General features: G+C 70.7%; 41 protein-coding genes (2 of these 41 running past the window's edge). 25 read left to right on the top strand and 16 right to left on the bottom strand.

Annotation, left to right across the window (positions count from 1 at the left end):
* From rng to tldD, 3 genes are all read left to right on the top strand, one after another.
* A protein-coding gene (gene rng / locus EIM47_RS14065; RefSeq protein WP_125077266.1) for a ribonuclease G crosses the window boundary here: on the top strand, window positions 1–558 show its end. 930 nt of this gene lie to the left of the window's left edge; the window shows 558 of its 1,488 coding nt (coding positions 931–1,488); its start codon lies off the left edge, out of view; the stop codon is at window positions 556–558.
* A gap of 105 nt (window positions 559–663) precedes the next feature.
* On the top strand, window positions 664–4,647 hold the full coding sequence (locus EIM47_RS14060; protein ID WP_125077265.1) for a YhdP family protein: 3,984 nt from the start codon (window positions 664–666) through the stop codon (window positions 4,645–4,647).
* A 146-nt stretch (window positions 4,648–4,793) separates the two neighbouring features.
* Window positions 4,794–6,239: a metalloprotease TldD gene (gene tldD / locus EIM47_RS14055; RefSeq protein WP_019397501.1), complete on the top strand. Its 1,446-nt coding sequence runs from the start codon at window positions 4,794–4,796 to the stop codon at window positions 6,237–6,239.
* Between the two features lie 51 nt (window positions 6,240–6,290).
* Here the strand turns inward: tldD and yjgA are convergent, their stop codons facing one another.
* Window positions 6,291–6,911 (bottom strand): ribosome biogenesis factor YjgA, encoded by a 621-nt coding sequence (gene yjgA / locus EIM47_RS14050; RefSeq protein WP_019397500.1) that lies wholly within the window; start codon window positions 6,909–6,911, stop codon window positions 6,291–6,293.
* Window positions 6,912–7,027: 116 nt separating this feature from the next.
* Here yjgA and pmbA point away from each other — a divergent pair, with 116 nt between their 5' ends.
* Window positions 7,028–8,383: a metalloprotease PmbA gene (gene pmbA, locus EIM47_RS14045; protein WP_028915566.1), complete on the top strand. Its 1,356-nt coding sequence runs from the start codon at window positions 7,028–7,030 to the stop codon at window positions 8,381–8,383.
* 114 nt (window positions 8,384–8,497) lie between these two features.
* Complete coding sequence (locus EIM47_RS14040) at window positions 8,498–8,860, top strand: DUF4870 domain-containing protein (RefSeq protein ID WP_019397498.1); 363 nt, start codon at window positions 8,498–8,500, stop codon at window positions 8,858–8,860.
* An 80-nt stretch (window positions 8,861–8,940) separates the two neighbouring features.
* On the opposite strand, the gene EIM47_RS14035 is transcribed toward EIM47_RS14040, so the two are convergent.
* The 5 genes from EIM47_RS14035 to EIM47_RS14015 all read right to left on the bottom strand — a co-directional run bounded on the left by EIM47_RS14035 (window position 8,941) and on the right by EIM47_RS14015 (window position 12,909).
* A complete protein-coding gene (locus EIM47_RS14035) occupies window positions 8,941–9,816 on the bottom strand; it encodes a farnesyl diphosphate synthase (RefSeq protein ID WP_028915567.1) in 876 nt (291 codons plus the stop codon).
* Window positions 9,806–10,063, bottom strand: a complete 258-nt coding sequence (locus EIM47_RS14030) for an exodeoxyribonuclease VII small subunit (protein ID WP_019397496.1) — start codon at window positions 10,061–10,063, stop codon at window positions 9,806–9,808. The genes EIM47_RS14035 and EIM47_RS14030 overlap by 11 nt, the downstream gene beginning before the upstream one ends.
* Window positions 10,064–10,094: 31 nt before the next feature.
* The gene (gene tilS, locus EIM47_RS14025; RefSeq protein ID WP_125077264.1) at window positions 10,095–11,420 is read right to left on the bottom strand and encodes a tRNA lysidine(34) synthetase TilS; all 1,326 of its coding nucleotides are present in this window, start codon (window positions 11,418–11,420) and stop codon (window positions 10,095–10,097) included.
* A gap of 45 nt (window positions 11,421–11,465) precedes the next feature.
* Window positions 11,466–12,425, bottom strand: coding sequence for an acetyl-CoA carboxylase carboxyltransferase subunit alpha (locus tag EIM47_RS14020; RefSeq protein ID WP_028915569.1), 960 nt, complete (start codon window positions 12,423–12,425; stop codon window positions 11,466–11,468).
* Window positions 12,426–12,510: 85 nt separating this feature from the next.
* Window positions 12,511–12,909, bottom strand: a complete 399-nt coding sequence (locus tag EIM47_RS14015) for a RidA family protein (RefSeq protein ID WP_019397773.1) — start codon at window positions 12,907–12,909, stop codon at window positions 12,511–12,513.
* A gap of 136 nt (window positions 12,910–13,045) precedes the next feature.
* Here EIM47_RS14015 and EIM47_RS14010 point away from each other — a divergent pair, with 136 nt between their 5' ends.
* Window positions 13,046–13,954 (top strand): LysR family transcriptional regulator, encoded by a 909-nt coding sequence (locus EIM47_RS14010; protein ID WP_013535876.1) that lies wholly within the window; start codon window positions 13,046–13,048, stop codon window positions 13,952–13,954.
* Window positions 13,955–13,957: 3 nt separating this feature from the next.
* On the opposite strand, the gene dnaE is transcribed toward EIM47_RS14010, so the two are convergent.
* Window positions 13,958–17,533 carry a DNA polymerase III subunit alpha gene (gene dnaE, locus EIM47_RS14005; RefSeq protein WP_125077263.1) on the bottom strand — a complete coding sequence of 1,192 codons (3,576 nt, stop codon included), beginning with the start codon at window positions 17,531–17,533 and terminating at the stop codon, window positions 13,958–13,960.
* Window positions 17,534–17,688: 155 nt separating this feature from the next.
* On the opposite strand from dnaE, the gene EIM47_RS14000 reads away from it, so the two are divergent.
* The 6 genes from EIM47_RS14000 (at window position 17,689) to EIM47_RS13975 (ending at window position 25,861) form a co-directional block, all read left to right on the top strand.
* Window positions 17,689–18,939: a DUF418 domain-containing protein gene (locus tag EIM47_RS14000; RefSeq protein ID WP_205948730.1), complete on the top strand. Its 1,251-nt coding sequence runs from the start codon at window positions 17,689–17,691 to the stop codon at window positions 18,937–18,939.
* 110 nt (window positions 18,940–19,049) lie between these two features.
* Complete coding sequence (locus EIM47_RS13995) at window positions 19,050–21,335, top strand: patatin-like phospholipase family protein (RefSeq protein ID WP_125077261.1); 2,286 nt, start codon at window positions 19,050–19,052, stop codon at window positions 21,333–21,335.
* 60 nt (window positions 21,336–21,395) lie between these two features.
* Window positions 21,396–22,649, top strand: coding sequence for an FAD-dependent oxidoreductase (locus tag EIM47_RS13990; protein WP_125077260.1), 1,254 nt, complete (start codon window positions 21,396–21,398; stop codon window positions 22,647–22,649).
* 10 nt (window positions 22,650–22,659) lie between these two features.
* Window positions 22,660–24,045, top strand: a complete 1,386-nt coding sequence (gorA, locus tag EIM47_RS13985) for a glutathione-disulfide reductase (RefSeq protein WP_125077259.1) — start codon at window positions 22,660–22,662, stop codon at window positions 24,043–24,045.
* A 29-nt stretch (window positions 24,046–24,074) separates the two neighbouring features.
* Window positions 24,075–24,854: an N-formylglutamate deformylase gene (gene hutG / locus EIM47_RS13980; RefSeq protein ID WP_028915575.1), complete on the top strand. Its 780-nt coding sequence runs from the start codon at window positions 24,075–24,077 to the stop codon at window positions 24,852–24,854.
* Complete coding sequence (locus tag EIM47_RS13975) at window positions 24,851–25,861, top strand: DMT family transporter (RefSeq protein ID WP_125077258.1); 1,011 nt, start codon at window positions 24,851–24,853, stop codon at window positions 25,859–25,861. The genes hutG and EIM47_RS13975 overlap by 4 nt, the downstream gene beginning before the upstream one ends.
* Window positions 25,862–25,962: 101 nt before the next feature.
* Here the strand turns inward: EIM47_RS13975 and fusA are convergent, their stop codons facing one another.
* Window positions 25,963–28,029, bottom strand: a complete 2,067-nt coding sequence (gene fusA / locus EIM47_RS13970) for an elongation factor G (RefSeq protein ID WP_125077257.1) — start codon at window positions 28,027–28,029, stop codon at window positions 25,963–25,965.
* Window positions 28,030–28,264: 235 nt separating this feature from the next.
* Between fusA and EIM47_RS13965 the strand changes: the two genes are divergently transcribed.
* The 4 genes from EIM47_RS13965 (at window position 28,265) to EIM47_RS13950 (ending at window position 33,868) form a co-directional block, all read left to right on the top strand.
* On the top strand, window positions 28,265–28,699 hold the full coding sequence (locus EIM47_RS13965) for an OsmC family protein (RefSeq protein WP_019397600.1): 435 nt from the start codon (window positions 28,265–28,267) through the stop codon (window positions 28,697–28,699).
* A gap of 251 nt (window positions 28,700–28,950) precedes the next feature.
* Window positions 28,951–30,684, top strand: a complete 1,734-nt coding sequence (locus EIM47_RS13960; RefSeq protein ID WP_019397599.1) for an amidohydrolase — start codon at window positions 28,951–28,953, stop codon at window positions 30,682–30,684.
* A 252-nt stretch (window positions 30,685–30,936) separates the two neighbouring features.
* On the top strand, window positions 30,937–32,229 hold the full coding sequence (locus EIM47_RS13955; protein ID WP_125077256.1) for an adenylosuccinate synthase: 1,293 nt from the start codon (window positions 30,937–30,939) through the stop codon (window positions 32,227–32,229).
* 346 nt (window positions 32,230–32,575) lie between these two features.
* A complete protein-coding gene (locus EIM47_RS13950) occupies window positions 32,576–33,868 on the top strand; it encodes a hypothetical protein (RefSeq protein ID WP_125077255.1) in 1,293 nt (430 codons plus the stop codon).
* A gap of 146 nt (window positions 33,869–34,014) precedes the next feature.
* Here EIM47_RS13950 and EIM47_RS13945 read toward each other — a convergent pair whose 3' ends face one another.
* Window positions 34,015–35,070, bottom strand: coding sequence for a phosphotriesterase (locus EIM47_RS13945; protein ID WP_125077254.1), 1,056 nt, complete (start codon window positions 35,068–35,070; stop codon window positions 34,015–34,017).
* Window positions 35,071–35,282: 212 nt separating this feature from the next.
* Complete coding sequence (locus EIM47_RS13940; RefSeq protein WP_125077253.1) at window positions 35,283–36,047, bottom strand: hypothetical protein; 765 nt, start codon at window positions 36,045–36,047, stop codon at window positions 35,283–35,285.
* A 91-nt stretch (window positions 36,048–36,138) separates the two neighbouring features.
* Between EIM47_RS13940 and EIM47_RS13935 the strand changes: the two genes are divergently transcribed.
* From EIM47_RS13935 to EIM47_RS13920, 4 genes are all read left to right on the top strand, one after another.
* Window positions 36,139–37,260, top strand: a complete 1,122-nt coding sequence (locus EIM47_RS13935; RefSeq protein ID WP_125077252.1) for a PAS domain-containing protein — start codon at window positions 36,139–36,141, stop codon at window positions 37,258–37,260.
* A gap of 806 nt (window positions 37,261–38,066) precedes the next feature.
* Window positions 38,067–41,009 (top strand): hypothetical protein, encoded by a 2,943-nt coding sequence (locus tag EIM47_RS13930; protein ID WP_125077251.1) that lies wholly within the window; start codon window positions 38,067–38,069, stop codon window positions 41,007–41,009.
* An 11-nt stretch (window positions 41,010–41,020) separates the two neighbouring features.
* Window positions 41,021–47,107, top strand: a complete 6,087-nt coding sequence (locus EIM47_RS13925) for a DEAD/DEAH box helicase (RefSeq protein WP_125077250.1) — start codon at window positions 41,021–41,023, stop codon at window positions 47,105–47,107.
* 9 nt (window positions 47,108–47,116) lie between these two features.
* Complete coding sequence (locus EIM47_RS13920; RefSeq protein ID WP_125077249.1) at window positions 47,117–48,757, top strand: ATP-binding domain-containing protein; 1,641 nt, start codon at window positions 47,117–47,119, stop codon at window positions 48,755–48,757.
* A gap of 112 nt (window positions 48,758–48,869) precedes the next feature.
* Here the strand turns inward: EIM47_RS13920 and EIM47_RS13915 are convergent, their stop codons facing one another.
* Complete coding sequence (locus EIM47_RS13915) at window positions 48,870–50,144, bottom strand: DNA cytosine methyltransferase (RefSeq protein WP_125077248.1); 1,275 nt, start codon at window positions 50,142–50,144, stop codon at window positions 48,870–48,872.
* Window positions 50,145–50,194: 50 nt separating this feature from the next.
* Entirely contained in the window at window positions 50,195–50,617 is a 423-nt protein-coding gene (locus EIM47_RS13910) for a very short patch repair endonuclease (protein ID WP_125077247.1), read from the bottom strand.
* A 1,069-nt stretch (window positions 50,618–51,686) separates the two neighbouring features.
* Here EIM47_RS13910 and EIM47_RS13900 point away from each other — a divergent pair.
* Both EIM47_RS13900 and EIM47_RS15710 read left to right on the top strand, forming a co-directional pair.
* A complete protein-coding gene (locus EIM47_RS13900; protein WP_125077246.1) occupies window positions 51,687–52,244 on the top strand; it encodes a DUF2058 domain-containing protein in 558 nt (185 codons plus the stop codon).
* A gap of 207 nt (window positions 52,245–52,451) precedes the next feature.
* Window positions 52,452–52,976 carry a hypothetical protein gene (locus EIM47_RS15710; protein ID WP_164514620.1) on the top strand — a complete coding sequence of 175 codons (525 nt, stop codon included), beginning with the start codon at window positions 52,452–52,454 and terminating at the stop codon, window positions 52,974–52,976.
* A gap of 2 nt (window positions 52,977–52,978) precedes the next feature.
* Here EIM47_RS15710 and EIM47_RS13890 read toward each other — a convergent pair whose 3' ends face one another.
* The 3 genes from EIM47_RS13890 to EIM47_RS13880 all read right to left on the bottom strand — a co-directional run bounded on the left by EIM47_RS13890 (window position 52,979) and on the right by EIM47_RS13880 (window position 55,805).
* Window positions 52,979–54,199: a helix-turn-helix domain-containing protein gene (locus tag EIM47_RS13890; RefSeq protein ID WP_125077245.1), complete on the bottom strand. Its 1,221-nt coding sequence runs from the start codon at window positions 54,197–54,199 to the stop codon at window positions 52,979–52,981.
* 182 nt (window positions 54,200–54,381) lie between these two features.
* A complete protein-coding gene (locus EIM47_RS13885; protein WP_125077244.1) occupies window positions 54,382–55,335 on the bottom strand; it encodes a cation transporter in 954 nt (317 codons plus the stop codon).
* Entirely contained in the window at window positions 55,332–55,805 is a 474-nt protein-coding gene (locus tag EIM47_RS13880; RefSeq protein ID WP_240626247.1) for a transporter substrate-binding domain-containing protein, read from the bottom strand. Before EIM47_RS13880 ends, EIM47_RS13885 begins: the two co-directional genes overlap by 4 nt.
* A 346-nt stretch (window positions 55,806–56,151) precedes the next feature.
* Between EIM47_RS13880 and EIM47_RS13875 the strand changes: the two genes are divergently transcribed.
* The 3 genes from EIM47_RS13875 (at window position 56,152) to EIM47_RS13865 (ending at window position 57,508) form a co-directional block, all read left to right on the top strand.
* Window positions 56,152–56,460: a hypothetical protein gene (locus EIM47_RS13875; RefSeq protein ID WP_125077243.1), complete on the top strand. Its 309-nt coding sequence runs from the start codon at window positions 56,152–56,154 to the stop codon at window positions 56,458–56,460.
* 125 nt (window positions 56,461–56,585) lie between these two features.
* The gene (locus EIM47_RS13870) at window positions 56,586–56,915 is read left to right on the top strand and encodes a thioredoxin family protein (RefSeq protein WP_125077242.1); all 330 of its coding nucleotides are present in this window, start codon (window positions 56,586–56,588) and stop codon (window positions 56,913–56,915) included.
* A gap of 8 nt (window positions 56,916–56,923) precedes the next feature.
* Window positions 56,924–57,508, top strand: a complete 585-nt coding sequence (locus tag EIM47_RS13865; RefSeq protein WP_125077241.1) for a sulfur transferase domain-containing protein — start codon at window positions 56,924–56,926, stop codon at window positions 57,506–57,508.
* 6 nt (window positions 57,509–57,514) lie between these two features.
* Here the strand turns inward: EIM47_RS13865 and EIM47_RS13860 are convergent, their stop codons facing one another.
* Window positions 57,515–57,671, bottom strand: partial view of a spermine synthase gene (locus EIM47_RS13860; protein ID WP_028914894.1) — the 3' portion only. The gene runs 605 nt beyond the window's last position; 157 of the gene's 762 nt are visible here — the last part of the coding sequence; its start codon lies off the right edge, out of view; it ends in the stop codon at window positions 57,515–57,517.

Genomic DNA, 57,671 nt, shown 5'->3' with positions numbered 1-57,671 from the left:
GTCAACACCGGCTCGTTCCTCGGCCAGCGCAACCTCGAGGAGACGGTGTACCGCACCAACCTGGAGGCCGCGCAGGCGGTGGCCCGCCAGCTGCGCCTGCGCAACCTGGGCGGGATCATCATCATCGACTTCATCGACATGACCGACCCGGAGCACCGCCGCCAGGTGCTGCGCACGCTGGAGAAGTCGCTGGCGCGCGACCACGCCAAGACCACGGTGTACGACTTCTCGCCGCTGGGCCTGGTCGAGATGACCCGCAAGCGCACGGTCGAGAGCCTGGAGCGGCAGCTGTCGGAGACCTGTCCGCAGTGCGGCGGGCGCGGCACGGTGAAGACCGCCGAGACGGTGACCTACGAGATCTTCCGCGAGATCACCCGCGCCGTGCGCCAGTTCGAGGCAGCGCGCCTGCTGGTGATCGCCTCGCCCAAGGTGGTGGCGCGGATCACCGAGGAGGAATCGGCGGCGGTGGCCGAGCTGGAGGAATTCCTCGGCAAGAGCATCCGCTTCCAGGCGGACGAGCAGTACCTGCAGGAGCAGTTCGATGTGGTCCTGCTCTGAGGCGCGGACCCCAGGGACGATAACGGCCAGGACGGGCAGCGACGGGACGGGGGCGGCGCTGGCCGTTGCCGCGGCGCGCGTGCGCGCCCGCCGGACCCGCGGACGGTGACCACCGTGCTGTCGCGCCACCGCCTGCGCCGGGTGCGCCGCTGGGCCGGATACCTGGCGGCCGTGCTGCTGATCGCGGTGGCGCTGGCGGTCGGCACCACCAGCCAGCTGCTGCCGCTGGCCGAGCGCCATCCGGACAAGGTGGCGGCCTGGCTCAGCGAGAAGGCCGGCCGCCCGGTGCAGTTCGACCAGGTGCGCACGCGCTGGACCCGGCGCGGCCCGCTGCTGCAGCTGGATGGCCTGCGCATCGGCGGCGGCGCCGACGGCGGCGGCGTGCAGGTCGGCCAGGCCGAGGTGCTGGTCTCGCTGTACGCCGGCCTGCTCCCGGGCCGTTCCTTCACCGAGCTGCGCCTGCGCGGCCCGGCCCTGGCCCTGCGGCGCGAAGACGATGGCCGCTGGGCGATCCGCGGCCTGCCGCTGGCCGACGGCGCGCCCCAGGCCGATCCGCTGCAGTACCTGGAAGGGCTGGGCGAGCTGCAGGTGATTGGCGGCCGCCTCGACGTCGAGGCGCCGCAGCTGGGCCTGCAGCTGCGCATCCCGCGCATCGACCTGCGCCTGCGCGTCGACGGCGCGCGGGTCCGCGCCGGTGCCCGCGGCTGGATCGATCCGCAGGCCGAACCGCTGGCCCTGGCCCTGGAGTTCGAGCGCAGCCGCGGCGATGGCCGCGCCTGGGCGCAGCTGGACGCGGCCGACCTGGCCGCCTGGGCGCCGTTGCTGGGCCAGGCCGGGATCACCCCGCAGGCCGGCAGCGGCAAGGTCCAGGCCTGGGCCGAACTGCGCGGCCGCCGCGTGGTGCTGGCGACCAGCCAGTTCGAGCTGCGCGGCGTGGAGCTGGCCGGAGCCCCGCTGGAAGGCCTCGGCCGTCCGCTGCAGCAGCTGGCCGGGCTGTCCGGACAGCTGACCTGGCGGCTGGTGGCCGGCGGCTGGCGCCTGGACGCGCCGCACCTGCACCTGGAGATGCCCGGCGGCGCGCAGCGGCTGGACGGGCTGGTGCTGGCCGGCGGCCAGCAGTACGCGCTGCGGGTGGACGAGGTCGAGCTGGGGCCGCTGCTGGCGCTGGCCGCGCTGTCCGACCGCCTGCCGCCGGAACGCCGCGCCTGGCTGCTGGAAGCGGCGCCGCATGCGCGCCTGGCCGCGCTGGAGCTGGCCGGCGAGCGCGGCGGCGCGCTGCGCCTGCAGGGCCGGCTGGAAGGCCTGGGCTTCGCCCCGGTCGGCCGCGCCCCCGGCCTGGAAGGCCTGTCCGGCAGCTTCGAGGGCGATGCCCAGGCCATCCACCTGGCGCTGGACCCCGCCACCCCGCTGCGCCTGGACTGGCCGGGCGGCTTCGGCGTGGCCCACGAGGTGCGCCTGGACGGCCACCTGCTGGCCTGGCGCGAAGGCCCGGGCTGGCAGGTCGCCACCCCGGACCTGGCGATCCGCGCCAGCGACTACGGCGCGCGCCTGCGCGGCGGCCTGCACTTCCAGGGCGATGGCACCCGGCCGTGGATGGACGTGGCCGCCGAACTGGACGATGCCGCGGTGCCGGCGGCCAAGAAGTTCTGGCTGCGCCAGTCGATGCCGCCGGCGGCGGTGCAGTGGCTGGACATGGCCCTGGAGGACGGCGTGGTGCGCGATGGCCGCGCGCTGGTGGCCGGCGACCTGGATGACTGGCCGTTCGTGCACGACAACGGCCTGTTCGACGCGCGCGGGCGGACCGAGGGCGGCCGTTTCCGCTTCCAGGCCGAATGGCCGGCGCTGGAATCGACCCAGGCCGAGGTTGCCTTTGTCGGCAACGGCTTCCAGGTGCGCGGCAGCGGCGAACTGGGCGGGGTGCCGGTGGAGCGCTTCGAGGCGGGGATCGCCGACTACGGCGACGCGCCGTTGCTGGTGCGCGCCAGCGCCCGCGCCGACGCCGGCCGCTTCGTCGAGCTGCTGCGCGCCAGCCCGCTGTACGAGGCCCAGGCCGAGACCCTGGACAACCTGCAGGCCTCCGGCCCGGCGCGGGCCAGCTTCGCGCTCAACCTGCCGCTGAAGCACGACCAGCCCGGGCGCCTGTCCGGCAGCGTCGAACTGGCCGGCACCCGGCTGGTGGAGAAGCGCTGGAACCTGGCCTTCGACGGCGTGCGCGGCGAGGTCCGCTACGACGGCAACGGCTTTACCGCCGGGGACCTTGCGGTCGCCTACGAAGGCCAGCCCGGGCGCCTGTCGCTGCGCGCCGGCCGCGGCCACGTGCAGGACCCGGCGCAGGCCTTCGAGGCCGAGCTGGCCGCGCCGATGGATGCCAGCCGCCTGCTGGCGCGCGCCCCGGAGCTGGACTGGATGCGCCCCTACGTGCACGGCCGCTCCGCCTGGATCCTGGGCCTGGCGGTGCCGGCCAATGCCCCGGTCGGCACCCCGGCGGCACGGTTGCGGCTGGATTCGGACCTGGCCGGAACCACCCTGGACTTCCCCGCGCCACTGGCCAAGCCGGCGCCGGCCACCCTGCCGACCCGGGTGCAGCTGGGCCTGCCGTTCGGCAGCGGCCCGATCGATCTGGCCTTCGGCCAGCGCCTTGCCCTGCGCGCGCGCCAGCACAATGGCGCCACCGGGGTGATGGTGACCCTGGGCAGCGCCGTGGTCGCCGGCGAGCCGCCGGCCAGCGGCATGGCCATCGGCGGCCACACCGCCGAGCTGGATGCGCTGGAATGGATTGGCCTGGCGCGCGGCGGTGGCGGCGACGGGCTGCCGCTGCGCCGGGTCGACGTGCTGGCCCAGCAGCTGTACCTGCTGGGCGGGCAGTTCGCGCAGACCCGGCTGCAGCTGGAACCGCGGGCCGGGATGCTGGCGGTGGAGGTGGACGGCCCGGCCCTGGCCGGCCACCTGCAGGTGCCGGATGCGGCGGGCGAGCCGGTGCAGGGCCGCTTCGCGCGGCTGCACTGGCAGCCGGTGGCGCGCGCGCAGGCGGAAGCGCCGGCCGCCGCGGCAGCGCAGACCACGCCCGCGGCCGACCCTGGTCCGACCGCCGCCGGGGCCGCCACGCCGGCTGCGGCGTCCGTGGCCGCTGCCGGCAACCCTGCCGCGGACCTGCCCGCGGCGCCGGAGCCAACGGCGCCGGAAAGCTTCGACCCGGCCGCGGTACCGCCGCTGGCGATCGAGGTCGAGGACCTGCGCTACCGCGGCGCGCGCCTGGGCCGCGCCAGCCTGCGCACCACACCGGTGGCCGACGGCATGCGCCTGGAGCGGCTGCAGCTGCGCGCCGACTGGCAGCAGGCCGACATCAGCGGCGAATGGACCGGCCGCGGCGCCGACGCACGCACCCGGCTGCAGGTGGACGTGCGCAGCGAGGACATGGGCCGGCTGGTCTCGGCCCTGGGCTATGCCGACTTCCTCGCCCGCGGCGAGGGCACCCTGCGCCTGCAGGCCGGCTGGCCCGGGCCGCCGGACGGTTTCAGCCTGGGCGCGCTGGAGGGCAACCTGCGCATCGACGTGCGCAATGGCCAGCTGCTGGAGGTCGAGCCCGGCGCCGGCCGCGTGCTGGGCCTGCTGAGCGTGGCCCAGCTGCCGCGGCGGCTGATGCTGGACTTCCGCGACTTCTTCTTCCGCGGCCTGGCGTTCAACCGCCTGGAAGGCCAGGTACAGGTGGGCGGCGGCCATGCCGCCACCCCGGACATGCTGATCGACGGCCCGGCCGCCGAGATCCGCATCCGCGGCCGCACCGACCTGGTGGCGCAGCAGTTCGACCAGACCATCGACGTCCAGCCCAAGTCCGGCAACCTGCTGACCGTGGTCGGCGCGGTCGCCGGCGGACCGATGGGCGCGGCGGTCGGCGCCGCGGCCAATGCCGTGCTGGGCCGGCCGCTGGGCGGCATCGCCGCGCGCACCTACCACGTCAGCGGGCCCTGGAAGGAGCCCCGGGTCGAGGTGGTGGAGCGCGAGCCGGCGGCGGGCGCGCCGGCCGGTGGCGCGCCGACGCCCCCCGAACCCGCCGCGCCAGGCACGGCGGGTCCCGACCTGGCCCGCTGAGCGCCGGCGCCAGGCCGGATCCGGCCGCCCCCGTCCGCGGCGGCCACCTGCCTGGGTGGCCGCCGGACATCGGCGGTGCAGGGCCCAGGTGTCATCATGCACACCCCTGGCTTGCCCTGGCCGGCGACCGTCCCCATCCAGCCACCATGACCGAATCCTCCCTGACCCTCGCCCAGTCCCGCCTGCTGCAGCCCGGCGGGCTGGATCCCGCCGCCCTCGACCGCGCCTTCGGCACCCTGCTGGGGCCGGGCATCGACTTCGGCGACCTGTACTTCCAGCACAGCCGCCGCGAGAGCTGGACGGTGGAGGACGGCATCGTCAAGGACGGTGCCCACTCGATCGAGCAGGGCGTTGGCGTGCGCGCGATCTCCGGCGAGAAGACCGGCTTCGCCTATTCGGACGACATCAACGCCGAGGCCCTGCGCCTGGCCGCCGGTTCGGCCCGGGCGATCGCCCGCGACGGCCGTGCCCACGCCCCGCGCCAGCTGGTGCGCAGCGGCGGCCACGCCCTGTACCCGGCGCTGGACCCGGTGGACGGCATGCGCAACGAGGACAAGGTCGAGCTGTTGCGCGCGCTGGACCGCCTGCTGCGCGCCGCCGACCCGCGCGTGCAGCAGGTCACCGCCAGCCTGTCCGGCGGCGTGGACACCGTGCTGGTGGCGCGCAGCGACGGCGTGCTGGCCGCGGACGTGCGCCCGCTGGTGCGGCTCAACGTGCAGGTGATCGTCGAGCACAATGGCCGCCGCGAGTCCGGCTACGCCGGCGGCGGCGGGCGCTATTCCTACGAGGAGCTGTTCGCCGGCGGGCGCCCCGAGCGGCTGGCGCGCGAGGCCCTGCGCCAGGCCTTGGTGAACCTGGAGGCGGTGGACGCCCCGGCCGGCACCATGCCGGTGGTGCTGGGCGCCGGCTGGCCGGGCGTGCTGCTGCACGAGGCGGTCGGCCACGGCCTGGAGGGCGACTTCAACCGCAAGGGCACCTCGACCTACGCCGGCCGCATCGGCCAGCGCGTGGCCGCCCCGGGCGTGACCATTGTCGACGACGGCACCCTGGAAGGCCGCCGCGGCTCGCTCAACATCGACGACGAGGGCGAGCCCACCCGCTGCACCACCCTGATCGAGGACGGCGTGCTGGTCGGCTACATGCAGGACAGCCTCAATGCCCGGCTGATGGGCATGGCCCCGACCGGCAACGGCCGCCGCGAGTCGTTCGCGCACCTGGTGATGCCGCGCATGACCAATACCTACATGCTCGCCGGCCGGCACGATCCGCAGGAAATGATCGCCTCGGTGAAGCGCGGCCTGTACGCGGTCAATTTCGGCGGCGGCCAGGTCGACATCACCAGCGGCAAGTACGTGTTCTCGGCGACCGAGGCCTACCTGATCGAGGACGGCAAGGTCACCGCGCCGGTCAAGGGCGCGACCCTGATCGGCAACGGCCCGGAGACGATGCAGAAGGTGCGCATGGTCGGCCACGACCTGGCGCTGGACGAGGGCGTGGGCATCTGTGGCAAGGACGGGCAGAGCGTGCCGGTCGGCGTCGGCCAGCCCTCGCTGCTGATCGACGGCCTGACCGTCGGCGGGACGCGGGCGTGATGGCCCGCGCGTGAGGCCGGCGATGCAGGACGCAGGCGCGTGGCGGCGCGGTCAGTCGTCCTGGCCGGGCTCGAAGCCGGCGTCGTCGAACTCGAGCTCGTCGTCGACGGAGGCCGCGGCGTCCGCGCCGTACCCGGCCGCCTCGCCGGCGGCCGCGCCGCCCAGCAGCGCCTTCAGTTCGCGGAACAGCTCGCGGAACGCGCGCGGCGGCTTGTTGCGCTTGCGCTCCTCCAGCGTGTTGCGCACCAGGGTGCGCAGGCGCTGGCGGTCGGCGTGCGGATGTTCGTCCAGCAGCTGGCCGAGGGCGGCGTCGCCTTCCTCCAGCAGCCGCTCGCGCCAGCCTTCCACCCGGTGCATCAGCGCCACCTCGCGGCGCGCGGCCACGCCGTCCTCGTCCAGCGCGTCGCGGATCGCGTCCAGCGCGGCCTCGTCCTCGCGCCGCATCTGCTTGGCCAGGAACGCCAGCTGGCGCTTGCGCGCGATGTGTGCGGTGATCTTCCGGGTCTGCTCGATGTGCGGCAGCAGGTCCTCGGGGATGGGCAGCTTCGACAGCTGGGTGGGGGTCAGGCCGGCCAGCTTCTCGGCCAGCTCCAGCACGCCCAGCGCTTCGCGGCGCTTCTGGCTGCGGCTGGGGGAAAGGTATTCGCCGGTTTCTTCGTCGCGTCCGCGCATGGGGTGGGGGCTCGTTCGGATGGGCGCGATTCTACCCGCATGGCCACCGGCGCCATGCATCGCCGGCGCCGGGTGCGGCCCGGCACACTATCGGATTGCCTGTTGAGGATGGGAACGTGAACGACATCGTGCGCAACGACGACAGCCAGCAGCGGCTGGACCGCCTGGCCGAGATCTCGCAGCGGCTGCTGGCCCGCGCCCGCGCGCTGGGCGCCAGCCAGGCCGAGGTCAGCTGCAGCGAGGAGCGCGGGCTCAACGTGTCCGTGCGCATGGGCGAGGTGGAGACGGTGGAGTCGTCCAACGACCGCGGCATCGCCGTGACCGTGTACTTCGGCAAGCGCAAGGGCAGTGCCAGCACCGCCGACCTGCACGAATCCAGCCTGGAGGCCACGGTCGAGCAGGCCTGCGCGATCGCCCGCCACACCGAGGACGACGAGGCCGCCGGCCTGGCCGACCCGGAGCTGATGGCGCGCGAATTCCCCGACCTGGACACCTGGCACCCGTGGCGGCTGGACGCGGACGAGGCGGTGGAACTGGCCTTGGCCTGCGAGGCCGCCGGGCGCGAGGCCGACCCGCGCGTGGCCAATTCCGATGGCGCCTCCTTCGGCAGCGGCGAGAGCCTGGCGGTGTACGCCAACAGCCACGGCTTCGTCGGCCGCGAGCGCGAGACCCAGCATTCGCTGGGCCTGGCCCTGATCGCCGGGCACGGCGAGGCGATGCAGCGCGACGGCTGGTACAGCATCGGCCTGGCGCGCCAGGACCTGGAAAGCCCGGCGGCGATCGGCCGCCGCGCCGCCGAGCGCGCGGTCTCGCGCCTGGATCCGCGCAGCGTGGCCACCGGCGAATACCCGGTGCTGTTCTCCGCCGAGGTCGCCCGCTCGCTGGTCGGCCACCTGCTGGGCGCGGTCTCCGGCGGCGCGCTGTACCGCAAGGCGAGCTTCCTGCTGGACAGCGTCGGCACCCGCCTGTTCCCGGAATGGCTGTCGATCCATGAGCGTCCGTTGCTGCCGCACGGCCTGCGCTCGGCCGCGTTCGACGCCGACGGCGTGGCCACCCGCGACAACCCGCTGGTGGTCGACGGCGTGCTCCGCCGCTACGTGCTGGGCAGCTACTCGGCGCGCAAGCTGGGCCTGCAGACCACCGGCAACGCCGGCGGCGTGCACAACCTGGAGGTCTCGGCCAACGCCGGCACCCTGCAGGACATGCTGCGCGGCATGGGCCGCGGCCTGCTGGTCACCGAGCTGATGGGGCAGGGCGTCAACCCGGTGACCGGCGACTATTCGCGCGGCGCGGCCGGGTTCTGGGTGGAGGACGGGCAGATCGCGTTCCCGGTGGACGAGCTGACCATCGCCGGCAACCTGCGGACGATGTTCGCCGCGGTCGAGGCAGTGGGCAGCGAGGTCGACCCGCGCTCGCACATCCGCACCGGCCCGATCCTGGTCGGGAAGATGACCGTGGCCGGCGGGGACTGAGCCGCGCGCGGCGCGGCGGGAGGATGGGCGCGGCCGGCACGGATTGCTATCCTTCGGCCGCTTCACCCATTGCACCGTGCGGTGCCTTTCCGACTACTTACAGGGGAAAAACGAATGAACGACTACAACAGCACCGCGGTGAGCGCCGACGAGCGCCTGTGGGGCCTGTTCGCCCACCTGTCCACCTTCATCGGCCTGGTCATCCCGCTGGGCTCGCTGCTGGGTCCGCTGGTGGTGTGGCTGATCAAGAAGGACACCATGCCCTTCGTCAACGACCAGGGCAAGGAAGCGCTGAACTTCAACATCACCGTGCTGATCGCCGCGGTCGTCTCGGGCGTGCTGACCCTGGTGCTGATCGGCTTCCTGCTGCTGATGGTCGTGGCCCTGGGCTGGATCGTGCTGTCGATCATCGCCGCCATGGCCGCCAACCGCGGCGAGGCCTACCGCTATCCGTTCACCCTGCGCCTGGTGAAGTAAGCGCCGGCGCGCGAGCACCAATGCAAAGGGCCCGGCAACGCCGGGCCCTTTGCTTTTTCCGGCCTGCGATGGCGCGGCCTTCAGTGGTTGCGGCGCACCGCCAGCTCGCCGAGCGCCTGCAGCAGGTCGCTGCCGCCGCCCAGCCCGGCCAGCGCGGCCTGCATCTGCAGCGCCAGCTGCTCCAGCTTGGCGCGCGCGCCGTCCACGCCCAGCAGGGCGGGGTAGGTGGACTTGGCCTGGGCCACGTCCTTGCCCGCGGTCTTGCCCAGGGTCTCGCTGCTGGCCTCGATGTCCAGCAGGTCGTCGCGCACCTGGAAGGCCAGGCCCAGCGCGTCGGCGTAGCGGTCCAGCTGCTGCAGGGTCGGCTCGTCGGCGCCGGCACCCAGCGCGCCCATGCGCACCGCGGCGCGGATCAGGGCGCCGGTCTTGAGCGAGTGCATGCGCTGCAGCGCCTCCAGCGGCAGCTGGCTGCCGGTGGCGTCGATGTCCAGGGCCTGGCCGCCGCACATGCCGCGCGCGCCGGAGGCGCGCGCCAGTGCCTGCATCCAGGCCGCGCGCAGCGCGGCCGGCGCCTGTGCCTCGGCCAGCGCCTCGAAGGCCAGGGTCTGCAGCGCGTCGCCGGCCAGGATCGCGGTGGCCTCGTCGAAGGCCACGTGCACGGTGGGACGGCCGCGGCGCATGTCGTCGTCGTCCATCGCCGGCAGGTCGTCGTGCACCAGCGAATAGGCGTGGACCAGTTCCACCGCCGCGGCCGGGGCGTCCAGCAGTGTTTCGTCCGCGCCCAGCGCGGTGCCGGCGGCGTACACCAGCAGCGGGCGCATGCGCTTGCCGCCGCCGAGGGTGGCGTGGCGCATGGCCGCGTGCAGGCGCCGCGGCTCGGCGGCATCGTCCGGGAGCAGGCGTTCGAGGGTGGCTTCGGTGCGCGCGGCCCAGCGCCTGAAAACCTCAGGCGCCATCGTCGGCGCCGAACGGCTGGGCGTCCTCGGGACGGTCGGGGTCGGAGAGCAGGCGCACGCGCAGCTCGGCCTGCTCCAGCGCGCCCTGGCAGCGGCGGTACAGGCCGACCCCGCGCTCGTAGGCGGCCAGCGAATCCTCAAGGCTCATTTCGCCCTGTTCCATCTTCTCGACCAGCTGCTCCAGCTCGTCCAGCGATTGCTCGAACCGGGCGACGGGGGAGGCGTCGAGGGCATCGTTCTTCGGCATGCGGCAAGTGTGCGCGGTGGGGCGGAAGGGGTCAACGCGGCGCGCGCGGCGGCTGCCAGCGCAGGACCAGGGCGTGCGCTTCCAGCCACTGCTCCAGCGGGGCGGCCAGGACGATGTCGGCGGCCGCCAGCACGCTGCCGCCGGCATCGCACAGCAGCGGCAGCTGCGCGCGCCGCCACGGCGGCACGCCACGTTCCTGCAGCAGGTGCTTGAGCGCGTGCGAATGCGCGCGGCCGCGCAGGCGGATGCGCTCGCCGCCGCGGCGCGCGCGCGCCAGCAACGGCGCCGCGAACGCGGCCTGCGCCGGCTGCCCGGTGGCATCGGCCAGCCACAGGCGGCCCCCGTCCGGCAGTTCCAGTGGCGCGCGGCCGTCCCACCCGGCCTGCCAGTGGGCGGGCAGCGGCGCGCGCTCCACATCGGCATGCAGCAGCCCGCGCCAGCGCAGCACGCGCGCGCCCGACCAGGCGAAGCGTGCCCCGGCGTCGGGCCGTGCCGGCAGCAGCTCGCGCTCGATCCGTTCCACCCCGCGCGCCGGCAGCGGCGGCAGGCCCAGACCGCGGATCCACGCCCGCAGCAGGCGCGCGCGGCGCGCGGCGGGCAGGGCCTGCAGCGGTTCCACCGGCAGCACCTGGCCGTCGTCGCCGGCAAGCTGGTCCAGCAGGGCCGCGTCGTCGGCCCGGAGCAGGGCGTCGGCCTCGGCGCTCAGCGTGGCGCTGCGGGCCAGGGCCGCGGCCGCGTGCGGCCAGCGCCGGCGCAGCAGCGGCAACACTTCCAGGCGCAGGAAATTGCGCTCGGCCTCGGCCAGCGCATTGCTGGGGTCGTCGATCCAGCCCAGGCCGTGGGCGCGGGCATAGGCCTCCAGCGCCTGGCGCGGCAGCTGCAGCAGCGGCCGCCAGTGCCAGCCCCCGCCGAACCGGCGCAGCGGGCGCATCGCGCCCAGGCCCTCCGGACCGGAGGCGCGCAGGGCGCGCAGCAGGAAGGTCTCGGCCTGGTCGTCCTGGTGGTGGGCGGTGGCCAGCACGCCGCCGCGCGGCAGGGCCGCGGCCAGGGCGGCGTAGCGCGCCTCGCGCGCGGCCGCTTCCAGGCCCAGTCCGGCGTCCAGCGCCGGCGCCACCCGGCGCACCTCGCAGGGCACGCCCAGCGCCGCGGCCACCTCCAGGCAATGCGCGGCCCAGGCATCGGCCTGCGGTTGCAGGCCGTGGTGCACGTGCACGGCGCGCAGGCCACGGGCGCGGAGCGCCGGCTCCGCGGCCAGGCGGTGCAGCAGCACGGTGGAGTCCAGCCCGCCGCTGAAGCCCGCCAGCAGCGGGCCGTCGCATTCCGGCGGCAGGTCGGGCAGCGGCAGGCGGTCGGGCATGGCCGCTATCGTACGCGGCGGCCCGGGCCGGGCCGCCGCCGTGGCTCAGGCCGCCTCGTAGGCGCCGTAGCCGTGCAGGCGCTGGTAGCGGCGCTGCACCAGCTGCTCGAGCGGCAGCTTCTCCAGTTCGTCCAGCTGGTTGAGCAGCACCGCCTTCAGCCGGCGCGCCATCTGCCGCGGGTTGCGGTGGGCGCCGCCGGTGGGCTCGCGCACCACCTTGTCGACCAGGCCCAGGCTGTGCAGGCGGCGCGCGGTCAGGCCCAGCTGCTCGGCCGCATCCTTGGCCTTGGCCGCGTCCTTCCACAGGATCGAGGCGCAGCCTTCGGGCGAGATCACCGAGTAGGTGCTGTACTCGAGCATGATCGTGCAGTCGCCCACGCCGATGGCCAGGGCGCCGCCGGAGCCGCCTTCGCCGATCACGGTGCACACCACCGGGACCTTCAGTTCGGCCATCTCCAGCAGGTTGCGGGCGATGGCCTCGGACTGGCCGCGCTCCTCGGCGTCGATGCCTGGCCAGGCGCCGGGGGTGTCGATGAAGGTCAGCACCGGCAGGCCGAAGCGCTCGGCCAGCTTCATCAGGCGCAGCGCCTTGCGGTAGCCCTCGGGCTTGGGCATGCCGAAGTTGCGGCGGATCTTCTCTTTGGTGTCGCGGCCCTTCTGGTGGCCGATCACGACCACCGCGCGGCCGTCGATCCGGGCCAGGCCGCCGACGATGGCCTTGTCGTCGGCGAAGGCGCGGTCGCCGGCCAGCTCCTGGAACTCGTCGCAGATGATCTGCACGTAGTCCAGGGTGTAGGGGCGCTGGGGGTGGCGGGCCATCTGCGAGACCTGCCACGGGGTCAGGTCGCGGAAGATCTGCGCGGTGCGGAGCCGGAGCTTGTCCTGCAGCGCCTTGACCTCGGCGTCGACGTTCACCGCCGGGCCGGTGCTGGCATTGCGCAGTTCCTGGATCTTGGCCTCCAGGTCCGCGATGGGCTGCTCGAAATCGAGGTAGTTCGGATTCATCCGTTGTCCGGCGTGCCGGGTAGTACAGGAAGGCGGGGAGTGTAGCCGAACACACGTGATTGGACCGGACCGTACGGTATGGGGCTCAGGCCGCCTGTGGCATCCGCGCCACCGCCTTGATCTCGAAACGGAAGCCGTACAGCCACTCCACGCCGATGCCGGTGAGGGCCGGATAGGGCGGCCCGCCCCAGTACTCGGCGGCGACCTGCCAGGCGCGCTCGAAGTCGCGCTCGGCGTCGACCATGAACACGGTCACGTCGACCACGTCCTCGAAGCTGCAGCCGGCCGCGGCCAGCACCGCCTCCAGGTTGGCGAAGGCGCGTCGCACCTGCCGTTCCAGGTCCGGCTCCGGCGAGCCGTCCTCGCGGCTGCCCACCTGCCCGGACACGAACAGCAGGTCGCCGGCGCGTACCGCCGCCGAGTAGCGGTTGCGTGTGTACAGGTCCTGCCGTCCTTCGGGGAATACCGCCACGCGGGTTGCCATCGTCGTTGCTCCATCGGTGGCCGTCCGGGATGGATGGCCCGCGGTCACTGTAGGAAGCCGGCCCCGGCGGATATACCGCGCAGCCCCGGCCAGACTGTTTGTAAAATCCGAACAATCCACGCCACCTGACGGGCCCATGGACCGTTTCGACGCGATGCAGGCCTTCGTCCGGGTTGCCGAAACCGGCAGCTTCACCCGCGCGGCGACCGACCTGGGCCTGGCCCGGGCCACCGTGACCCAGCTGGTGCAGCAGCTGGAGGCACGGCTGCGGGTGCGGCTGCTGGACCGCACCACCCGGCGGGTGACCCTGACCGCCGACGGCAGCGCCTTCCTCGAGCGCGCGCTGCGCCTGCTCGCCGACCTGGACGACGCCGAGACCGGACTGCCGGGCCAGGCCGCCGCCGCCCGCGGACGCCTGCGGGTGGACATGCCGAGCCCGCTGGCGCGGCTGGTGGTGGTGCCGGCGCTGCCGGCGTTCCACGCGCGCCATCCGGAGATAGAGCTGGTGCTGGGTGCCAGCGACCGCGTGGTGGACCTGATGGGCGCCAATGTCGACTGCGTGGTCCGTGGTGGCGAGCTGGCCGACGGCTCGCTGGTGGCACGCCGCCTGGCGCGGCTGGCGCTGGGCGTGTACGCCGCTCCGGCCTATCTGGAAAGGCATGGCACCCCGGCGCATCCGGGCGAGCTGGAAGGCGCCGCGCACCGTAGCGTGGGCTTCCTGTGGGCCAGCAGCGGCCGCCCGCTGCAGCCGGTCCTGCGCCGCGGCACCGAGCAGGTGCAGGTGCGCGCCCGGCCGCGGCTGGCCGTGGACGACGGGAATGCCTACCAGGCCGCGGTCCTGGCCGGGCTGGGCGTGGCCTGGATGCCGCGCTACATGGCCGACGCGCATGTGGCGCGCGGCGAGCTGGTGGAGCTGTTCGCGGACTGGCGGCTGGCGCCGATGCCGCTGTCGCTGGCCTGGCGTCCGCGACCGCAGGTCGGGGCGCGCCTGCGTGCCTTCATCGACTGGATGGTGGAACTGATGGCGCCGTACGACGCCGGCTGAGGCTCAGTTGACCCAGGGCCGGCCGATGGCGACCTTGACCGCGCGCACCACCGGCAGGCCGCGCAGCGCGTCCAGCAGCGGCGGCGCCACCCGCACCGAGTTGCCACCGTTGAGGTCGAGCACGCCGGTGGCGCCCTGGCCCTTGCCGCCGACCTGCACGTGCAGGCGCAGCGGGGTGGGGCCGGGGCGGTGGCGGGCCAGCACCTCGTCGACCCGGTTCCAGGCGCGCGGGTCGCGCAGGTCCAGGCGCAGGGCCAGGCGCTGGGCGTGGTTGGCGCACAGCTGCTCGAAGTCCCAGGCCTGCTTCAGGCGCAGGCTCCAGCCGCCGTTGAACTCGTCCTCGCGCAGGCCGCCCTGCACGACCAGCACGCGGTCGCGCACCAGCAGGCTGGCCATCTCCGCGGCGGCCTCGGCGAACACGCCACACTCCAGCCGGCCGCGGCCGTCCTCCAGCTGCACGAACACCTGGCTGTCGCCCTTGCGGCGCAGGCCCACGACCATGCCGGCCACCACCACCTGCACCTCCGGGCGCCAGCTGCGCTTCTCGTTGGCGCCGCTGGTGCCGGCGGCCCACAGCTTGTCCAGGTCGCCCAGGTCGTTGCCGACCAGGGCGCGCACGTCCTCGCGGTAGGGGTCGAACGGGTGGCCGCTGAGGTAGTGGCCGAGGGTCTCGCGTTCGCCGTCCAGCTTCTGCCGCAGCGGCCACTCGGCGCATTCGGGCAGGTCCAGCTGCAGCGCCGGGCCGGCGTCGGCCGAGGGCAGGCCGAACAGCGAGGTCTGGCCGGCGGCGGCTTCCCTGGCCATCTGCTCGGTGGCCTTGAGCACTTCCGGCAGCTGCAGCATCAGGGTGGCGCGGTTGCGGCCCAGTGCGTCCAGCGCGCCGGCGTTGATCATCGCCTCCAGCGCGCGGCGGTTGAGCTTGGTCGAGTCCACCCGGCGGCAGAAGTCGAGCAGGTCGCGGTACTCGCCGCCCGCCTCGCGCTCGGCCACGATCGCCTCGCACAGGCCGCGGCCCACGCCCTTGATCGCGCCCAGGCCGTAGCGGATGGTGTCGGCGCTCACCGCCTCGAACATGTACGGCGAGTCGTTGACCGTCGGCGGCAGGATGGTCAGGCCGAGGTTGCGCGCCTCGGCCAGGAAGCCGACCACCTTGTCGGTGTTGTCCATGTCCGAGGACATGGTCGCGGCCATGAACTCGGCCGGGTAGTGCCGCTTGAGCCAGGCGGTCTGGTAGGAGACCAGCGCGTACGCGGCGGCGTGCGACTTGTTGAAGCCATAGCCGGCGAACTTCTCCATCAGGTCGAAGATCTCGTCGGCCTTCTTCTCGTCGACGCCGCCCTTGGCCGCACCCTCGCGGAACATCTCGCGGTGCTTGGCCATCTCCGCCGGGATCTTCTTGCCCATCGCGCGGCGCAGCAGGTCGGCGCCGCCGAGCGAGTAGCCGCCGACGATCTGCGCCATCTGCATGACCTGCTCCTGGTACACCATGATGCCGTAGGTGTCCTTGAGGATGGCCTCGGTGCGCGGGTCGGGGTAGACGATCTCCTGCTGGCCGTGCTTGCGCGCGTTGAAGTCCGGGATCAGGTCCATCGGGCCCGGGCGGTACAGCGACACCAGCGCGATCAGGTCCTCGAAGCGGTCCGGGCGCGCGTCCTTCAGCAGGCGGCGCATGCCCGAGGATTCGAACTGGAACACCGCGCCGGTGTTGCCGCTGGCGAAGATGTCCTTGTAGGTGGCCTCGTCGTCCAGCGGCAGCGCGGCGATGTCCAGCGGCGGGATGCCGGCGCGCTCGTGGCGGCGGTTGATGGCCTTCACCGCCCAGTCGATGATCGTCAGCGTGCGCAGGCCCAGGAAGTCGAACTTCACCAGGCCCACTTCCTCCACGTCGTTCTTGTCGAACTGGGTGACCGGGTTCTTGCCCAGGCCGTCGTGGTCGTGTTCGGCGAACAGCGGGCAGAAGGTGTACAGCGGGGCCGGCGCGATCACCACGCCGCCGGCGTGCTTGCCGGCGTTGCGGGTCAGGTCCTCCAGCTGGCGCGCCAGGTCGATCAGGTCGCGCACTTCCTCCTCGGACTGGTAGCGCTGGATCAGCTCGGGCGAGGCCATTTCCTCGTCCTTGCCTTCGCCCATCGCGTCCTTGAGGGAGATGCCGAGGATGTTGGGGATCAGCTTGGCCACGCCGTCGACGAAGCCGTACGGGAAGCCCAGCACGCGGCCGGCGTCGCGCACCACGGCCTTGGCCGCCATGGTGCCGTAGGTGATGATCTGGCTGACCCGCTCGCGCCCGTACTTGCGGGCGACGTAGTCGATCACCTCGTCGCGCCGGTCCATGCAGAAGTCGATGTCGAAGTCGGGCATCGACACGCGTTCCGGGTTGAGGAAGCGCTCGAACAGCAGGTTGTAGGGCAGCGGATCGAGGTCGGTGATCTTCAGCGCCCAGGCCACCAGCGAGCCGGCGCCCGAACCACGCCCCGGGCCGATCGGGATGCCCTGGTTCTTGCCCCACTGGATGAAGTCGGCAACGATCAGGAAGTAGCCGGGGAACCCCATCTTGATGATGGTGTCCAGCTCGAAGTCCAGCCGCTTGAAGTAGTCCTCGCGGGTCTTGCCCGGCGCCAGCGGGTTCTTCGCCAGGCGCTCCTCCAGGCCTTCGTAGGCCTGCTTGCGGATCCAGCTGTCCAGGGTCTCGTCGTCCGGCACCGGGTAGGCCGGCAGCGCGTACTTGCCCAGGGTCAGTTCGAGGTTGCAGCGGCGCGCCAGCTCGACGGTGTTGGAGATCGCGTCGGGGATGTCGGCGAACAGCGCGGCCATCTCCTCCGGCGACTTCAGGTACTGCTCGGGGCTGTACTCGCGCGGGCGCTTGGGATCGTCCAGCACCCGGCCGGAAGCGATGCACACGCGCGCCTCGTGCGCGTCGAAGCCGGCGCGGTCGAGGAAGCGCACGTCGTTGGACGCCACCACCGGGATCCCGCGCGCCGCCGAGGCGTGCAGGGCGAAGCTGTTGAACGCCTCCTCGCCGTCGCGCCCGGTGCGGGTCAGCTCCAGGCACAGGTTGCCGTCGAAGTCGCGCTGCCAGTCGGCCAGCTGCTGCTGGGCCAGGTCGTGGCGGTTCTCCAGCGCCAGGCGGCCGGCCAGGCTCTCGCGCCCGGCCAGCAGGATCAGGCCGCTGCCGCACTCGCGCACCCATTCCGGGCGCACGGCAACGCCGCCCTCGGGGCGGTGGCCTTCCATCCAGGCCCTGGTGAGCAGCTTGGACAGGTTGAGGTAGCCGCCGTGGTCGCGCACCAGCGCGGTCAGCCGCCACGGGGCCTCCCCGGGGGCGGTGGCCACCATCAGGTCGGCGCCGGCCACCGGCTTGATGCCCACCGCCTCGCACGCCTTGTAGAACTTGATCAGCGCGAACAGGTTGTTGAGGTCGGTGACCGCCAGCGCCGGCAGCCCCAGCTCCACCGCCCGGCTCAGCAGGTTGGGCCGCTTGGCCTTGGCCGGGTCCGCCTGGTCCGGTTTCTCGGGCACGCGGATGATCGAGTCCGCAAGCGAGTACTCGGTATGGATATGGAGGTGGACGAAGCCGGACATGCGGCGGTCAGGGTACCGGGGGGGCAGGGGGCCAACAAGGCTTGACGCCGGGGCCGCGGCGCGGACCGCAGGCGCGGCGGGCTCCGGCGGGGGGCAGACCGGACGGGGGGGATCGGCGATCATCGCCGCCTCCGATCCATGGAATGGAGTCCCACGTGACCGCAACCGACCTGCGTCCACTCGCACCCGGCGAGCGCAACCCGACCCTCGATGCACTGCGTGGCACCGCGCTGCTGGGCATCCTGCTGATGAACATGGAGGGCTTCAACGGCCCGATGCTGGCGGCCGGCAGCGGCCTGGACCCGAGCCTGGCCGGCGCCGACCGGGCGGTCGACGCGCTGGTCTATTTCTTCGTGCAGGGCAAGTTCTTCACCCTGTTCTCGCTGCTGTTCGGCATGGGCTTCATGGTCATGTCGCAGCGCGCCGAGGAGGCCGGGCGTGCGTTCGCCGGCCTGTACCTGCGGCGCATGGGGGTGTTGCTGTGCATCGGCCTGGCCCACGGCGTGCTGGTCTGGTCCGGCGACATCCTGCTGGCCTACGCCCTGCTGGGCATGCCGCTGCTGCTGGTGCGCAACGCCCCGCCGCTGTGGCTGGCGCTGCCGGGCGTGCTGCTGTTCCTGGCCGGCCCGGGCATGCTGCTGCTGTACGCGCTGGCCCTGGCCGTCTCCGGCCCGGCCATGCAGGCCGCCATCGACCAGCAGATGGCGCCGATGGTGGAGCTGGTCGCCCGCGCCAGCGAGGTCTACGCCCACGGTAGCTGGGGCGAGGCGGTGGCCGTGCGCGCCACCGAGGTGGCGGTCAGCCTGTCCGGCCTGCCGCTCATGGGCGGGGCGGTGCTGGGCATGTTCCTGGTCGGCGCGGCGCTCGCGCGCAGCGGCGCGCTGGCCACCCCGGAGCGCTTCCCGCGGCTGTTCGCCCTGCTGCGCTGGGGGCTGATGCCGCTGGGCGTGGCGGTCATGGCCGGGTCGATGGCGATCAATCCCGGGGCGAGCTTCGGCCAGTTCAACGCGCGCATCGGCCTGGCCCAGGCCCTGGGCCTGCTGGCCGGCGGACTGATGTGCATGGGCTACGTGGGCTGGCTGGTGGCCCTGTTCCGCAGCCGCGCCGGCGCCGGCCTGGCGCGCTGGCTGGCCCCGGCCGGGCGCATGGCGCTGACCAACTACCTGCTGCAATCGGTGGTCTGCACCCTGGTGTTCTACAACTACGGCCTGGGCTACTTCGGGCAGATGCCCCGCGCCTGGCAGGCGGTGTTCGCGTTGGTGCTGTTCGTGCTGCAGGTGCTCCTCAGCCACGTCTGGCTGGCGCGCTTCCGCTTCGGACCGATGGAGTGGCTGTGGCGCTCGGCCACCTACCTGCGCGCGCAGCCGATGCGCCTGCGCGCGCAGCCCGCGGCCGGCCACGCCTGACGACCGTCCCGTCCTCCGCCGTCGTCCCGGCCCGGGGCCGGGACGCGGCGGCATTGCTTCCGCGCGCACGCGCCTGCCGCTAACCTCGCGCCACTCACCAGGAGCGGGTCATGGACAAGGTCGCGGCCGCGGGCCGGCGCAAGGGCAGGATCGTCCAACGCGGCGCGGCCGCACGCTGGCTGCTGGCCGCATGCATGGCACTGGCGGCCACCGCCGCCGCCGGCACGCCCGACCCCGCGGCGCCGGTCGCCGCGCCCGGCACCTCCTGCCCGCAGCGCGATGGCGACACCTCCCGCCCGCGCGTGGGCCTGGCCCTGGGCGGCGGCGGCGCGCGCGGCGTGGCCCACCTGGGCGTGCTGCGCAAGCTGGAGGAACTGGGCGTGCCGGTGGACTGCATCGCTGGCACCAGCATGGGCTCGCTGGTCGGCGGCCTGTACGCGGCCGGGGTGCCGCTGGAGGAGATGGAACAGCTGGTCCTTGAAGCGGACTGGAAGCAGCTGTTCGACGACTCCATCCCGCGCCGCGAGCGCAGCTACCGGCGCAAGCAGGACGACCGCGAAGGCCTGGCCACCTTGGGCCTGGGCGTGGGCGCGCGCGGGGTGCGGCTGGCGCCGGGGGTGCTGCAGGGCGAGCGCATCCTCTCCCTGTTCCAGCGCAAGACCCTGCACGTGGCCGCGGTGCGCGACTTCAACCGGCTGCCGATCCCGTTCCGCGCGGTGGCCACCGACCTCAACACCGGGCAGCCGGTGGAACTGGGCGCCGGCAGCCTGGCCCAGGCCATGCGCGCCTCGATGTCGCTGCCGGGCATCTTCCAGCCGGTGCGGATCGATGGCCGTGTGCTGATCGACGGCGGCATCGCCGAGCAGGTGCCGATCGACACCGTGCGGCGCATGGGTGCCGACGTGGTGGTGGCGGTGGACGTGGGCACCCCGCTGATGGAGCTGGACAGCGATGCCAGCGTGCTGCAGGTGGTCTCCCAGCTGACCGGCATGCTGACCGTGGGCAATACCCGCGACTCGACCTCGCGCCTGCGCGAGGGCGACGTGCTGGTGGTGCCCGGGCTGGGCGAGGACGTGGCCACCGGCGACTTCGCCAAGGCCGCCGAGGCCCTGCGCATCGGCCGCGAGGCCGCCGAGGCGGCGGCCGCGCAGCTGGCCGCGCTGCCGCGCTGGCAGGCCGCGCCGCCGGCAGTGCCGGAGGCCGAGGCCCCGGCGCGGATCGACTACGTGCGCCTGGAGAACGGCAGCCGCTACGACGACCAGGTGCTGGCGGCGATCCTCGACATCCCCACCGGCCAGGCACTGGACGCCGACCACCTCGAGCGCGCGACCCTGCGCGCGTACAACGAGGGCACCTTCGCCAGCGTCACCTACGAGGTCGAGCGCAACGCCGACGGCCTCACCGGGGTGGTGGTGCGCGCGCGGGAGAAGCCGCAGGGCCCGAACTACCTGCAGGCCGGCTTCCGCACCGTCACCGACTTCAGCGGCACCAACGAGACCAGCCTGCGCCTGGCCGTGCTGCGCTCGCCGGCCACCGCCTACGGCGCCGAGGCGCGCGCCCTGGTCGGGGTGGGCAGCGACCCGGAACTGCAGGGCGAGTACTACCACCCGTTCGACCCGCAGGCGCGCTGGTACCTGTACGGCCGCGCCGGCGCGCGCCGGACCACGGTGCCGGTGTTCGAGCGCGGCAACCGCCTGGCCAGCTACGAGGCCAAGGTCGCCAGCGCCCTGCTGAGCCTGGGCCGCACCTTCGGCCGCTACGGCGCCGCCGAGGTGGGCGTGGAGCGCAGCGTCGGCGAGGCGCAGGTGGAAGTGGGCGACCCGGCGCTGCCGGACGTGGACGTGGATGCCGGCAGCTGGTACGCGCAGCTGGCGGTGGACCGCCTGGACAGCCTGTACTTCCCGCGCGAGGGCCACTGGTCGCGCCTGACCTACCGCCGCAGCGCCGGCTGGCTGGGCGGCGACGCCCGCTTCCAGGAGGCCGGGCTGGACGTGCTGGCGGCGATGCCGTTCGGCCGCCACGCGGTGCAGGGTTCGCTGGCGTACCACGCCACTCTGTCCGGCGAACTGCCGCTGCACCTGCGCCACCGCCTGGGCGGACGCGGGCGCCTGGCCGGCTTCCACTACAACGAGCTGGCCGGCGAACACTATGCGGTGCTGATGGCCGGCTACAGCTACCAGCTGGCCTCGTTCTTCCGCCGCTCGGCGGTGGCCGGGGCCACGCTGGAGTACGGCAACGCCTGGGAACGCCGCGGCGACATGCGCCTGGGCGACGGCATCTGGAACGGCAGCCTGTACCTGGGCTTCGACTCGGCGATGGGGCCGATGCTGTTCGGCTACGGCCGCCGCGAGGGCGGCGAGGCGGTGCTGTTCCTGGAGATCGGCAAGCCGTTCTAGCGGCGGTTGCGGCGGCAACGACGCGCCGCAGGCGCGGCGCGCCGGCGTAGACTTGCGCGGGTGAACAACCCCGACGACGTCCTCATCCTCGGTGGCGGAGCCATCGGCCTGGCCACCGCGCTGTCGCTGCTGGAGGCCGGTCGCGGGGTGCGGGTCCTGGAGGCGGGCCGCGTCGGCGGCGCCACTTCGCACGGCAACTGCGGCACCGTCACCCCCAGCCATGCGCCGCCGCTGGCCGCGCCCGGCGTGCCCTGGCGCGCGCTGCGCTGGATGCTCAGCCCCGATGCCCCGCTGTACCTCAAGCCGCGCCTGGACCCGGAGCTGTGGCGCTGGCTGCTGCACTTCGCCCGCCGCTGCAACCAGCGCGACTGGATGCAAAGCGCGCGTGGCCGCGCCGCGATCCTGCGCGACTCGCGCGCGCGCCTGGCGCAGTGGATCGAGCGCTACGGCCTGGATTGCCAGTTCACCGCCTCCGGCCTGGACTACGTGTTCCGCGACCGGCGCAACTTCGAGGCCTACGTGGCCGAATGCGGGCCGCTGGCGGATATGGGCATCGCCACCGAAGTGGTCGACGGGCCGGACTACCTGCGCCAGGAGCCATCGCTGCGCGAAGGCGTGGTCGGCGCGATCCGGTTCCCCGACGACGCCCACCTGCGCCCGGACCGCTACACCGCCGGCCTGGCGCGCGCGATCCGCGAGCGCGGCGGGTTGATCGAGGAGCAGGCGCCGGTGCGCGCGCTGCTGCCCGATGCCAGCGGCGCCAGCGTCGAGCTGGAGGACGGCAGCCGCCGCCGCGGCCGCGAGGTGGTGGTGGCGATGGCGGCCTGGACCCCGCGGCTGCTGCGCCCGCTGGGCGTGCGCCTGCCGATCCAGCCCGGCAAGGGCTACTCGATCACCTACGGTCCGCAGGCCGGCGCGCCACGGCGCCCGCTGGTGCTCAAGGACCGCCAGGTGTTCGTCACCCCCTGGGTGGACGGCTTCCGCCTGGGCAGCACGATGGAGTTCTCCGGCCAGGACACCAGCCTCAATCCGGTGCGCCTGGGCGCGCTGGAACGCGCCGCGCGCGAGTACCTGCGCCAGCCGCCGCCGGCCCAGGCGGCGCTGGAGAAGTGGTACGGCTGGCGGCCGATGACGTACGACGACCTGCCGGCGCTGGGCCGCGCTCCCGGCCATCCTCACGTCTGGATCGCGGCCGGGCACGGCATGCTGGGCATCAGCATGAGCGCGGCCAGCGGCCAGCTGGTGGCCGACCTGGTCACCGGCCGCACGCCCGCGATCGATCCCGCGCCCTACCGGGTCGAACGCTTCCAGTAGAGGAGGAGCCATGAGCCAGACCGCCGTCCACCGCCCGCAGGCCGGGTTCGACCTGGTGGTGATCGGTGGAGGCTCCGGCGGGCTGGCCGGCGCGTTCGCCGCCGCCGCGCACGGGGCGCGGGTGGCGCTACTGGAGCCGGGCGAACTGGGCGGCACCTGCGTCAATGCCGGGTGCGTGCCGAAGAAGGCGATGTGGCTGGCGGCCGGGCTGGCCGAGCGCATGGCCCTGGCCGCCGACCTCGGCTTCGACCTGCCGCAGTCGCCGCCGGCGCTGGACTGGCCGGCCTTCATCGCCCACCGCCAGCGCTACATCGCCGGCATCCACGCCAGCTACCGCCGCCGCCTGGACGCGGCCGGCATCGCGTTGATGCCCTGCCGCGGCCGCCTGCGCGACGCACACACCGTGGACACCGACACCGGCGTGCGCCTGCGTGCCGGGCGCGTGCTGCTGGCCACCGGCGCGCATCCGCTGCGCCCGGACATCCCCGGCGCGGAACTGGCCGGGGTGTCGCACGATTTCTTCGAGCTGTCGCAGCTCCCCGCGCACGTGGCCCTGGTCGGCGGCGGCTACATCGCGGTGGAACTGGCCGGGGTGCTGCAGGCACTGGGCAGCCGGGTCGAGGTGTTCGCGCGCGGCCCGCGCCTGCTGTCGGGCATGGACGCGGAAGTGGTGGCCACGCTGCAGGCCAACATGCAGGCGCGCGGCGTGCGCCTGCACCTGGAGGCGCCGGTCAGCGCGCTGCACGCGACCGGGGGCGGGGTGCGCGTGGTGCACAAGGGCCAGGAACAGGGCGTGGTGGCGGAGGTGTTCGACCGCGTGCTGTTCGCCACCGGGCGCCGGCCCAATACCGCCGGCCTCGGCCTGGAGGAAGCCGGGGTGGAGCTGGGCGGGCACGGCGAGGTGGTGGTCGACCAATGGCAGGACACCTCGCTGGAGGGCGTGCACGCCGTGGGCGACGTCACCGGCAGGCTGGCCCTGACCCCGGTGGCGATCGCCGCCGCGCGCCGGCTGATGGCGCGGCTGTTCGGCGGCCAGGCCGACGCGAAGCTGGACTATGCCGACGTGCCCACCGTGGTGTTCTCGCATCCGCCGCTGGCCACCGTGGGCCTGACCGAGGAACAGGCGCGCGAGCGCTACGGCGATGCGGTGCGGGTGCATGCCAGCAACTTCCGGCCGATGCTGACCGCGCTGGCCGACTCGCCGCAGCGCAGCCTGTTCAAGCTCGTGTGCGTGGGCGAAGAGGAGCGGGTGGTGGGCATCCACCTGCTGGGCGAGGCGGTGGACGAGATCCTGCAGGGCTTCGCGGTGGCGCTGAAGCTGGGCGTCACCCGCGCCCGGCTGCACCAGGTGGTGGCGATCCACCCGACCTCGGCCGAGGAGCTGGTGCTGCTCTGACGGTGCGCGCACGCGCCTACAATCGGCGCATGGACGACATCTTCCACCTGCACCAGGGCGACGCGCCGCTGCTGATCAGCCTGCCGCACGACGGCAGCGAACTTCCCGCCGACATCGCCGCGCGCCTGACCGACAGCGCCCGCCGCGTGCCGGATACCGACTGGCACGTCTCGCGCCTGTACGCCTTTGCCCGCGAGCTGGGCGCCTCGATCATCCGCCCGCGCTACTCGCGCTACGTGATCGACCTCAACCGCCCGCCGGACGACGCCTCGCTGTATCCCGGCCAGAACACCACCGGCCTGTGCCCCACGGTGCAGTTCAGCGGCGAACCGGTGTACCAGCCCGGCGCCGAGCCGGACCAGGCCGAGATCGCCCGCCGGCTGGAGGCGTACTGGCGCCCGTACCACGACAACCTCGACGCCGAGCTGCAGCGCATCCGCGGCCAGCATGGCCGGGTGGTGCTGTGGGAAGGGCATTCGATCCGCGGCCGCCTGCCGTACCTGTTCGAAGGCGCGCTGCCGGACCTCAACCTCGGCACCGCCGGAGGCCACAGCTGTTCCCCGGCCCTGCGCCAGCGCCTGGAAGAAGTGCTGGCCGCACATCCGCAGTACAGCCACGTGGTCGACGGCCGCTTCAAGGGCGGCTACATCACCCGCCACTACGCCGCTCCGGAGACCGGCGTGCAGGCGGTGCAGCTGGAACTGGCCCAGCGCACCTACATGGACGAGGACAGCTTCGCCTACGACCCTGTACGCGCCGAGGCGCTGCAACAGGTGCTGCGCGCGCTGCTGCAGGCGGTGCTGGCATGAGCGGACGCGGCCCGGCCCTGGCCGCTGCGGCCGGCGAGGGCGCGGAGGAACCGGCGCCAGCCCGGCCCGCGGCCGCCACCGCGGGCGGGGACGACGCACGCAAGGCCCGCGCGCGGCAGCGCTGGGGCCTGCTGTATGCCGCGCTGGGCGCCGTCCTGTTCTCGGGCAAGGCGATCATCGTCAAGCTCGGCTACCGCCATGGCGCCGACGCGGTCACCCTGCTGGCGCTGCGCATGCTGGTGGCGTTCCCGTTCTTCCTGCTGATGGGCGCATGGGCGACCCGGAGCGCACGGACCACGCTGCACCGCGGCCACTACCTGAGGATCCTGGTGCTGGGGTCGCTGGGCTATTACCTGGCCAGCTTCCTGGACTTCGCCGGACTGGCCTACATCACCGCCACCCTGGAGCGGCTGATCCTGTACCTCACCCCGACCCTGGTCCTGCTGATCGGCTGGCTGGCGTTCGGCCGCCGCCCGGGGCGGCTGCAGTGGATCGCGCTGGCGGTGAGCTACGCCGGCGTGGGCCTGGCCTTCGGCCACGACCTGATGGCCGGCGGCGAGGGCATCGTGCTGGGTGGCGTGCTGGTGTTCGGTAGCGCGCTGACCTATGCGCTGTACCTGGCCGGCAGCGGCGAACTGGTGGGCAAGGTCGGCGCGGTGCGGCTGACCGCGCTGTGCAGCTCGGTGGCCTGCCTGCTGTGCATCGGCCAGTTCCTGCTGCTGCGGCCATTGTCGGCGCTGGACCTGCCGGCCGAGGTGTACTGGCTGTCGCTGGCCAACGGCACGCTGTGCACGGTGGCGCCGGTGCTGCTGGTGATGCTGGGGATCTCCCGGGTCGGCTCCGGCCATGCCTCGCAGATCGGCATGCTCGGCCCGGTCTCGACCATCGTGCTGAGCCTGCTGCTGCTGGACGAGCCGATGGGCGCCTGGCAGGTGGCCGGCACGGTGCTGGTGCTGGGAGGCGTGCTGCTGGTCTCCCGCGCTCCGGTGGCACGCCGCACGGCCTGATCTTCCCCACGCCGGCCTGCAAAGGCTTTGCGTAGCCCGGGCAAGCGAAGCGCATCCCGGTTCACCCCTTCCTTGTCCGGGCCACGCAAGCATGCGGGCCCTCAATCCTCCTCCGGCTTCGGCTTCCACCCCTCCACCAGCTTCTGCTGCACGTTGGGCGGCACCGGCTCGTAGTGGCTGAAGTCCAGCGCATAGCGGCCCTTGCCGGCGGTCAGCGACTTCAGCTCGGCGGCAAACCCCTCCAGCTCGGCCTGCGGCACCTGGGCGCGGACGATGCTCTCCGCGCGCAGGCCGTCGCCGCTGTCGGTGCCGACGATGCGCGCGCGGCGGGTGGCCAGCGCGCCGGTGACGTCGCCCACCTGCGCCTCGGGCACCGACACCTCCAGCGCCACCACCGGCTCCAGGACCAGCGGCCTGGCCTTGGCCACCGCATCGAGGAAGGCCTTGCGCCCGGCGGTGACGAAGGCGATCTCCTTGCTGTCCACCGGATGGTGGCGGCCGTCGTACACCACCACGCGCACGTCCTGCACCGGATGGCCGCTGATCGCGCCGCCCTGCAACGCCATGCGCACGCCTTTCTCCACCGCCGGGATGAATTGCCCCGGGATCACGCCGCCCTTGACCTCGTCCACGAACTGGAAGCCGGCGCCGCGCTCCAGCGGCTCCACCCGCAGGAAGACCTCCGCGAACTGCCCGGCGCCGCCGGTCTGCTTCTTGTGCCGGCAATGCCCTTCGGCCGCGATCGAGATGGTCTCGCGATAGGCGATGCGCGGGGGGCGCGTGACCACCTCCAGGCCGAAGCGCTCCTTCAGCCGCTCCAGCATCACCCGCAGGTGCAGCTCCGACAGGCCGCGGATCACCGTCTCGTTGACCTCGACGTTGTGCTCGACCACGAAGGCCGGGTCTTCCTCGGCCAGCTTGCGCAGCGCCTGCGACAGCTTCTGCTCCTGGCCGCGGCTGGTGGCCTGCACCGCCAGCCCGAACATCGGCTTGGGGAAGGACACCGGCGCCAGGTGCACGCCGTCCTCGTCGTGGCTGTCGTGCAGCACCGCGTCGAAATGCACTTCCTCGATCTTGCCCACCGCGGCGATGTCGCCGGCGATGGCCTGCTCGATCTCCACGTGCTCGCGCCCGCGCAGCGCGAACAGGTGGCCCACGCGGAACGGCTTGCGCCCGTCGTCCACGAACAGCTGGGTGTCGCGCCTGACCGTGCCCTGGTAGACGCGGAACACGCCCAGCTTGCCCACGAAAGGGTCGTTGACCACCTTGAAGACGTCGGCGATCACGTGGCCGTCGGCGTCCGGGTGCACCGGCACCGGGCGCTGGCCGCCGCCATCGCCGGCCACCAGCGGCGGCGGGTTGGCCTCGGTGGGATCGGGGAACAGCCGCGCCACCAGCTGCAGCAGCTCGCGCACGCCCACGCCGCTGCGCGCGGACACGAAGCACACCGGGACCAGGTGGCCCTCGCGCAGCGACTTCTCGAAGGCGTCATGCAGCTCCTGCGGCGTGAGCCCGGCCTCGCCGTTCTCCAGGTAGCGATCCATCGCCTCTGGGTCGACCTCCACCACCTGGTCGAGGATGCGCTGGTGCCACTCGGATACCGGCCCCAGGTCGGAGTCGCCGGCGCCGGCGTCGAAGCAGTCGACCACGCGCCGGCCCCAGTCCGCCGGCAGGTTCAGCGGCAGCACTTCCGGGCCGAAGGTCTCGCGCAGCTGCATCAGCACCCGGCCGCAGTCGGCGTGCTCGTGGTCGATCTTGTTGACCACGATCGCCCGGCACAGGCCGCGCTCGCGCGCGCGCTCCATCAGCCGCAGGGTGCCGTGCTCCACGCCGGTGTCCGCGTCGACCACCACCAGCGCGGTCTCCACCGCCGAGAGCGCCGACAGCGCCGGACCACGGAAGTCCGGATAGCCGGGCGTGTCGATGAAGTTGAGGTGGGCACGGCCGTCGCCGTTGGCCAGGTCGATGCTGGCGATGGCGATGTCCAGCGAGTGGCCGCGCTGCTTTTCCAGTGGATCGGAGTCGGACACGGTGTTGCCGCGTTCGACGCTGCCTGCCGTAGCGAGGACGCCGCCGGCATGCAGCAGGGCTTCGAAAAGGGTTGTTTTGCCGGCGCCAGGGTGGCCTGCGAGGGCCACGTTGCGGATGTCGTGGGTGGTGTAGGGCATGTGCCGTCCTCCTGGGGGGGATTGGAGGCCGTCATGGCAGTCCGGCACGCGCCGATCCATGGAGGACGGCCCGGGCTCGTGCCGCGGGCGGTCATGGCGGAAGCCACACCATCGCGCCTTGCGCGCGCGCGGGCACGTTGCGTCGCACAAGCACGCACGCCGGCCCGCGCACGGCCCGCTAACGGACCGGCCGCTACGCTGCGCGTTCCCTCCACGGATCGAAAGGAACAACGCCATGGGCATCTCGCGCCACGCCACCGCGCACTGGGAAGGCGACCTCAAGAGCGGCAAGGGCATCCTGGACACGCCGCAGAGCGGCCTGCTGGCCGGCACCCGCTACGGCTTCAACAGCCGCTTCGGCGAGGAGAAGGGCACCAATCCCGAGGAACTGATCGCCGCCGCGCACGCCGGCTGCTTCACCATGGCCCTGTCGGCCAAGCTGGGCGAAGCCGGGTTCACGCCGGCCGCGCTGGACACCCGCGCCGAGGTCGACCTGTCGCTGGAAGGCGGTCCGGCGCTGTCGCAGATCCGGCTCAAGCTGAAAGCGAAGGTTCCCGGCATCGACGAAAAGCAGTTCCGCGCCATCGCCGACGACGCCAAGCAGAACTGCCCGGTCTCCAAGGCCCTGTCCGCGGTGCCGATCAGCCTGGAAGCCGAGCTGGTCGACTGAATCCGCCCCGGCGGCGCGACGGGGCCTTGCCGTCGCAACGACCGTAGCGTGGCGCTTGCGTAGGCCGGATGAGGCCACAGGCCGCATCCGGGGCCCCGCCACGCACGTACTCCCCCTCGGACAAGGGCCGGGGGCGCGGTTCCGGCGCACGGCGGCGGTCGCGACGGAAGCAAGCTCACCGGATTGCCGCGTTTGCCCCCGCCACCCACCCCCGGCATAGTCCCCGGCATCCCCATCCGCAGGACGACGCCATGCACCGACGCGTGACCCGCGCCCTCCCGCTGCTGCTTGCCGCCTTCGCCAGTGCCATGGCGCTGGCCTCCCCGCAGTCTCCCGCACCGCAACCCGCGCCGCCGTCCTATGCCGGCACCACCGCCGAAGCGGTGCTAACCGCGCGCCGCATCCACACCCTCGACGCCGCCCATCCGCAGGCCACCGCCATCGCCTGGGACAAGGACGGACGCATCCTCGCCACCGGCGAGGCTGCCGAGCTGCGCCACCGCTATCCGCAGGCGCGGCATATCGATGCCGGCGACGCCACCGTCATCCCCGGCCTGATCGACGCCCACGCCCATCTGATGGAGCTGGGCTACGCCCTGCTGCGCGCCGACCTGTCCGGCGCGCGCAGCGTGGGGGAAGTGGTGCAGCGCCTGCAGGCCCATGCCGCCACTGCGCCGGAAGACGCCTGGATCGTCGGCTGGGGCTGGGACCAGAACCTGTGGCCCGGCGCGCGTTTCCCCACCGCCGCCGACCTCGACGCCGCCTTCCCGGATCGCCCGGTGTGGCTGTCGCGCATCGACGGCCATGCCGCCTGGGCCAACACCGCCGCCATGCGCGCGGCCGAGGCGCTGGAAGGCGCGCGCCGCTTCGACGGCGACTGGCAGCCCGAGGGCGGCCGCATCGAGCGCGGGCACGGCCGTGCCACCGGCGTGTTCGTGGACGGGGCCATGCGCCTGGTCGAGCGCGCCATGCCGCCGCCGGACGAGGCCTGGCGCGCCCGCGCCCTGGAGCAGGCCCTGGCCCTGGCCGTGGCCAACGGCCTGACCGGCGTGCATGACATGGGCGTGTCGCGCGCCGACCTGGCGCTGATGCGCCGCTTCGCCGACGAGGGCCGCCTGCCGCTGCGCATCAGCGCCTATGCCGACGGCGACCGCGAGGCGCTGGCCGACCTGTGCGAACACGGCGCCTACCAGCACCCTGGCGGCCGCCTGCAGATGAAGGGCGTGAAGCTGTTCGTCGACGGCGCCCTCGGCAGCCGCGGCGCCGCCCTGCTGCAGGACTACAGCGATGCCCCCGGCAACCGCGGCCTGCTGGTCACCGACCCGGCCGCCTACGGCGCGGCGGTGATCCGCGCCCGCGACTGCGGCCTGCAGGTGGCCACCCACGCCATCGGCGACCGCGGCAACCGCATCGTGCTGGACACCTACCAGCAGGCCCTTGCCGGGCTGGGCGCCCGCGCCGACCACCGCTGGCGGGTCGAACACGCCCAGGTGGTGGCGCCGGAGGACTTCCCGCGCTTTGCCGCGCTGCGCCTGGTGGCCTCGATGCAGCCCACCCACGCCACCTCGGACATGGGCTGGGCCGGCGCCCGCCTGGGCGAGAAACGCCTGGCCGGCGCCTATGCCTGGCGCCGCTTCCTGGACCTGGGCGTGCCGCTGGCCCTGGGCTCGGACTTCCCGGTGGAACAGGTCGACCCGCGCCTGGGCCTGCTGGCGGCGGTCACCCGCCAGGACCGCGACGGCCAGCCGCCCGGCGGCTGGCTGCCCGGCCAGCGCCTGGGCGCGCTGGAGGCCCTGCGCGGCTTCACCGTGGATGCCGCCCGCGCCGGCCACGACGAGTCCAGGGTCGGCCGCCTGGCCCCGGGCCTGCGCGCCGACTTCGTGGTCCTGGACCGCGATCCGCTGGCCATTCCCGGCGCCGAGCTGGACGCGCTGCAGGTCCGCGCCACCTGGGTCGACGGCCAGCCGGTCTTCACCGCCGAGTGAGGCCCGGCGGGGCGGGCAGGGCGCCGTTCACCTTCCCGGTGGCCCCGCCGGTGCAAAACCCGGATAATCCGCAAAAGCCGGTCGGGCACGCTTCCCAAGTGGATGCCTCCGACCGGCTTTTTCCGTGTCTGGACCGCCGCATGTCCGCAACGCCCCGATGGCGTTCCGTCCCCGCAGGGGAACGGCCAGGCGGTGCCCCGGCACGGTTCCATCCCGCGGCCCCGATGGCCGCCAGATAAAGGAGTTGCGGCCATGGGCCAGTCAGTCGTCGTCCTCGGTGCCCAGTGGGGCGATGAGGGCAAGGGCAAGATCGTCGACCTGCTTACCGAGGAGATCGGCGCCGTCGTGCGCTTCCAGGGCGGCCACAACGCCGGCCATACCCTGGTCATCAACGGCAAGAAGACCGTCCTGCACCTGATCCCGTCCGGCATCCTGCGCGACGACGCGCTGTGCCTGATCGGCAACGGCGTGGTGATCTCCCCGGCCGCGCTGCGCAAGGAGATCGAGGAGCTGGAAGCCTCCGGCGTGGAGGTGCGCAGCCGCCTGAAGATCAGCCCGGCCGCGCCGCTGATCATGCCGTACCACATCGCCCTGGACCAGGCGCGCGAGAAGGCCGCCGGCGGCAAGGCCATCGGCACCACCGGCCGCGGCATCGGCCCGGCGTACGAGGACAAGGTCGCCCGCCGCGGCATCCGCATCGCCGACCTGCACTATCCCGACCAGCTGGCCGAGAAGCTCAAGAGCGCGCTGGACTACCACAACTTCGTCCTCACCCAGTACCTGGGCGTGGAGCCGGTGGACTTCGAGGCCACCTACAAGGAAGCGCTGGAGTTCGGCGAGTACGTCGAATCGATGAAGTCCGACGTGGCCGGCATCTGCCACGACCTGCGCAAGCAGGGCAAGCGCGTGCTGTTCGAGGGCGCCCAGGGCGCGCTGCTGGACATCGACCACGGCACCTACCCGTACGTCACCAGCTCCAACACCACCATTGGCGGTGCCCTGGCCGGCACCGGCGTGGGCGCGCAGGACATCGACTACGTGCTGGGCATCGCCAAGGCCTACGCCACCCGCGTCGGCGGCGGCCCGTTCCCGACCGAGCTGGACGACGAGATCGGCCAGGGCATCCGCGACCGCGGCGCCGAGTACGGCGCCTCCACCGGCCGCCCGCGCCGCTGCGGCTGGATGGACATCGTCGCCCTCAAGCGCGCGGTGGCCATCAACGGCATCACCGGCCTGTGCATCACCAAGCTCGACGTGCTCGACGGCATGGAGAAGCTGAAGGTGTGCATCGCCTACGAGTACCGCGGCAAGCGCACCGAGTACGCCCCGCTGGACGCCCAGGGCTGGGAGGAGATCACCCCCGTCTACCTGGAGTTCCCGGGCTGGAGCGAGAACACCCACGGCATCACCAACTGGGACGACCTGCCGCCCGCCGCCCGCGCCTACCTGCGTGCCCTGGAGGAGCTGGCCGGCTGCCCGATCAGCATCGTCTCCACCGGCCCGGACCGCGAACACACCATGATCCTGCAGGATCCGTTCGCCTGATCCACCGCCGTCACGCGGATGCCTGGCAGGCGCATCCCTGCCAGGGACCCGGAGCCTCCGGAAAGCCCCGCGCAAGCGGGGCTTTCCTTTTCTCGCAGCCCAGACAGGGCCGAAAAGCCGCATCCAGGGCCCCGCGCCGCATGTCCATCGCGTCGTCCCGGTCTTGAGCCGGGACCCAGTGGCTTTGCCTTCCGCCCGCAGCCGGGGCCGCCGCGCGAATGTCCCCTTCCGCCGCCCCTGGTGGACGCACATAGGGACTCAACAATCTCACGATGTGAGAACGCTGGTCGCCAGAATGCGCCACGCGCAAGAATGCTTGCCTTGGAATCCATCACAGGGGGACAGATTGGACTCGTTGCAGATCGCTGCGTCACTCAGGCGTTACGGCTTCGAGGAAGTTGAGCAAAGAACGCACGCACTCGGTTACTCCCATCCGGCCATGGGTGGGCAGCGGGTCTACCTGAAGGTGTCCCGGGCCGAGCGGGGGGAAAGGGCGATGCCCGTGGGCAAGCAGCCCTTGGTCCTGCACCCGGCGACGGCCGCCCATCCGGGCTTCGCCCGCACCCGCGTCGCGGCCATGGGGCCGAACTACCGCTACAAGAATTCGAACATGTCGGCCTTTCCGCGCAAGCCGGGGGAGAGCGCGACCGGCATTGCAGTTGACGTGCCCGACCTGGCCGCGCTGGAAGAGTTGCTCCTGCTGCTGGGAGTGCCCGTGGCGCAGGCAGGGGAGGCAGCCACCGGCCTGCCCGCGCCGGATCGTCCCGCGGCGCGTACCGATGCCCCGCGGCAAGACGGGCCCGCGCCTATCCATCCGGCGTCCGGCGAGGCTGCGGTTGCGTTGCAGGGCGCTGCCCGCGGCGCCACGTACCACGCAAGGGAGGCGATCGACTTCGCGGAGCATTGCTGCCAGGGCACCGGGCGCCTGGAAGCGGGCCCCTTCAACCTCGATGCCCTGGCCATGGCCATCGAGGGGCCCCGCCGCCTGCGCTTCTGCCCGCTGGGCAACCGACCCGCGGCGCCCAGGCTGGCCCTGGTGGGAATCACTCCCGGCAGCCAGATCGAGGCGTTTGCCGACGCGTTGTCCACCACGGACGTGGCCACCGCCGCAAGCCATGCGGCCTTCAGCGGTGCCCAGCAGGCCATCAAGAAGCTTCTACAGGCGCATGGCTTCGCCGCGCGATTGGGGATCAGCCTGGAAGGCGACCTCAACCAGAACCCCGCGATCCTGACCACCTCGGTCGTGAAGTGCTGCCTGATGGTCGACGACGGTTACAGGTTCGCCGCCCCGGACATCGCCGCAAGCCCGGCCGCGCTGAAATGCGCCACCGAGCGCCTGGTACGGGAGCTGCGCGGGTACGCCACGCTCGAATGGATCGTGGTCTTCGGCGGCCCCGCCTGGGAGGCCTTGCATGCCCTGTCCTTCGAAGGGCGGCCCGTGATCGAGGCGCTGCGGGAGGGGGGAAGGCATGTGGTCCAGTTGCCGCACTTCGCCCAGAACTTCCAGCAGCGGGAACTGTATGCCTGCGATGATCGCGCCGAGGCCGAGCTGATCGCCGCAAAGCCCGATCGCGCACGCTATGCGGACGAGGCGCGCCGCATGCGGCATGCGCTGCTGGTCGAGCTGGCCAAGGCGTAGTCGATCGAACGGCGCCGGAACCCGGTTAGGTAACGGCCGCGTCCGGGACCCGCCCCGCATTCCTCAACCGTCGTCCCGGCGAAAGCCGGGACCCAGTGGCTTTGCTTTTCCTCCGTCGGCAAAGCGAGGCGAGGGGCCTGTCCCCGCTACCCGCCCCGCACCGCCAACGCCCGCGCCGGGTTGTGCACGAACAAGGTGCGCACCTGCGCCTCGTCGAACCCACCCTCGCGCAGCGCCGGCACCAGCGCCGTGAACAGCGGGTCGAACGGATTGAACTCCCCGCCATCCGCCTGCCCGGCGTTGTACCAGCCCGCATCCTGCGACACGAGCACCTGCCCGAGCAGGCCCTCGTCGCGCATGCGCCCGAGCATCTCCACGTACCGCGCTTCCTGCCCGGGCCGGAACCCGTCGAACGACACCCACGCCCCGCGCCGGGCCGCGCGCACATGGTGCTCGTGCTGCACCTCGCCCTGGGCATGCACCCAGATCCAGGCCGAGGCCGGCACCCCGGCGCCTTCCAGCAGGTCCAGCTGCGCGAACGCGCAACGCGCATTGCGCCCCGGTTCGACCTCGGCCCACGGCCCGGTATGCACCGCGATCGCCAGTCCCGTGGCCCGCTGCGTGCGTGCCGCCGCCAGCAGTACCTTGCGCTCCAGCGGTGTCAGCGGATCGCCCTCGATCCCGAGCTTCACCAGCCCCGGGCGCACGCCCGTGCCGTCGATCCCGTCCTGCCACTCGGCGATCCAGCGCCGTGCCAGCGCCTCTTCGCTTTCCTCGTGCACATAGGGCGGGATGAAGCGCCCGCCCGCCGCCAGGTACGCGCCGGTCACCGTGACGATATGCAGCCCGCTGGCCTGCGAGAGCCGGCGCAACAATCCCGGGTTCCGGCCCAGCGTCGTGGCCGTGCAGTCCACCAGCGTGCGGCAGCCCTGCTGGTGGATCCGGCGCAGGTAGGGCAGCGCCACCCGCAGCACGTCCTCCGCATCCGGCGCGATGGGCTCGGCCACCTGCTCCGAGTGCGGCCGCAGGTCCGCGTACAGGTGCTCGTGTGCCAGCGTCAGCCCCAGCTCAGCCGCATCCACCGGCCCGTTGACGGTCATCACCTGGCCCGCCACGGCGCGCGGCGCACCCCGCGCCGGCCCGGGTAACCCCATGGCCAGCGGCATCGCCGCCAGCGCCGCGATCAGTTCCCTGCGATGCATCTTCGCTGCCTCGGTGGGACGGATGCGGTCATCCTAGCGCTGGCCGGCGGGTGCCGCGCATCGCGCCCGTTCATGTCCAGCTAGCGCTGGCCTGGGACGTTTCCCGTGCCTCCGGCGGCCTCTGCTTTTCCCCGTGCATCGCAAGGTGGGCGGGGCAGGCGCAGACAGGTCTGGCGTGGCCAGGACATCGTCGGGGACACGCTCTGGCGTTCCTAGGGTGGGCTTGTGGCCTGCGATTGCGGGGACACGGTTGCACCATTGGGCGCATCCGCTCCGGCTGCCACCGGCGCTTGCGAAACCTCGCGTGGGGCACCTGCGCCGGCGCTGTTCGCCGCTGGCTGGACTGCCGCTGCTGACGCAGCGGCGACTTCGGCCGGCCTTCGCGGACGATGATCGTTGAGCGCGCAGAAGTAGATGAGCTCGTTGGCCAGCCTGCGCTTCTCGCGCGGTATGTCGCGTCCGGTCTCCTTCCTGGCGAGGTCGAGGTCGCGGATTTCCCTGTTGATCCGGATGATCTCGCCAACAAGCGTGGTCCTTTCACCCGTCATTCCCATCGGGGAAACCGTCGCGCTGTCGTACATCCTGGAGATCGCGCCTGCCGAAGCGCCCGCCACGCCGGACCATGCCCGGATCGCGCTGCCTTCAACCAGCACCGGCGCAATGATGGTGCCCGAGACCACGCCAACCACACTCATGATGTTCTTGATTGCGCGCGTTTTCCCTTCCTGGCGCGCTCCTGCTCGCGCGACGCCCGCGCAGTAATCGTTTGCCCTGTTAATGAAATGGTCTGCTTCGGCCTCGCTATCGCCGGTTGGGACGGGAGCTGGTTGTTCATACCAGTAGCCCGGCTGGCTTCGCGCTTTTTCCGAGTTCACCATCAGTGCGTCGATCGTGCCGCAGCCTGTGATCGGAGCGACCAGCGCTGCCAGAAGCAGCAGGCTTCCGGCTCGGAAGAATCTCAAAAGTCCCTGTTCCACGGCGACTCCCCGGGGCAAGTGCCGCGCAAGTGTTGCCATCGTCACTATTTCTTCGATACTCCCGCCCAGGGCTTGACAACCCGGGGGTGTCATGGGCGGCCCGCCTGTGTTGGAAGCGGTACTGGAACCGCTGTACGCAGCCGTCCTGGAGCCAGGGCGGCTGGAGGAATTCAGTGCCGCCCTGTGTGCCGCCACCGGCAGCCATATCGGCGCGGTCATGGCCCACGACGCGGGCAACGCTCGTGGCCGGCTGGAGCTGCTGGTCGGGGCCGATCCGGCCTACATGGCCGCCTACGAGCGCGAGTTCGCGGCCGAGAATCCATGGATGCAGCGCAGCACGCACCTGATGCGCCCGGGCACGGTCATGGATAGCGACGCCGTGCTCCCCCGCAGCGAACTGCGCCGCACCCGTTACTACAACGAGTACTTACGCATCGGCGACATCGAGCAATCCCTGGCCCTGTGTGCCCAGGCCGATGCCGAGGGCGTAGTGGTCGCCACCCTGTGCCGTCCCGGGGGCGTGGGCTACACCGAGGCCGACCTGGCCCTGGCGCGTAAGGTTGCCCCGCACTGGGGCAATGCCTACGCCATCCTCCGCCACATGAGCTGGCTGGAGCGGCAGGTGAAAACCCTGGAAGGCGCGGTCGAAGCCTCGCCGCTGGCGATGCTGATGCTCGACGCCCGTGGCTGCGTCATCCGCCGCAACCCCGCCGCCGAGCGCCTGCTCGCACAGGGCGACGCACTGCGTCTGGTCCACGGCCGCCCCGAAGCTTGCCACGACCCGCAACCGTTCCGCCACCTGCTGCACGACGCCATCGCCGGAACCGCGGGCGACGGCAGCACCCGGCGCCACGCCGGCAAGCGCCTGCTGAAGAACGCTGCCGGGCAGGGCGTGCTGGTGGCGGACATCCATCCCATCGGCGCACCCGGCGGCCTGGGCGCGGCAGCCGTGGTGTTCCTGCAGCCGGTCGGCGCACCGGCGGCGGAAGGACTTGCCGCCATCCTGCGCCATCTCTTCGGCCTCACGCCCTCCGAGGCCGCCCTGGCCGTCGCCCTGCTGCGGCATGGCGACCTCGCCCCCGCCGCGGTCGAATGCCGCATCACCACCGGTACCGCGCAGACCCGCCTCAAGCTGGTCTACGACAAGGCTGGCGTGCACGGCCAGATGGCGCTGGTCCGCCTGCTGGCGGCAGTGGCCGCGATGGCCGACTGAGGCATGTGGCCAGCAGCCGTCCCACGCTTGACGCCGCAAGGAGATACCCCGTCGTCATGCAAAAAAAGCCGGCACCCAGCGTCTTTTGCATCGATGCGAACCCTGCTGCAGACGCACGCGCAATCTCGTGTACCTGTGTCGGGCCGGTCCCTCGGCCCGCCGGCAGTCGCTGTAGCAGGAGGGAGCTGGCCGCCTAAGGCGGACGGGTGGCACCGATGCCTCCTGCGGCACCGTGCACGGCTGACTAGCTGGGCTCCGCCAACGTGCGCCCTACCTCCTGCCCGGCGAGCACGACGAAGATGGCTCTCCACTCACGGTGACTACCTCGGCCGCGGCGCTGCTGTCTACCAGACGGGAGGCGGGGGTCCCTGCATTTCCGGCTCACCAGCGGCGCCGGGCGGAATGCTCGGGTGCGGCAGGGGGAGCACCCATTGGGGATCGAGGCGGCCGGTGTGCCCGCGATGCGGCGGATGACGTGGGCAGGTGCCGTAGGTCGCTCTTGGCCTCGACGAGGTTTGCCTCATAGCCTATATCGTGATCCCGGGGAAGGGCGAGCGTAGATCGTGTCACGGCGGCCTGGCACGCTTGGCGTTGTTGTTTCCTGCGATGTGGCTGCGCTTCGTCGTCTTCCGAGCGTGCCTGCTGGTACTGCGACGTGCGGTGGCGTGATGTCCAGTCTAAATTGGAGATAGACGATGCCGATGAAGATTCTGGCACTGTGTGCGCCGGTACGGCGGTTGGCGTGCCCCTAGGCAGTTGCAGGCATGGGCCGCCCGTACGGGTACTACTTCCGGGGATCCCAGACGTTGAACCAGTTCGAAGCATGGAACCTCAGACTGTTGCAGAACTTCTTTCCAGCGGGTTCATCCGGGGGGGAGGTCTTCCTCGGCGCCACCCCGGAGGAGCTCGATCGCATCGGCGTGGACCTCGGCGGGGATGCAGGCTTTCTGAAAGCAGTCCGGGAGGGGCCATCATGGCCGTTGCCGGCTAAGTTCGAGGACCGGGTGAGGCTGTTGGTCGAGCAGCGTACCCGGACGGCGCGCCGGGGCCCGTCGTACGTCGACCCGCGCCAGCTCGATCCGGGTTACCACCCGCGTGGACAGGTTGAAAGGTCCGCGCCAACCTACCTGCCGTACCTCGCCGCCCTGGCGCGCGCCGCGGCCGCCTCGGGTGGGGATGGGTACTATGCACGCCTTCGTGCAGACCTCGCGCTGCCGGCTAATTGGTCCGCCCAGAACATGGGGCGGATCGTCCAAGCGTGGGAGGACCTCCAAGCATGGACAAGGGCGACGGAAGGGGCGTTCGGTACATTCAACGTCCGTAGGCTCGGTGGCTTCGTGCACGTCGGGTTGCCAAAGTCCCAGGTGATATTGACGTCGGGCGACATCCCCGCGATCCATGCGCTCTTCCGATCCCTTGGAATTGAAGCAGGCACGCCGCTGTCGCAGGCGCAGCGCGCCAGGATGCTCGCTGCGTTGCGGGTCGGGGACCACCGCGTGTCCAGGGCGCTGGCGCAAGCGGCACGCGAGGCGGCGTATTCTGGCGAGCTGGAAGCCATCCTCGTGGCAATCCACGAAACGTGGGATGGCCGTCCGACGGGTGACGGCGGGCCTCGCAGGTCATGCCATGACGAGGGTGGGGATGGGCCGGCAAGGGAGGCCGCGCTCGGTCTGTACGTAGAGGGGGCGCTGCCGTGGCGTTTGCAGGTGCGCTTTGCCGGCGGGCCAGCCTTGCAGCTCGACGGGGACGCGGATGTCGAAGGGTGGCGTCCGCGGCGACTGCAGGATGGCGAAGTGGTGTTGTCCCATGTGAACGGCCCGGCGAAGGAGATCCTGACGTGTCTGCCCTTTCGGTCGGAGCTCCAGGGCGTGGCTTGGAGGCTGCCGCGCCGGCCGATTTGGGTCCTCGGTAGGGAGGGGGGCTCCCTCTTCGAGCTGTGGGAGACAGGTCTTTCACCCTATGGGAACGTCTTCCTGCTGGCGGACGAGCAGGGAGCCAGCGTGCTGGGAGAGTATCTGGAACGTGCAAACCCTCGGTACGAGGAGGTGGACACCAGCGGCCTCCCTCCTGGTTGGCGCATGGTGTGGCTCGAGGAGCAAAGCCTCACGGACGATCAACTTTCCCTTCCACAAGTCCGCAGCACTGGGCGCATATGTCGCTTGGTGGGAGGCACATCCGTCACGATTGGTGGATCGAGGCATTATCTCCACTACGATCTGCCGCGCGTCCTCGTTTCGGGGCCGACCGGTTCGGTGCCATCCTGCAACGGCGTTCCCCTGCGGCCATTTCCCGGGGAACCCCAAGCGCCCCCCGTGGAGGGCGTCCCGATGGCTCGTCCCGTGGCCAGCTTCGAATTGCCGGATTTCGTGGAGCAAGGCGGTGTCTTCTCCATCGAGGTCTTCGAGCAGCACGGACCGAAGCTTCCCGGAGGCACCACCTTACGCGTGAAGGATCCGGAAGCACTCCCCCTTGAGGCGGGAAGCGCCGGTTACGGCGTTGATCCACACGGACGGCCCATCCCTGTCTCCGGTGACGGCCTCGGGACGCCGTTCGACTCCATGAATGCCGAGTGCCAGGCCGGGACTTTCCTCGAGGCTCCGGAGGACGCCGACCTCCTGGCGCATGATGATTCCGCCTCGGGCAGTTGGGAGACGAATCCCGCTGCCAGGTTCCTGGATGCGCTAGCAACGGCTAGGAGAATGTCGTACGGACGAGCGAAGGCCTTGCTGGGCCGGCTCCTCTCCGGCGGCAATGCCCCCGTCGAGCCTTGGAGGCTGTTGGAGGATTTGCGCGCTCGTGGCCACGTGGAGCTCGAGAGGTCGGGCGCCGCCCCGAGCTACGTCCATGCGGCGCCCCCAGCCTTGTATGAATTGCCTATCAGGATCGGCCGTTCGAGGCTGTATGGCCTCGCCGGGACGATTGCGTTCGCCCAGTGGCGTACCCTCGGCGCGCTATCCCTCGGATGCAAGAGGCTCGTACAGTTCAGCCGTAGCAAGGGCGATCCCACGCATGCGGCTTATCTCCCGGTGCTCAGGTTGCAGGCGTTCTTCACGGCGGACGAGCTGCGCACGCGCGCTGCCCAGACAGGCATTGCCGTGCTCCCACCCATGGCGCTACGTATGGCTAGATGGTCGGTGGGGATGCGGGATGTACGCTCTGGGCTGATGGCGAACTCCAGCCCCCTGCCTCCGCGGGACGAAGCAGCCGGCATCAGGGTGTTCGACGCCGAGGTGGGGCGTTTCAAGTACTGGCGTGGAGGCTTCCAACGGCCGGAAGGGCAGCAATTACTCTTGTACGAGTACGAGGACCCGAAGGTGCCTGGTTCGAGGGGCTACGTACTTGCGCACAGGCAAGGTTTCTCGAGGGTGCACGACCTCCGTTGGGCCAGATGGCTGGCGGTGGTGGGATCGGCCGCTGCCCCGAGCCAGGGATGGCGGGAAATCGTGCCGGCCTCGAAGGGCAGGTCGGGCTGGGATGTGTGGGTGCCTGCCAGTTTGCGGTTCCCAGCCGTCATCGAAAGGGCGCTCGTGCTTTGTAAGGGGTGTCCGCCGGACGAACGCCAGATGGACGCAGGCCGGGAGGACGGAGGAAGGCTGGACCTGATCTTCGCGCGCTCCCGCCATGCCCCTGGGATAAGGGTCGATGCATCGACCTTCGCCGGGATGGCGACGGGCAGGTGGTTGGTATACGAGGGGGTTCCGGATGACGTCTTGAGGGTCGTCCGGGGAAGGTTCAAGGAAACGTGGTAAGGCGATAACGGATGGACAATCCAATCCAGGCATACGAGAAGCTGCAAGCCGCCGTGAGGCGCTACGTCAAGAGCGCCTTCAAGACGAACTCGCCGACGTTCGAGGATGAACGGGGGGCCTTGCTGGAGACCAACGGCGTCCTTTTCCAGGACGCGTATGTAGAGCCGGTCCCCTCTTACGCACACGGCAAGAAGCTCCAGGAGCTCGAGGGAGGAGACATCCCTGGAATCGGAAAGGGCCTGGGACCCTTCAAGGAGATCGTCGGTGCCGGACTCTTCGACGGCCCGTACCCGCTGTTCGTCCACCAGCAGGAGATGTTGCGGACGGCATTGGCGCGGTCCGGGGAAGGGGGGCGGCATTGCGTGGTGGTAACCGGTACAGGTTCGGGAAAGACGGAGTCGTTCCTATTGCCTGTCTTAGCGGGGATCATCAGGGAGGCAGCAGCGGAGTGGAGTGCCGTGCCGCCGCGCGCGTGCGATTGGCCCTCAAGTGGCAAGTGGGCGCTGGATAGGTGCGTCGCACGGGGTGAATCCCGGCCTGCAGCCGTGCGTGCATTGGTCCTGTATCCGATGAATGCCCTCGTAGAAGACCAGATGTCTCGGTTGCGCAAGGCACTCGATTCGGACGCCGTACATGCGGCGCTCGATGCGACCTTGGGCGGGAACCGAATCAGGTTCGGCCGCTACAACGGCAAGACGCCGGTCGCGGGCCACCCGGTTGGCGGAGGCAGCGCCGGGAAGAAGAAGGAATGCGAGGAGGCTATCGCCAAGGCAATCAAGGAATACGAGGCCATCCGTGCCGAGCTCCGATCGGCCCGGGAAGACGGAGAGCGCGAGCGTCTTCTGGAAGCGAGTCGCTTCATGCCGCGGATGTCCATGGATGCCGCGGAGATGTTCCATAGATGGGAGATGCAGCGCAACCCACCGGACATCTTGGTGACGAACGTGAGCATGCTCTCGATCATGCTGATGCGACATCGCCACCCAGACCTCGCCGGGGATAGCGCGGACGAGGACATTTTCGATAAGACGCGCGAATGGCTCAGGGAGAGCGAAGGTCACGTCTTCCAGCTCGTGGTGGACGAATTGCACCTATACCGCGAGTCCGCTGGAACGGAAGTTGCGTACCTGTTGCGCTTGCTGCTCGATCGCCTTGGACTCTCCCCTGATAGCAAGCAACTAAGGATACTGGCTTCCAGCGCCTCGCTCGAGGGCAAGGAGGCCTACCGGTTCTTGGGCCAGTTTTTCGGCCTCGGAGGGAAAGCGAAAGATTCGTTCAGGATCATCACCGGGGAGAAGCTCCACCTGCCCGGAGACGATCCCTCTTTTCAACCCGAGGTGGCAGCGGCGCTCGCCCAGTTAACCCGGTGCAGCGTGGGCGACGACGCGCGTGCACGGGCGCTGGAGGTCTATGGGATGCTCGGGAAGGATGCGTGGCCATCGTTCCTCATGGCCGCCTTCGCCGAAGAGGGGCGGTTGGTGGCGAGGCCCCTCACAAGGCTCGGGGATGTGTGGTTCGGCTGTCTGCCGCGGGAGGATCGAAAAGCCGCGCTGGAGGGTTTGTTCCTGATGGTGGCGGCAGTCTTGCGCGAGTACAGCGGTGATTCTCCCCAACGGTTGCCACGGTTCAGGTTCCACTGGATGGCGCGCAACATCGACGGAATTTGGGCGACGATCCGTCCCAGCCGGCCTGATGACCCCAAGCGCCTGGTCGGTCGGCTGTCCCCGGAGCCACAGCTTGGGACGTCTGACCGAGACGATGCTGGACCGCTGCTCGAGGTGCTCTATTGCGAATGCTGTGGGACGCAGCTTTTGTCGGGCAGGAAGACGCGGGTACAGGTCGAGTACGCGGGCGCCGCGATCCCCGGCGTCCCGGGTAGTGGCGCGTCGCCTTGCCCGAAGTTCGAGCTCACGGCCTTGCCATACGACCTAGACGGCGTGGACGGACAAGGGCGGGATGCGCGGACGGACCAGCAAACATACGACGCGCGAGGCGTCGTGTGGATGGGGCGAGAGGGTGCCGGTCTTGATGGCCGGTGGAACCAAGGTTCGATCGAGAAGCGTGCTGAAATAGGACAGCGTGGCCGCCCCGTCGTGGCGCAGGAGGCTGAATGGATGCCCGCGAGGATCCATCCCGGTACCGGGGTAGTGAGCGTCTATCCTTCGGCCGGGATGGAGGACGAAAAGGATGGGATCCGCTGCAGCTGGTTCCATGTGAACGGAGACGGATCCGGGATCTTGGCGATGCCGCAGCGATGCCCGAACTGCGGCATTGATTACAGCGAGCGCAAGGGGGGGCGTCCTTCGCCGATCCGAGCATTCGCCACTGGCTTGGCCAAGGTGTCCCACTTGCTGGCGACGGAGCTAATTGCGCGGTTGCCCGAGTCTGGGAAGAAGTTGGTCGCTTTCTCCGATAGCCGCGAGGCGGCAGCTCGCTTGGCCATGGATGTGGAGAGCGAGCACTGGGCACATCTTTTGCGGTCCATGCTCCAGCGGGAGCTGCTGGAGCGGTCGATACCCCGAGGCGAACTCAACAAGGCAAGGATCTGGGAACTCCTGGATGCAGGGGACGTGGAAGGGGCAGTGCTCCTCATCGATGAAGTTGAGGATGATGGCGAGCGGAATGAACTGAACGTCTTCCTTGGTGAGGCAAGGCGGCAAATGCGGCATGGCCCCTCGGAGGAGTTCTTGGCCAAACTTGCACGGATCCGGGCCGCGAAACCTGGTTGGGTGAAGCTTGACCGGCTATTCGGAAGGCCCGATCCAGATGGCGTGTTACCGCCCATCTGGGCAGGATTCGTTTCCCTAGGGACCAATCCGGCAGGTCCGGGCTATCAAGACAAGCTCTTGGGTGACAAAGAGGCTCCCCGCGATTGGACCAGGGTACTGGAGGGCTGGGGGGGAACGGTACCGTCGCTTGGGCGGAATCAGGAGCAGATTGACGACGCCGCACTGCTGAACGCACGGCTGCGGCAAAAGGCCTGGCGGGCACTGTCAGGGCGGTTGCTTTACGACCTTGAGGCGCGCGGGCTCGGTCATCTGGGCCTTGGGCCAGGACATTTCGGAACAGGGGGCGACGATCGGAATGCACTTAGGGAAGCCTGCGACGGAGTCCTCCGGATACTGACTGAGCAGAATCAGATCGACCCGTACCCATGGAACGGGAGTGCGGACCCGTGGGCGGACGATGATCCGAAGCCGGGCGCAAGAGGGGTTGCGAAGAAGCGGGTCAGGGGGTATCTCGAAGAGGTCGCGAAACGCAATGCAATGTCCTTCGAGGAGTTGCGGAACCACGTACGCGATGCGTTCATGCGCGCGGGGCACCCCTGGGGCGTCGTGCGTCTGGGTGGCGCGTCAGCATTCGTCGTCCAGCCAGAAGCCCGCTGTTGGTCCTGCGACGGGTGTGGCCAGATCCATTGGCATAAAAGCGGTGGCGTGTGCACCCGCTGCATGGGGCCCCTGACCGCGGAACCCAATGGCCCGACTTCCCGCGAACTCCGGGAAGGGCACTACTACGGAGAGGAAGGCGATGCCCCCCGCAAATACCGCCTGCATGCGGAGGAGCTTACGGGACAGAGCCAAGACCAAGCGCAGAGGCAAAGGCACTTCAGGGGAATATTCCTGAAGGGTGAGATGCTTTCAGACATCGGGCAAAGGGAGGCGATCAGGCGGGTCGACGAGATCGACTTCCTTTCGGTCACCACCACCATGGAGGTCGGCGTCGATATAGGGTCGTTGCAGGCTGTCTTCCAAGCGAACATGCCGCCGGAGAGATTCAATTACCAGCAGAGATCGGGCCGTGCCGGCCGTGCGGGGCAGCCCTTCTCCGTGGTCCTGACGTATTCGCGCGGCCAAACCCATGACCGCTTGCACTTCGACCATCCGGGGGAGATGACGGGCGGGATCCCTCCGCAGCCAACGCTCGCCATGGGGGCCGGGCAGCAGGTTCTCGCGGACCGGGTCATGGCCAAGGAGCTGCTGCGGAGGTTCTTCAAGCGGCGTACGACTTGGGAGGAAACGCAGGGGACACCCGATACCCACGGCGAGATGGGCCTTGTGCCAACACATCCCGATGCCCTGCAGGCGGACGTTGCAGGCTGGATATCCAAGAATCGTCAGGAGGTGGTGTGCATCTCCAGAGTCATCGCCGCGGGCACTTCCATCGAGCCTGAAGCCCTAGAGGCGGTAGCCGCCAGCCTGCCGGACAGGATTGCCGGCGCCTGCCGCGCCAGGGAACTGACGAGCGCGACGTTGGCGGGGCGCTTGGCCGAAGCAGGGATCCTGCCGATGTTCGGGATGCCCACCTCGGTAAAGCAGTTGTACTTCTACTTTCCGAGGGCGGCGGAGGAGGGATGGACCCTCGACCGCCAGGCGGACCAAGCACTGGCCGATTTCGCGCCTGGTTCCCGCCGCACGTGGGACAAGCGGATGCTTACCCCTGCCGGATTGATCGGTGCTCCGATGCGCCGGGGGAAAGGAAAGTGGGTCGTGACGAAGCCCCCGGTGCAAGCCGCGTACGCCTATACCCATTGCACGGCATGCGGGTCGATGGGCGAGGCCCCGTTGGGCGACTGGAGATCGGAGGCCTTCGCGCCCGAGGACGACGTGGCATGTCCGAACTGCGGTGCAAGTGCATTCCGGTTTGCGGCTTTCGTGCCCAATGCGTATGTGACCGATCTCAGGTACCACGATCCACGCGATCCATCGTTTGCGTGGGAAGCGGAGGTTGGCCGCACCATCATCGCCGCCCCGTCGAAGCCCATCCAATCCGGAAGTATGGGAAGGGTGGAGCTCCATTTATTCGCGGGGCGAGTCGTTCGGCTGAATACCAATGGGCGGAAGCTCTTCAGATTCCGCGAGGATTGGGTCCCGTCGCAAAACGGGGGGGCATCGCTGTCACAGGCCGATGGGGACAACGTCGTCCTTGTCGCTTCCGAAAAGGCGGATGGAGCCAGGTACACCGTTGCGTTGTGTTCGCCGAAGACCACTGATGTGTTGGCCGTCCGTGCATATTGCGGTGGTGGCCTGGAATTCTTCAGCTGGGATTCGCGGCACCGCAGGGCGCGCACCCGCGCGGCTTGGTACTCCGCGGCTACCATCCTCCAGCGCATCATCGCGTTGCGCCTTGACGTCGACTCCATGGATATCGAGATCGCTTCGGTGCATGGGCTTGCGGACGAAAGCGGTCGTTGTGGGGCGGGTGAGCTTTACCTGGCCGATGCCCACGCGAACGGAGCGGGCATAGTGGGGTGGGCCAATAGGAACTGGCAGGGCGTGTTGCGGGAATGTCTCGATGAATACGGCATTTTCGGCCGGCTCCTGTCGGAGGAGCGGGTGGCGTTCCAGAATGGTCAACATTGGCGGACTCCGGATCGCCTGCTCAAGGGTTTCAGGAACCGGCACATCCATCCACTGCTGGACTGCATGCTTGGCCTAGACCTCCTGCGATGCCTCGACGACCCGGCTTATGTGCCGGGGGGCGATGCCGCCTTCGTGGAGGAGGCGATGCGCCTCGCGGCGGCATACTGCAGGGCGTTCCCGGGAGGGAGAGCCGTTTGCTCTGGCGAAGTGGCTGGATGGGTCGAAAGTGGCGAACTGTTCGGCATCGTCCATCCATTGTGGTCCGTCACCGTCGGCACAGCGAACCGTGTTGGGGCACTCCATGCCCTGGCCGCGGAGCATGGATGCGGACGGGTGAGGTTCGTGGATACGTTCAACCTGGCACGGCGTATGGCGTGGGTTCGTTCCCGTATCCTCGCTGGGGACGAGTTCCCGGCGGTGGCCGCGGAATCCAGCGTGCCGGGTAACTCCGACGGGGAAGGTCTGGATGCACCAGCGGTGCGTGCATTGGACGTTGGAACCACGTTCCGTTGGCGGGGGCTGGATTGGAGACGGATCGAGGAGCGGCCGTTGAGCGAGGTCATGGGCCAGAGCGCGGCTTGGCTTGCGGAGGCTGCCGTGGCGGGTGGTCTATGCAGGGTGCAAGTCCAGGTCGCGGGGAGCATCAAGCGCTTCAAGCGCATCGGCATAGATGAAGACATGCAGGATGTGGCGGGGGCACAGGCGTGTGGGCTCGTGGTGCTCGCAAAGCGCGTGTAGGAGCAACGGATGGCAAGGATATTCGGGAGGCTGCCGGAGAACGCGGCCGAGAGAAAGGTCGTTCTGGCATTGAAGGAACAGCTGCCGGCGGGCTGGGTGGTGGTCCCTGGTGTCCGGTGGGCGAGGCAGTCCGGGGGGCGCTTGTGCGACGGCGAGGCCGACGTGGTCGTGCTTGCGCCTGCGCTGGGGATGTTGGTGGTCGAGGTGAAAGGTTCGCGCGAGTTCCGCGTGACGCGGGATGGTTGGGAACGGCTTGATCCATCCGGCGCATGGACCGCCCTCGACCGTACCCCGGTGGAGCAGGCCATGTCGAACGCGCATGAGTTGAAGAGGATCGTATGCGATGCCTTGCGCATTGGCCCAGCGTTCCCTGGCCTCCATGGATGGCTCGTCGTGTACCCCAATGGCCATGCGAGTTCGGTCCCTGCACTCTTCGACCACAGGACCCTGGCCACCCGCTCGGACATGCGCAATTTGTTCGCCCGGGTTAGGGACGCGCTGCTGGCGCGCGGCTCCGCGGAATTGGGTGCTAGGTTTTCCGAAGCAGTCGCGGAGAAGGTGGAGACGATCCTGACGAGCTCCGATTTCCGGGTGCTGCCAGCGGACGGCGAGGAGGAGGTTGGTTCAGACAAGGATGCAATCGAGGTGCTCACCGGACAGCAGTTCGCGGCATTGCGCGGGCTATTCGGGTTCCCGTCGGTCGCGGTGGCCGGACCGGCTGGGTCGGGCAAGACCCTGCTGGCCCTCCAGCGGATGGAGGCGGAGCTACAGGCTGGCCGAAGGGCTTTGTACGCGTGCTACAACAAGCGGCTAGCCGAGGTCTTGCGGCTAAAGAGCCCCGGGCTTGCCTCGAAAATCCATAGCGTGGACAGCTTGTTCGGAAGGACCTGTCCGTGGTTGGCAAGAAAAGGCGATGACGATGTTTTCCACAGGCGGGAGCTGCCCAACGCGGTGTTCGACGTGGTTTCAGGCTGGGCGGAAGGAGATAAATTCGATGCCGTGATCGTCGACGAGGCCCAGGATCTCAGCGACTCGCAGGTCATCGCATTGAATGCTTTCGTGAAGCAGGGCGGGAGCTGGTCGGTTTTCATCGACCAGCGCCAGGACTTGTACGGGAAGAGATTGGACGAGGCGTTGATGACGGATGTTCTGTTCAGGCTCGCCCACAACTGCAGGAACACCACCTGCATCAACGACAAGACGAATCGGCTGCTGGGGACAGCCATAGACTCCATGCCGGGAATGCCGCGAGGGGTGCCCGTGTTGGTGGAGTCCATGAAACGCACGCAGATGGCGAATCGGGCCTTCCAGCTGGCCAGGGAATGGGGGGTGGGAGGAGCCAACACCGTGGCGATCCTTAGCCCCTACGTCTTGGCGAAATCGGCCATGGCAGACGTCCCCCGTGGCCATGGGATATCGCTAACGACTGATTTGAACGGTCTCCATGCCTCCGGCACCGCCTACTTTTCCACGATTAAGTCCTTCAAGGGCATAGAGGCGGACTGCGTCATTCTGGTGGATGCGGACCATCCCGATCATGGGAATCCAGCGTTTACGCGCGAGGACCTCTATGTTGCATGTACCCGTGCCAAGACGCGGTTGGCGATCCTGACACAGGAAGGCATGGCCGCCGGCTACTACGAGGGATGAGTAAGGGCGTGGGGATCTGTGCCTTCGGCCGTCCATCCGTGGTTGCATGGTGGCGGCACATGCCTGGCCTCAGGGGCGATCTGCTCGGGGGGCGCCTGGCCCCCTGAGTGTGTCACCGCTTGAGGATCCTGGAGAGGTGGGCTCCGACGGCGCGTGCCAACCCAACGGGGACAGCGTTGCCTATCTGCGTGTACTTCGGGGCTTCGCGTTCGAAAATGCCCTGGCGGGGATTGCCGGCACGCTTGATCCCGCCGGTCGTGCGCTTGCCTGCGAACTGGTACCAGTCTGGGAACATCTGCAAGCGGGCCCATTCGCGTACGGTGAGTGTCCTGGGTTGCTCGAAATGGACGTAGTCGTCGGGCAGCGAGGTGGCCGTGATGGTGGGGCCTGCAGGGCCCCATCGGGGTGGGAGGAGCCGCTGGGCGAACTTTCTGGTCTTGAATCTCTCCGGCACGATCCCGCCCGTCCTGTGCATCGCCTCGAACTTGGCAATGACCGCGGGGCTGTGCTTGCTGTACTGGTGCTCGGTGACTGGCGCGCCCTCCCCGAGCGGCCTGCCTCCAGTGGATGGCATGCGGAAGTACTTCTGGATCGGGGTCCATGCCGGCAGGGGATACGAGGCCGTCACCCCGCCGTTCACATGGTCGGGGTCCACTAAGTCGCCTAGCACGTCTATCAAGTCTGGAGCCAATCCCGGCGAGGGATGGGGAAGGTAGCCACGCGCCACAGCCTCCTCGTCGGCCCCCTCCCTCAAGAGCCCGTTCCCCACGTCGTTGCGTATCCCCACGAGGAGGATCCGCGGCCGGTTTTGGGGGACGCCGTAATCCTTCGCGAATACAAGCTGGGCAGCAACCGTGTATCCTGGGATGGCCCGGTAGGTCCCAAGTACGTCGCGCCAAATCTCACCCTTGACGCCGGTGGAGGTCCAACGGCTATTCAGGAGCCCACGGACGTTTTCGAAGAGGAAGGCACGTGGCCGGAGGCGGTGGATGATGGCCGCCATGTCTTGGTAGAGGTGGTTGGACGATAGTTGCTCCCTCTCCACCGAATAGGAGCGCCTATGGCCGATGCCGGAGAAGCCCTGGCATGGGGGGCCGCCAACTACTAGGTCCAGTTCCCCGTGTTCGATGCCAAAGGTGTCTCTTAGGCGTTTCCCCAGGGCGGGAAGGTACTTCTTGTCGAGCACCATGCCCTTTACGTCGGACGAGTGGAAGCCCGGCTCGGCGAGCCATTCATGCCGGTCGACCCTGTTCAGGATGTAGGTTCCGCGCGCGTCGTCGTTCAGTTCGTTCACGAACACCGGCACGAAGCCTGCTTGTTCAAGACCAAGGGAGAGACCGCCGCATCCGGCGAAAAGATCGACGAACTTAAGATCCTTCTTGCCCAAACATTACTCCACTGGACCTGTAGGCCAATCCCAATCGGGATGGCCCGCTCTCATTCCCCAACGCGGATTCGGTCCACGAGTCGGGACAAAATCCGCTCCCGCTTGGCTGGTCGTGCGAGCTCGCACTCCCAGACCCGATACACCCGCCACCCGGCCCTCCTCAATGCCTGGTGGTTGCGCTTGTCCCGCAATCGATTAGCTTCAATCTTCGTGGCCCAGAAGCCGCTGTTGGTGCCGGGGATTCGACCATTCTGGCAACGATGGCCATGCCAGAAGCATCCTTCCACGAAAACCACTACCCCATACTTTGGCAGAACGAGGTCCGGTCGTCCAGGTAGGTCCCTTGCATGGAGCCGGTACCGAAGTCCGGACGCATGCAGGAACGATCGGACCAGCAGTTCTGGCTTGGTGTCCTTGCTCCTGATGCGCGACATCCGTTCGCTTCGTTCCGATGGGCTAAGGGTGTCTGTCACGTTCGGGGATTCGTTCGGGATGCCTGAAGTCGGGGGCTGTGCGAGACCCTCACCGGGGGGACATTCTAGGAGGCTTTCTGGTGGGCCCGCTCACTGTCCGGGGAGGGGCAAGCAAGGGAGGTTGCGCCTCGGGCAGGCAGGTCTGAGAACATTCGGCGCAAGCTGTGAGCTTGAGGAGCGATGCCAGCTGCACGGACAACGTCCTAGCACCACTCGGTTGGTGCCCGGTTGCCTATGTCGTAGGCAATCCACGATTGGCACGCCCCAGGCCCGTAAACGTGTGCGGCGATTAACTGGCTGCTGCCAGGCGAAACCACGGCGCACCTCGGAAGTTCGGTCTGCTCCCTTGCGCTACCTTGCCCGCCTCGTCCAGCCGGCGGCTCTGCTCCTCGCTCAGCCACTGGAGGGGCTCCAGCACCCTCGCTGCCTCGATCGATGGAGAGGCGGCCAGATCCTTTGGCGAGTGGACGCCCCCAGATCCACTTCCCGGCAAACCGCCGCAGGTTAGCCTGCAGTCCTCGATCTCCCTGCTAGGAGCCCCGCGGAAGTGGACTGGGCCGGAGTATGTGCCTGGGGTGAGGTGATCTGAACCAGGCGTCCGGGGAGCTCCCGGGGGAGGGGCAGGGGCCGCCTGGAGGGGGGCTGGCGCAGAGACGGCTACCGGGGGAGACGTGGACGACCAGAAGTGGGGGCTCGGCGGCAGGCCGAAAGCGGACCTGGTCGGGGCTGGTCCCAACACTTTCCCCTTGCACACGAGGCCTGGGCTTTACGAGGCGGGCTGGTTGGGCGGCAGCTTTGGAGCACACGCTGGCAGGAAAACGCAAAGGACGGGCACGGCGGCAACAAGCTCCTGCGGGGCTGCCGCAAGGAGGACCTGGAGTTCTCGATCCTGCAGCGCGTCGGACCGGATATGCCCGCGGCCGAGGTGATCGAGATCGAGGGCCACTGGAAGCAGCGTTTGCATACCCGCGCGCCGTACGGCTTGAACGACAACTGATCCTTGCTGCCTGCGGCAGCGCGGCTTCGGGGCGGGTATCCTGAGCCGCCTTTCAGAACACGCGGTGCCGCCATGGCCAAGGCCATCAACCCCCTCCAGGAACAGCTGCTCAAGGCCGGGCTGGTCAAGGAGTCCAAGGTGGCGCTGGTGGCGCGCGAGCAGGCCAAGGCGCGCAATGCTAAGGGCGGGGCGGCCGGGCCCAGCGAGATCGAGCTGGAGGCGCAGCGGGCGCGGGCGGAGAAGGCCGAGCGCGACCGGGCGCTGGAGGCCGAACGCCGGGAGCAGGCGCGGCGGCGCGAGCTGCAGGCCCAGGCCAGGCAGATCGTGCGCGACCGGCGGGTGCAGCGCAGCGGCGAGCTGGAGTACCGCTTCACCGCCGGCGGGGTGATCCGCACCCTGCTGGTGGACGAGGACCAGCGCCGCAAGCTGGCCTCCGGTGCGCTGGTGATCGTCGATGCCGGCGAGGGCTTCGAGCTGCTGCCGCGGGCGGCGGCCGACCAGGTGCGCGAGCGCGACGAGTCGATGATCGTGGTCGACCATGGCCAGGCCGCGCCCGAGGCGGTCGACCCGGACGACGAGGACGCGGCGTACTACGCGCAGTTCAAGGTGCCCGACGACCTGATGTGGTGAGCCGGCTTCCTCGTCAGCTAGGCACGCTTGGCCCGCCGCACCGCCCGTACCTTCCTTGACGGGCCGCCGCCGCAGTAGAAGCAGGTCGTCGTCGCCGGCCTCGAGGCCGCTGACGAAGATGCCGGCCGGCAGGCGCAGGCGTTCGAGCACGGCGCCATTGCCCGGGTCGATGCGGCGCAGCTCGCTCTCCTCGTTCTCCCATGTGCCGTGCCACAGGGCATCGCCTGCCCAGCTGACGCCGGTGACGTAGCGGTCAGATTCGAGGCTGCGCAACACCTTGCCGGTCTGCGGATCGACCTGGTGGAAGCGGCGGCCCTGGTATTCGCCCACCCACAGGTGGCCGTCGGCCCAGGCCATGCCGGAGTTGCATTCGCCGGTACGGCCAGGCGCGGGGATGGTGTGCAGCACCGCGCCGGTATCGGGGTCGATCTTCTCGATGCGGGTTTCCACCAGCTGGTAGAGGTGGGTGCCGTCGAACGCGGTGCCGGCGTCGCAGGCGCGCTCGATCACCCGCTCGGTCTGGCCGCTGTCCGGATCGAACGCGACCAGGCGCGGGCCCAGGGCGGCCCATACCCTGCTGCCGTCGAAGCTCACGCCGTGCACGCCTTCGGCATCCTCGAACGGCCCGTATTCGCGGACCACTTCGGCCTGGTACTCGATCGACCGGGGGGAGGGGCGGATGTCCATGCTCTGCCTCGCAGTTGCGCGCCGGGTGTGGCGCCGTGGTCCTGAAGCTACGCAGGCGGCGCCACGGCCGGGAGTAACAATGTCGTCGCGAATCCCGCCAGCGGCGGCGCCAGCCAGCGCCGCGCGCGGCCGCGCCCCAATGCCCGTGCGTGCCCGGCTTCGGCCAGTGCCGCCAGGGCGCGCTGCACGCTGCGCGGGCTGGTGCCCAGGGCCAGCGCAAGTGCACCGCTGGACCAGGCCTGGCCGTCGGCCAGCAGGGCACGCACGGCGGCATGGGCGGCTTCCAGCGGCGGTTCGAGCAGGACCACGCGTGCCGCGGCGCGGGCCTGCAGCGCGAAGCCAGCGCCACGTGCTTCGATCCCGGCCCAGGGGGCGACCAGGGCGCGCAGGCGCCCGATCTCCACCCGCAGCCGCGCGCGATGGGTCTCGTCGAAGCGGCGCACGCGGAAGGCCGCGGCGATAAGCGCCTCGCGGGGTGCCGGCTCTGGCCAGGCCGCGGCCAGTGACTGCGCCAGCGCGAACAGCACCGGGCGCCCGGCAAGGGGCAGCCAGGCATCGCCCAGCCGCACCCGCCGCCGGCAGCCGTCCACCACCAGTGCATCGGAGGCGAACAGCGCTTCCACCTCGTGCAGCGCCAGCAGGCGCGGCGCGCCGGGCACGTGCAGGCGCGCAACCGGCTGCCGCAGCTGCGCCTCGGCGTTCGCCACTTCCGCCAGCAGCGCGGGGATGCCGGCGCGCGCGGCCGCGGCACGCGCCCGTGCGAGCGCTTCGCGTGCCGGGGCGGTGCGCACCGCGCGCAGGGACAGCTCGGCGGCGGCCAGGCTGGCGACCGCGGCCAGCGCCGGCGGCAGCATGGTGCCCTCGAGCGTGGACAGCGCCTTGCGGGCTTCGGCCAGGCGCCCGAGCAGCAGCAGGCGACGCATGCCCAGCAGGCGTGCGTGCGCGGCGTTGGCGTGGTCGCCATGGGCATCGAGGACGGCGGTGGCGCGGGCCAGTGGCTGTTGCGGAAGGTCCAGCTCGCGCAGCGCCAGGGTGATCTCGGCCTCGGCCAGCACGCAGCGCGCATGCGCCAGCGGCTGCCGGATGCCGAAGCCGCGCGCGGCCCGGCGCAGCAGTGCGCGCGCGCGTTGAAGCTCGCCCAGGCGGGCCATCGCCGTGCCGCGCAGGGCCAGCGCCAGCGGATCCTCGCGCAGCGCGACCCGCTTCAGCGCGCCCAGTGCGTCGCCGGCGGCCAGATCGCTTGCGGCGGCGGCGAGCGTGGCGTCCATGGGGTTACCTTGGCGCTTTCGGGGGCAACATGCAGCTGGCATGGCAGCACGCCATCCGGTGGCGGTCGTGGGCGTGCTCCGCGCACGATGTGCGCCCGGTGGACGGGCGATCCCGGCACTGGCCCCGAGGGCCGCTGGAAGGGCCCGCATGCGGTGGTGCCGGAAGGCCGCGGCGCGTTGCGCTACGGATGCGGCCGCGCCACCACCGACACGTCGATCTGGTCCAGACGCCAGTGCAGGCGGCGCGCCACCGCGCGTACTTCCTCCACCTGCTCGGCGTCCAGGCCAGGGCTGTCGAGCAACACGATGCCGGAGAGGTGGAAGCCTTCCTCGTGCAGGCGCACGGCGCAGCCATGCACCCAGGGCAGGTCGGCGACGGCACGGGCCAGCTGGCCGGGCAGGGGATCGGGATCGCTGCGGTCGAGCTTCTGCGGGCGGGCGTCGTGCAGGTCGCGCACCGCGGCCCGCAGGTTGCTGGCACCGTCGTGCAGCACGCTGCCGGCGATGAACAGCGCCGCGGCCGCGTCGGCCCACCACCAGCCCATGCCGATCCCGGCCACGCCGGCGATGCCGGCCAGGCCGGTCATCCAGTCGGCCTTGCCCACGTCGGCATCGGTGTGCAGCGGCTTGAGGCTCAGCTGTTCGGCCAGCTCCATCTTCTTGCGGCCCAGGATCACCGGCGGCACCACCGAGACCACCATGGCGCCCATCATGATCCAGCCCTGCCACACCACGTGGCCGCCAAACACCATCGTGCCCACCACCGGGCGGGTGGCGGTGAGCAGGGTATGCAGGCCGTCGTAGACCAGGGCCAGGCCCACGCCGGTCAGCGCCACGGACGAGATCAGGAAGTTGATGTCGAACGCGCGCTCGCGGCCGGTGATGTATTCGGCGTCCACGCCCTTGCGGCGGAAGCGGCTGGCGACCAGGAACGCGGCCGGCGGCACCAGGCTTAGGATGTCCTCGACCAGCGCGGTCTTCATCGCCTGCGAGCCGCCCATCACGAAGTACATCATGGTCGCGACCAGGCCCATTACCAGCAGCGACCACCAGCACAGGTGCTCGGCGCGGCGCAGGCCCCGGCGCTGTTCGCCGGGGAGCTCGCGCGCCGGCGGGCGCAGGGCGATGGGGTTCATTGCGCGCCCTCCTGGTCCACCAGGTACTGGTCGAAGGACAGGTGCCAGGCCGGCTGCCCGGGCGGCAGGGCGACGCGGCGCTCGGGCATGGGACCGTCGACCCCGGCGCGCAGGCCCAGCCGGCGCGACCAGCCGACCTTGGGCTGCCACGGCGAGTCGGGGTGGTAGCCGCCGATCACCGCGTGCAGGCGCGCGTGTTCCAGCTCGCCCAGCAGCGCGTCGTGGCCGCCGGGCTTCCATTCCACGCGGTAGCCATGCGCGGCGGCGAAGCGCTGCACCAGTTCCGCTTCCAGGCCGGAAACGCTGCCGTCGGGCGCGATCCGTACCCACGGCGGATCGTCGCTGGCGCCCACGCGCATGGCGTCCTGCGCGGCCTGCCGGCTGAGATCGTCGGCATCGCGCGGGTACGGGCCGCAGCCGGCCAGAGCGGCCAGCGCCACCACGCATGCCAGGGCAGGGATGCGATGCATGGACGCTCTTATGGGCGCTGCGGGGTGAACGCGATGTCAGGTCGGCGGAGTCTGGGGCTTGCCGGTGTTGGCGTCCCGGATGCGGCCTTCGGCCGCGCGCACCCGCGTCCTCCAGGCGCACGACGCCCGTGCCGTCGCCACGGCCCCGCCACCTTGAAGGCGACGCTCTTGCAGGGCCCGGAAGCGAAGCGCACCCGGCTTCCCCCCTCCCCGTGGTCCTGGAACGCTACCGGGCCCCGGCTCACCCCGGGGCGACATTGAGGGATGGTGCGCGGGCCGACGGGCACTGGATCACATGCCGGCAACACCCGCGGTGGGAGCCTGCGGCCAAAGCCAGGCCCCATCCATGCACCTGATCCAGCTGTTCCTGCCGCTGCGCGACAACGATGGCCAGGCGTTCCCGCGGGCCCTGTATGACGAGGTCCGCGCGGCGCTGGCCGAGCGCTTCGGCGGGGTGACCGCATTCGTGCGTTCGCCGGCGGTCGGGCTGTGGGAGGACGGCGAGGGCGACGTGCAGCGTGACGACGTGGTGCTGCTGGAGGTGATGGCCGACCACGTGGACCACGGCTGGTGGGTGTCCTACCGCAAGGGCCTGGAGCGTCGCTTCCGCCAGGACGAGGTGCTGGTGCGGGCGACGCGGGTGGAGCGGCTGTAGGCGTCATCGGAGTGCAGCCGGGGTGCACCTGGCAATGCCGCGACCAGGGAGGCTGTATCGGAGCACGGGTGTGCTACGCCTATCCGGGCTACGCTTTGCAACCTGCGCACGAGCTGGAGCTGTTGATGGCCTATACCAACCACTACCTGGAAGCCGAACCTTCCCGCGCCGAGGTGGACGCGCGCGAGGGCCCGCTGTTGCTCGAGTTCGGTGCGCCGTGGTGCCCGCACTGCCAGGGGGCGCAGCCGGCGATCGAGGCGCTGGCCTCCGAGCATCCGCAGCTGCAGCACCTGAAGATCGAGGACGGCCGCGGCAAGCCGCTGGGACGCTCGTTCAAGGTGAAGCTGTGGCCGACCCTGGTGCTGCTGCTCGATGGCCAGGAACTGGCGCGGGTGGTACGGCCCGTGGCCGGCGAGGACCTGCAGCCGCTGCGCGCGGCCCTGGGGGGCGGCTGAGCGGGGGCATGGCGATGGACGCGATGAAGTGCGCGCGGGTGGCGCTGCTGGCGCTTGCGCAGGCGGGCGCGGCGCTGGCCGGCGAGGGGAAGGACGCCGCGCCAGCGCAAGCGGCCGCGGTGCTGGAGCGGTTCCGCACGCCCGCCGAGGGGATCCGTTCCGGCGGCCGCATCCAGGCCGCCGACCTGCCGGCCTTGCAGGCAACCGGCATCGTGCGGGTGATCGACCTTACGCCCGATGCCGAGACACCGGATTTCGACGAGGCCGCCGCGGTGCGCGCGGCCGGACTGCACTACGCCAACCTGCCGATCGCCGGGCCGCAGGACATCGACCGCGAGGCGGTGCTGGCCTTCGACGCGCTGCTGGCCGGAAGCGGGGGGCCGACCCTGGTGCATTGCGCCAGCGGCAACCGCGTGGGGGCCCTGGCGGCCCTGCGCGCGGCCTGGCTGCACGGTGCCGACGAGGAGGCCGCGATCGACGAGGGCCGGCGCTGGGGCCTCACCGGGCTGGAACCGGTGGTACGCCAACGCCTGCGCCAGGCGCGCTGCATTGCCGATGCCGCCGATGTGGCGGCCTGCGCGGACGGCGGCTGAGCCGGCTCAGCGCCTGCGCGCGCTGAGGAAGGTCCACAGGTCCTGGTAGGACGGGACCAGCACGTCCTGCTCGCAGCGCCCGGCGAAGTGCGCGTCCACCGCCTGGCGGATCAGCGGCAGCACCTCGCGGCGCAGGGCGCGGTCGGCGGCATCGTCGCGGCCA

This window comes from Pseudoxanthomonas sp. SGT-18 (assembly GCF_003931645.1).
Lineage (GTDB): Bacteria > Pseudomonadota > Gammaproteobacteria > Xanthomonadales > Xanthomonadaceae > Pseudoxanthomonas.
This window is presented reverse-complemented; position numbering and strand designations above follow the sequence as displayed.

Excerpts from the sequence above, each read along its gene's own strand:
- EIM47_RS13890 (WP_125077245.1), bottom strand. The coding sequence starts at position 54,199 with ATGGACGCCACGCTCGCCGCCGCCGCAAGCGATCTGGCCGCCGGCGAC.
- EIM47_RS13965 (WP_019397600.1), top strand. The coding sequence starts at position 28,265 with ATGGGCATCTCGCGCCACGCCACCGCGCACTGGGAAGGCGACCTCAAG.
- EIM47_RS13935 (WP_125077252.1), top strand. The coding sequence starts at position 36,139 with ATGGGCGGCCCGCCTGTGTTGGAAGCGGTACTGGAACCGCTGTACGCA.
- EIM47_RS13880 (WP_240626247.1), bottom strand. The coding sequence starts at position 55,805 with ATGCATCGCATCCCTGCCCTGGCATGCGTGGTGGCGCTGGCCGCTCTG.
- EIM47_RS14020 (WP_028915569.1), bottom strand. The coding sequence starts at position 12,425 with ATGAATCCGAACTACCTCGATTTCGAGCAGCCCATCGCGGACCTGGAG.
- EIM47_RS13920 (WP_125077249.1), top strand. The coding sequence starts at position 47,117 with ATGGCAAGGATATTCGGGAGGCTGCCGGAGAACGCGGCCGAGAGAAAG.
- fusA (WP_125077257.1), bottom strand. The coding sequence starts at position 28,029 with ATGCCCTACACCACCCACGACATCCGCAACGTGGCCCTCGCAGGCCAC.
- tilS (WP_125077264.1), bottom strand. The coding sequence starts at position 11,420 with ATGCCCGACCGCCTGCCGCTGCCCGACCTGCCGCCGGAATGCGACGGC.
- EIM47_RS14015 (WP_019397773.1), bottom strand. The coding sequence starts at position 12,909 with ATGGCAACCCGCGTGGCGGTATTCCCCGAAGGACGGCAGGACCTGTAC.
- EIM47_RS14040 (WP_019397498.1), top strand. The coding sequence starts at position 8,498 with ATGAACGACTACAACAGCACCGCGGTGAGCGCCGACGAGCGCCTGTGG.
- EIM47_RS14035 (WP_028915567.1), bottom strand. The coding sequence starts at position 9,816 with ATGGCGCCTGAGGTTTTCAGGCGCTGGGCCGCGCGCACCGAAGCCACC.
- hutG (WP_028915575.1), top strand. The coding sequence starts at position 24,075 with ATGGACGACATCTTCCACCTGCACCAGGGCGACGCGCCGCTGCTGATC.
- EIM47_RS13925 (WP_125077250.1), top strand. The coding sequence starts at position 41,021 with ATGGACAATCCAATCCAGGCATACGAGAAGCTGCAAGCCGCCGTGAGG.
- tldD (WP_019397501.1), top strand. The coding sequence starts at position 4,794 with ATGACCGAATCCTCCCTGACCCTCGCCCAGTCCCGCCTGCTGCAGCCC.
- EIM47_RS13975 (WP_125077258.1), top strand. The coding sequence starts at position 24,851 with ATGAGCGGACGCGGCCCGGCCCTGGCCGCTGCGGCCGGCGAGGGCGCG.
- EIM47_RS13885 (WP_125077244.1), bottom strand. The coding sequence starts at position 55,335 with ATGAACCCCATCGCCCTGCGCCCGCCGGCGCGCGAGCTCCCCGGCGAA.
- EIM47_RS14010 (WP_013535876.1), top strand. The coding sequence starts at position 13,046 with ATGGACCGTTTCGACGCGATGCAGGCCTTCGTCCGGGTTGCCGAAACC.
- EIM47_RS14030 (WP_019397496.1), bottom strand. The coding sequence starts at position 10,063 with ATGCCGAAGAACGATGCCCTCGACGCCTCCCCCGTCGCCCGGTTCGAG.
- EIM47_RS13945 (WP_125077254.1), bottom strand. The coding sequence starts at position 35,070 with ATGCATCGCAGGGAACTGATCGCGGCGCTGGCGGCGATGCCGCTGGCC.
- EIM47_RS13900 (WP_125077246.1), top strand. The coding sequence starts at position 51,687 with ATGGCCAAGGCCATCAACCCCCTCCAGGAACAGCTGCTCAAGGCCGGG.
- EIM47_RS13875 (WP_125077243.1), top strand. The coding sequence starts at position 56,152 with ATGCACCTGATCCAGCTGTTCCTGCCGCTGCGCGACAACGATGGCCAG.
- EIM47_RS13955 (WP_125077256.1), top strand. The coding sequence starts at position 30,937 with ATGGGCCAGTCAGTCGTCGTCCTCGGTGCCCAGTGGGGCGATGAGGGC.
- EIM47_RS13960 (WP_019397599.1), top strand. The coding sequence starts at position 28,951 with ATGCACCGACGCGTGACCCGCGCCCTCCCGCTGCTGCTTGCCGCCTTC.
- EIM47_RS13870 (WP_125077242.1), top strand. The coding sequence starts at position 56,586 with ATGGCCTATACCAACCACTACCTGGAAGCCGAACCTTCCCGCGCCGAG.
- EIM47_RS13995 (WP_125077261.1), top strand. The coding sequence starts at position 19,050 with ATGGACAAGGTCGCGGCCGCGGGCCGGCGCAAGGGCAGGATCGTCCAA.
- EIM47_RS13865 (WP_125077241.1), top strand. The coding sequence starts at position 56,924 with ATGGCGATGGACGCGATGAAGTGCGCGCGGGTGGCGCTGCTGGCGCTT.
- gorA (WP_125077259.1), top strand. The coding sequence starts at position 22,660 with ATGAGCCAGACCGCCGTCCACCGCCCGCAGGCCGGGTTCGACCTGGTG.
- yjgA (WP_019397500.1), bottom strand. The coding sequence starts at position 6,911 with ATGCGCGGACGCGACGAAGAAACCGGCGAATACCTTTCCCCCAGCCGC.
- dnaE (WP_125077263.1), bottom strand. The coding sequence starts at position 17,533 with ATGTCCGGCTTCGTCCACCTCCATATCCATACCGAGTACTCGCTTGCG.